At 68.2% G+C, this 54,933-nt stretch carries 55 protein-coding genes (2 of these 55 running past the window's edge); 21 read left to right on the top strand and 34 right to left on the bottom strand.

Annotated elements, in window-relative coordinates:
- A protein-coding gene (locus tag LZ605_RS14250; RefSeq protein WP_249844918.1) for a M28 family metallopeptidase crosses the window boundary here: on the top strand, positions 1-17 show its final stretch. Its footprint begins 1,636 nt before the window's first position; 17 of the gene's 1,653 nt are visible here — the last part of the coding sequence; its start codon lies off the left edge, out of view; it ends in the stop codon at positions 15-17.
- Between the two features lie 26 nt (positions 18-43).
- Here the strand turns inward: LZ605_RS14250 and LZ605_RS14245 are convergent, their stop codons facing one another.
- Together LZ605_RS14245 and LZ605_RS14240 are read right to left on the bottom strand one after the other, a co-directional pair.
- Entirely contained in the window at positions 44-343 is a 300-nt protein-coding gene (locus tag LZ605_RS14245; protein WP_249844917.1) for a hypothetical protein, read from the bottom strand.
- Positions 344-410: 67 nt separating this feature from the next.
- A complete protein-coding gene (locus tag LZ605_RS14240; RefSeq protein ID WP_249842196.1) occupies positions 411-1,745 on the bottom strand; it encodes an MFS transporter in 1,335 nt (444 codons plus the stop codon).
- 299 nt (positions 1,746-2,044) lie between these two features.
- Here LZ605_RS14240 and yedA point away from each other — a divergent pair, with 299 nt between their 5' ends.
- Both yedA and rarD read left to right on the top strand, forming a co-directional pair.
- Entirely contained in the window at positions 2,045-2,950 is a 906-nt protein-coding gene (yedA, locus tag LZ605_RS14235; RefSeq protein WP_249842195.1) for a drug/metabolite exporter YedA, read from the top strand.
- Positions 2,947-3,840 (top strand): EamA family transporter RarD, encoded by an 894-nt coding sequence (gene rarD / locus LZ605_RS14230; protein WP_249842194.1) that lies wholly within the window; start codon positions 2,947-2,949, stop codon positions 3,838-3,840. The genes yedA and rarD overlap by 4 nt, the downstream gene beginning before the upstream one ends.
- Before the next feature lie 246 nt (positions 3,841-4,086).
- Here rarD and LZ605_RS14225 read toward each other — a convergent pair whose 3' ends face one another.
- The 4 genes from LZ605_RS14225 to LZ605_RS14210 form a co-directional block, all read right to left on the bottom strand.
- Positions 4,087-5,403, bottom strand: coding sequence for an ABC transporter permease (locus LZ605_RS14225; RefSeq protein ID WP_249842193.1), 1,317 nt, complete (start codon positions 5,401-5,403; stop codon positions 4,087-4,089).
- 12 nt (positions 5,404-5,415) lie between these two features.
- Positions 5,416-6,573 (bottom strand): ABC transporter permease, encoded by a 1,158-nt coding sequence (locus tag LZ605_RS14220; protein ID WP_057498632.1) that lies wholly within the window; start codon positions 6,571-6,573, stop codon positions 5,416-5,418.
- Positions 6,574-6,587: 14 nt separating this feature from the next.
- Positions 6,588-7,277 carry an ABC transporter ATP-binding protein gene (locus tag LZ605_RS14215; RefSeq protein ID WP_004153799.1) on the bottom strand — a complete coding sequence of 230 codons (690 nt, stop codon included), beginning with the start codon at positions 7,275-7,277 and terminating at the stop codon, positions 6,588-6,590.
- A gap of 102 nt (positions 7,278-7,379) precedes the next feature.
- Positions 7,380-8,627 carry an efflux RND transporter periplasmic adaptor subunit gene (locus LZ605_RS14210; protein ID WP_249842192.1) on the bottom strand — a complete coding sequence of 416 codons (1,248 nt, stop codon included), beginning with the start codon at positions 8,625-8,627 and terminating at the stop codon, positions 7,380-7,382.
- Between the two features lie 202 nt (positions 8,628-8,829).
- On the opposite strand from LZ605_RS14210, the gene LZ605_RS14205 reads away from it, so the two are divergent.
- The 4 genes from LZ605_RS14205 to LZ605_RS14190 are packed head-to-tail and all read left to right on the top strand — an operon-like array spanning position 8,830 to position 12,343.
- Complete coding sequence (locus LZ605_RS14205) at positions 8,830-9,726, top strand: ABC transporter ATP-binding protein (RefSeq protein WP_249842191.1); 897 nt, start codon at positions 8,830-8,832, stop codon at positions 9,724-9,726.
- Positions 9,723-10,514, top strand: a complete 792-nt coding sequence (locus LZ605_RS14200; RefSeq protein WP_249842190.1) for an ABC transporter permease — start codon at positions 9,723-9,725, stop codon at positions 10,512-10,514. The genes LZ605_RS14205 and LZ605_RS14200 overlap by 4 nt, the downstream gene beginning before the upstream one ends.
- A gap of 6 nt (positions 10,515-10,520) precedes the next feature.
- Positions 10,521-11,744 (top strand): sensor histidine kinase, encoded by a 1,224-nt coding sequence (locus LZ605_RS14195; RefSeq protein ID WP_249842189.1) that lies wholly within the window; start codon positions 10,521-10,523, stop codon positions 11,742-11,744.
- On the top strand, positions 11,741-12,343 hold the full coding sequence (locus LZ605_RS14190) for a response regulator transcription factor (RefSeq protein WP_025878350.1): 603 nt from the start codon (positions 11,741-11,743) through the stop codon (positions 12,341-12,343). The genes LZ605_RS14195 and LZ605_RS14190 overlap by 4 nt, the downstream gene beginning before the upstream one ends.
- A gap of 534 nt (positions 12,344-12,877) precedes the next feature.
- Here the strand turns inward: LZ605_RS14190 and LZ605_RS14185 are convergent.
- From LZ605_RS14185 to LZ605_RS14140, 10 genes are all read right to left on the bottom strand, one after another.
- Positions 12,878-13,414 carry a cytochrome b gene (locus tag LZ605_RS14185; protein ID WP_249842188.1) on the bottom strand — a complete coding sequence of 179 codons (537 nt, stop codon included), beginning with the start codon at positions 13,412-13,414 and terminating at the stop codon, positions 12,878-12,880.
- Complete coding sequence (locus LZ605_RS14180) at positions 13,411-14,514, bottom strand: catalase family peroxidase (protein ID WP_249842187.1); 1,104 nt, start codon at positions 14,512-14,514, stop codon at positions 13,411-13,413. Before LZ605_RS14180 ends, LZ605_RS14185 begins: the two co-directional genes overlap by 4 nt.
- A gap of 199 nt (positions 14,515-14,713) precedes the next feature.
- Positions 14,714-16,081, bottom strand: coding sequence for a leucyl aminopeptidase family protein (locus LZ605_RS14175; RefSeq protein WP_249842186.1), 1,368 nt, complete (start codon positions 16,079-16,081; stop codon positions 14,714-14,716).
- A gap of 3 nt (positions 16,082-16,084) precedes the next feature.
- Complete coding sequence (locus LZ605_RS14170) at positions 16,085-16,804, bottom strand: HAD family hydrolase (RefSeq protein ID WP_249842185.1); 720 nt, start codon at positions 16,802-16,804, stop codon at positions 16,085-16,087.
- Between the two features lie 72 nt (positions 16,805-16,876).
- On the bottom strand, positions 16,877-17,344 hold the full coding sequence (locus tag LZ605_RS14165) for a hypothetical protein (protein WP_249842184.1): 468 nt from the start codon (positions 17,342-17,344) through the stop codon (positions 16,877-16,879).
- 92 nt (positions 17,345-17,436) lie between these two features.
- Entirely contained in the window at positions 17,437-18,546 is a 1,110-nt protein-coding gene (locus LZ605_RS14160) for an AI-2E family transporter (protein WP_249842183.1), read from the bottom strand.
- Between the two features lie 67 nt (positions 18,547-18,613).
- Positions 18,614-19,063, bottom strand: a complete 450-nt coding sequence (locus LZ605_RS14155) for a protein sip-5 (RefSeq protein WP_249842182.1) — start codon at positions 19,061-19,063, stop codon at positions 18,614-18,616.
- Entirely contained in the window at positions 19,060-19,530 is a 471-nt protein-coding gene (locus LZ605_RS14150) for a phage holin family protein (RefSeq protein WP_249842181.1), read from the bottom strand. Before LZ605_RS14150 ends, LZ605_RS14155 begins: the two co-directional genes overlap by 4 nt.
- A gap of 8 nt (positions 19,531-19,538) precedes the next feature.
- On the bottom strand, positions 19,539-19,904 hold the full coding sequence (locus LZ605_RS14145) for a hypothetical protein (RefSeq protein ID WP_010486932.1): 366 nt from the start codon (positions 19,902-19,904) through the stop codon (positions 19,539-19,541).
- A 101-nt stretch (positions 19,905-20,005) separates the two neighbouring features.
- Positions 20,006-21,439 (bottom strand): Do family serine endopeptidase, encoded by a 1,434-nt coding sequence (locus tag LZ605_RS14140; protein WP_249842180.1) that lies wholly within the window; start codon positions 21,437-21,439, stop codon positions 20,006-20,008.
- 491 nt (positions 21,440-21,930) lie between these two features.
- Between LZ605_RS14140 and LZ605_RS14135 the strand changes: the two genes are divergently transcribed.
- Positions 21,931-22,791, top strand: a complete 861-nt coding sequence (locus LZ605_RS14135) for a histone (RefSeq protein WP_249842179.1) — start codon at positions 21,931-21,933, stop codon at positions 22,789-22,791.
- Positions 22,792-22,898: 107 nt separating this feature from the next.
- Complete coding sequence (locus tag LZ605_RS14130; protein ID WP_249842178.1) at positions 22,899-23,588, top strand: hypothetical protein; 690 nt, start codon at positions 22,899-22,901, stop codon at positions 23,586-23,588.
- A gap of 15 nt (positions 23,589-23,603) precedes the next feature.
- Here LZ605_RS14130 and LZ605_RS14125 read toward each other — a convergent pair whose 3' ends face one another.
- Positions 23,604-23,963, bottom strand: coding sequence for a DUF1428 domain-containing protein (locus LZ605_RS14125; protein WP_107231528.1), 360 nt, complete (start codon positions 23,961-23,963; stop codon positions 23,604-23,606).
- A gap of 284 nt (positions 23,964-24,247) precedes the next feature.
- Between LZ605_RS14125 and LZ605_RS14120 the strand changes: the two genes are divergently transcribed.
- Both LZ605_RS14120 and LZ605_RS14115 read left to right on the top strand, forming a co-directional pair.
- Complete coding sequence (locus LZ605_RS14120; RefSeq protein ID WP_107231529.1) at positions 24,248-24,820, top strand: Ax21 family protein; 573 nt, start codon at positions 24,248-24,250, stop codon at positions 24,818-24,820.
- A 192-nt stretch (positions 24,821-25,012) separates the two neighbouring features.
- Positions 25,013-25,690 carry a response regulator transcription factor gene (locus LZ605_RS14115; RefSeq protein ID WP_249842177.1) on the top strand — a complete coding sequence of 226 codons (678 nt, stop codon included), beginning with the start codon at positions 25,013-25,015 and terminating at the stop codon, positions 25,688-25,690.
- 6 nt (positions 25,691-25,696) lie between these two features.
- Here the strand turns inward: LZ605_RS14115 and LZ605_RS14110 are convergent, their stop codons facing one another.
- Entirely contained in the window at positions 25,697-26,086 is a 390-nt protein-coding gene (locus LZ605_RS14110; RefSeq protein WP_249842176.1) for a DUF6165 family protein, read from the bottom strand.
- Between the two features lie 178 nt (positions 26,087-26,264).
- Between LZ605_RS14110 and LZ605_RS14105 the strand changes: the two genes are divergently transcribed.
- A complete protein-coding gene (locus LZ605_RS14105) occupies positions 26,265-26,963 on the top strand; it encodes a TorF family putative porin (RefSeq protein WP_249842175.1) in 699 nt (232 codons plus the stop codon).
- On the opposite strand, the gene LZ605_RS14100 is transcribed toward LZ605_RS14105, so the two are convergent.
- Positions 26,960-28,108 carry an MFS transporter gene (locus LZ605_RS14100; protein WP_343238604.1) on the bottom strand — a complete coding sequence of 383 codons (1,149 nt, stop codon included), beginning with the start codon at positions 28,106-28,108 and terminating at the stop codon, positions 26,960-26,962. The two genes, LZ605_RS14105 and LZ605_RS14100, sit on opposite strands and share 4 nt — an antisense overlap.
- Before the next feature lie 143 nt (positions 28,109-28,251).
- Here LZ605_RS14100 and LZ605_RS14095 point away from each other — a divergent pair, with 143 nt between their 5' ends.
- Positions 28,252-29,139 carry a LysR family transcriptional regulator gene (locus tag LZ605_RS14095; RefSeq protein WP_249842173.1) on the top strand — a complete coding sequence of 296 codons (888 nt, stop codon included), beginning with the start codon at positions 28,252-28,254 and terminating at the stop codon, positions 29,137-29,139.
- Here LZ605_RS14095 and LZ605_RS14090 read toward each other — a convergent pair.
- Positions 29,108-29,575 carry a DUF1456 family protein gene (locus LZ605_RS14090; protein ID WP_249842172.1) on the bottom strand — a complete coding sequence of 156 codons (468 nt, stop codon included), beginning with the start codon at positions 29,573-29,575 and terminating at the stop codon, positions 29,108-29,110. The two genes, LZ605_RS14095 and LZ605_RS14090, sit on opposite strands and share 32 nt — an antisense overlap.
- Before the next feature lie 146 nt (positions 29,576-29,721).
- Here LZ605_RS14090 and LZ605_RS14085 point away from each other — a divergent pair, with 146 nt between their 5' ends.
- On the top strand, positions 29,722-30,474 hold the full coding sequence (locus LZ605_RS14085) for an SDR family NAD(P)-dependent oxidoreductase (RefSeq protein ID WP_107231536.1): 753 nt from the start codon (positions 29,722-29,724) through the stop codon (positions 30,472-30,474).
- A 157-nt stretch (positions 30,475-30,631) separates the two neighbouring features.
- Here LZ605_RS14085 and LZ605_RS14080 read toward each other — a convergent pair whose 3' ends face one another.
- From LZ605_RS14080 to LZ605_RS14065, 4 genes are all read right to left on the bottom strand, one after another.
- Complete coding sequence (locus tag LZ605_RS14080; RefSeq protein WP_249842171.1) at positions 30,632-31,531, bottom strand: SPOR domain-containing protein; 900 nt, start codon at positions 31,529-31,531, stop codon at positions 30,632-30,634.
- 21 nt (positions 31,532-31,552) lie between these two features.
- Positions 31,553-33,241 (bottom strand): arginine--tRNA ligase, encoded by a 1,689-nt coding sequence (gene argS, locus LZ605_RS14075; protein WP_249842170.1) that lies wholly within the window; start codon positions 33,239-33,241, stop codon positions 31,553-31,555.
- Positions 33,242-33,352: 111 nt separating this feature from the next.
- On the bottom strand, positions 33,353-34,057 hold the full coding sequence (radC, locus tag LZ605_RS14070; RefSeq protein ID WP_249842169.1) for a RadC family protein: 705 nt from the start codon (positions 34,055-34,057) through the stop codon (positions 33,353-33,355).
- 70 nt (positions 34,058-34,127) lie between these two features.
- Positions 34,128-34,754 (bottom strand): response regulator transcription factor, encoded by a 627-nt coding sequence (locus LZ605_RS14065; RefSeq protein ID WP_249842168.1) that lies wholly within the window; start codon positions 34,752-34,754, stop codon positions 34,128-34,130.
- A gap of 226 nt (positions 34,755-34,980) precedes the next feature.
- On the opposite strand from LZ605_RS14065, the gene coaBC reads away from it, so the two are divergent.
- From coaBC to LZ605_RS14050, 3 genes are read left to right on the top strand one after another with little or no spacing between them, the layout of a single operon-like run.
- Positions 34,981-36,243, top strand: coding sequence for a bifunctional phosphopantothenoylcysteine decarboxylase/phosphopantothenate--cysteine ligase CoaBC (gene coaBC, locus LZ605_RS14060; protein WP_249842167.1), 1,263 nt, complete (start codon positions 34,981-34,983; stop codon positions 36,241-36,243).
- Positions 36,240-36,728: a dUTP diphosphatase gene (dut, locus tag LZ605_RS14055; protein WP_249842166.1), complete on the top strand. Its 489-nt coding sequence runs from the start codon at positions 36,240-36,242 to the stop codon at positions 36,726-36,728. The genes coaBC and dut overlap by 4 nt, the downstream gene beginning before the upstream one ends.
- Positions 36,729-36,740: 12 nt before the next feature.
- Complete coding sequence (locus tag LZ605_RS14050; protein ID WP_249842165.1) at positions 36,741-39,086, top strand: phosphomannomutase/phosphoglucomutase; 2,346 nt, start codon at positions 36,741-36,743, stop codon at positions 39,084-39,086.
- Positions 39,087-39,296: 210 nt separating this feature from the next.
- Here LZ605_RS14050 and LZ605_RS14045 read toward each other — a convergent pair whose 3' ends face one another.
- From LZ605_RS14045 to pyrE, 8 genes are all read right to left on the bottom strand, one after another.
- On the bottom strand, positions 39,297-40,010 hold the full coding sequence (locus LZ605_RS14045) for a response regulator transcription factor (protein ID WP_107231543.1): 714 nt from the start codon (positions 40,008-40,010) through the stop codon (positions 39,297-39,299).
- Positions 39,991-42,651: a sensor histidine kinase gene (locus tag LZ605_RS14040; protein WP_249842164.1), complete on the bottom strand. Its 2,661-nt coding sequence runs from the start codon at positions 42,649-42,651 to the stop codon at positions 39,991-39,993. The genes LZ605_RS14045 and LZ605_RS14040 overlap by 20 nt, the downstream gene beginning before the upstream one ends.
- Before the next feature lie 51 nt (positions 42,652-42,702).
- On the bottom strand, positions 42,703-43,353 hold the full coding sequence (gene kdpC / locus LZ605_RS14035) for a potassium-transporting ATPase subunit KdpC (RefSeq protein ID WP_249842163.1): 651 nt from the start codon (positions 43,351-43,353) through the stop codon (positions 42,703-42,705).
- Positions 43,350-45,407, bottom strand: coding sequence for a potassium-transporting ATPase subunit KdpB (kdpB, locus tag LZ605_RS14030; protein ID WP_249842162.1), 2,058 nt, complete (start codon positions 45,405-45,407; stop codon positions 43,350-43,352). The genes kdpC and kdpB overlap by 4 nt, the downstream gene beginning before the upstream one ends.
- 10 nt (positions 45,408-45,417) lie before the next feature.
- Entirely contained in the window at positions 45,418-47,127 is a 1,710-nt protein-coding gene (kdpA, locus tag LZ605_RS14025) for a potassium-transporting ATPase subunit KdpA (RefSeq protein WP_249842161.1), read from the bottom strand.
- Between the two features lie 11 nt (positions 47,128-47,138).
- A complete protein-coding gene (locus LZ605_RS14020; protein ID WP_005407770.1) occupies positions 47,139-47,231 on the bottom strand; it encodes a potassium-transporting ATPase subunit F in 93 nt (30 codons plus the stop codon).
- A gap of 174 nt (positions 47,232-47,405) precedes the next feature.
- The gene (locus LZ605_RS14015; protein WP_249842160.1) at positions 47,406-48,071 is read right to left on the bottom strand and encodes a hypothetical protein; all 666 of its coding nucleotides are present in this window, start codon (positions 48,069-48,071) and stop codon (positions 47,406-47,408) included.
- Positions 48,072-48,089: 18 nt separating this feature from the next.
- The gene (pyrE, locus tag LZ605_RS14010; RefSeq protein WP_057498237.1) at positions 48,090-48,749 is read right to left on the bottom strand and encodes an orotate phosphoribosyltransferase; all 660 of its coding nucleotides are present in this window, start codon (positions 48,747-48,749) and stop codon (positions 48,090-48,092) included.
- 163 nt (positions 48,750-48,912) lie between these two features.
- On the opposite strand from pyrE, the gene LZ605_RS14005 reads away from it, so the two are divergent.
- The 3 genes from LZ605_RS14005 to LZ605_RS13995 all read left to right on the top strand — a co-directional run bounded on the left by LZ605_RS14005 (position 48,913) and on the right by LZ605_RS13995 (position 51,322).
- On the top strand, positions 48,913-49,713 hold the full coding sequence (locus LZ605_RS14005; RefSeq protein WP_249842159.1) for an exodeoxyribonuclease III: 801 nt from the start codon (positions 48,913-48,915) through the stop codon (positions 49,711-49,713).
- Positions 49,710-51,014, top strand: coding sequence for an AmpG family muropeptide MFS transporter (locus tag LZ605_RS14000; protein WP_249842158.1), 1,305 nt, complete (start codon positions 49,710-49,712; stop codon positions 51,012-51,014). Before LZ605_RS14005 ends, LZ605_RS14000 begins: the two co-directional genes overlap by 4 nt.
- A 77-nt stretch (positions 51,015-51,091) precedes the next feature.
- Positions 51,092-51,322 carry a hypothetical protein gene (locus LZ605_RS13995; protein WP_005420465.1) on the top strand — a complete coding sequence of 77 codons (231 nt, stop codon included), beginning with the start codon at positions 51,092-51,094 and terminating at the stop codon, positions 51,320-51,322.
- A 78-nt stretch (positions 51,323-51,400) separates the two neighbouring features.
- On the opposite strand, the gene LZ605_RS13990 is transcribed toward LZ605_RS13995, so the two are convergent.
- Together LZ605_RS13990 and LZ605_RS13985 are read right to left on the bottom strand one after the other, a co-directional pair.
- Complete coding sequence (locus LZ605_RS13990; RefSeq protein ID WP_249842157.1) at positions 51,401-52,528, bottom strand: anhydro-N-acetylmuramic acid kinase; 1,128 nt, start codon at positions 52,526-52,528, stop codon at positions 51,401-51,403.
- A gap of 65 nt (positions 52,529-52,593) precedes the next feature.
- Positions 52,594-54,066, bottom strand: coding sequence for a peptidoglycan DD-metalloendopeptidase family protein (locus LZ605_RS13985; RefSeq protein ID WP_249842156.1), 1,473 nt, complete (start codon positions 54,064-54,066; stop codon positions 52,594-52,596).
- A gap of 166 nt (positions 54,067-54,232) precedes the next feature.
- Here LZ605_RS13985 and tyrS point away from each other — a divergent pair, with 166 nt between their 5' ends.
- Positions 54,233-54,933 carry the 5' portion of a tyrosine--tRNA ligase gene (gene tyrS / locus LZ605_RS13980; RefSeq protein ID WP_049431058.1) on the top strand. It continues 511 nt past the right edge of the window, so 701 of the gene's 1,212 nt are visible here — the first part of the coding sequence; it begins with the start codon at positions 54,233-54,235; its stop codon lies off the right edge, out of view.

The following is a 54,933-nucleotide window of genomic DNA, read 5'->3' as shown; positions in this document are numbered from 1 at the left end:
AAGCCGCCCGCCGCTGATGGGGGTTGCCGGCCAGCGGCCGGCACTACCGTCGTCGGCGCAGCAGTTTCCACGCGCCCCAGCCGGCTGCCGCGAGTGCGGCCAGATAGCACACCACCATCGTGCGCAGGCCGACGTCATGCAGGGGGCCCGGGCGGGAACTCCAGCGCAGTTGCAGCGAACTGTGCCCGCTGCCCAGGTCCATCGCCAGTTGCAGCGAAAGCGCGGCGCAGAGCACCAGCAGGGTGATGCCGAAACCGATGCGCGGCCACGCCGCCTGCGCGTCGGGGCGGCGCAGCAGCCAGGCCAGCGCGGTGGCGGCGGCCAGCATCACCGCCATCCACATCAGCGGCGAGGCCGCAGACGCAGCGGCCACCGGCATTGCACCGGTGGCCGCGATCACTACAGCATCCTTACTTGCGGGTGCCGTCGAGCCAGTTCGGGCCTTTGTTGGTGAGGAAGAACACATAGACCACCAACGATACCGCGATCGTCGCGGTCACGTAGATGGCGAACCAGTCGACGTGGCCGGTCTTCAGTGCGCCCTGGTACAGCAGCGGGGCGGTGCCGCCGAACAGCGAGTTGGCCAGCGCATAGCCCAGGCCCACGCCCAGTGCACGCACGTGGGTGGGGAACAGCTCGGCCTTCACCACCGCGTTGATCGAGGTGTAGCCGGTGAGGATGACAAAGCCCAGGGCCAGGGTCAGGAAGGCCAGGGTGGCGTCATGCTGGTGCGGCAGCTTGGTGATCAGGTACCAGCTGTACAGCACGCCGCCCACGCCGAAGAACACCAGCAGGCTCTTGCGGCCGATGATGTCCGACAGCCAGCCACCGACCGGCTGCAGCACCATCAGGAACGCCAGCACGCCCAGGTTGATCAGGGTGCCGGTCATCGGGTCGTTACCCGCGAAGGCGCTCTGGATCATCTTCGGGCCGTTCACCGAATAGGTGTAGAAGGCGATGGTGCCACCGGCGGTGATCAGGAAGCACAGCAGCAGCGGGCGCCACTGGTGCACGAACAGTTCGTACATCGAGCCGGACTTCTGTGCCTTGCCCTCGCGCGCGGCTTCGATGGACGACTCCGACAGCGATTCGTCCATGCCCCGACGCAGCCAGAACACCACCACCGCGGCGATGCCACCGATGCCGAAGGCGATGCGCCAGCCCCACTCGGAGATCTCCGGCTTGCCCCAGAAGGTCAGCATCAACAGCAGGGTCAGCTGGGCCAGCACGTGCCCGCCGACCAGGGTGACGTAGTGGAACGAGGACAGGAAGCCGCGACGGCCGGGAATGGCGGCCTCGGACATGTAGGTGGCGCTGGCGCCATATTCACCGCCGGTGGCGAAGCCCTGCAGCAGCCGCGCGAACAGCAGGATGACCGCCGCCCAGATGCCGATGCTGGCCGCAGTGGGAGTGATGGCGATCAGGAACGAGCACAGCGCCATCACCGTCACCGAGACGGTCAGCGCCAGGCGGCGGCCATGGCGGTCGGCGAAGCGGCCGAAGAACCAGGCCCCGATCGGGCGCATCAGGAAGGTGGCCGCGAAGATCGCCCACACATACATCGTGGAGTTCTTGTCATCGGGCGAGAAGAACTGCGACTCGAAGTACACGGCGAACACCGAGTACACGTAGACGTCGTACCACTCCACCAGGTTGCCGGCGGAGCCTTTGAGGGTATTGGAGATCGAGCGGCGCAGCGCGGCGCCGTCGGTGCTGGGGGCAGCGGGTTGGGACGTGGTGCTCATCTGGGTGGGAATCCTCGATGCGGCGCTTCCGTGCGGGAAAGATCGGTGCCAGGCGTGCGCAGGGCGCTGCGGGCCAGCCTCCTAGGTACTGCATCCCACGTCAACGCCGGGTGCCGGGAGGGCGGGCAGCGCATGGGACCGCACAGGGTGGACCAGGCCACGCCTGCGGACCATAACTAAATCGTCGTATCCGGTGTCATCGCGGGGGCTTCGGCGGGCACCGGCAGGTTGTCGCAAACCGGGGTGATTTCCCTCTGTAGAAGGCTCTAGAATCGGTTTCCCCCGTATGCTGGTGCGTCATGTCGGCTCCCCCTTCTCCGTCTGCGGCTGCCCCCCGGGGTGGCCTTGTCGCGCTGGCCTTGCTGCTGGTCTATGTGGTCTGGGGTTCGACCTACCTGGGCATCGCCAAGGCCCTGCATGGCGGCGCGCTGCCGCTGACGATGGTCTCCGGCAGCCGGTTCATCATCGCCGGCGGTGTGATGTACGCGGCGCTGCGCCTGTTCTGGAAGCTGCCCAGGCCGACCCTGCGGCAGTGGCGCAACCTGCTGATCATGGGCGTGACCATGCTGGTGCTGGGCAACGGCATGGTGGTGCTGGCCGAACGCGAGGTGTCCTCGGGCCTGGCGGCGACCGCCGTGGCCTCGGTGCCGCTGTGGATGGCGTTGTTCTCGGCGCTGCGCGGCCAGCACGCCAGCCGCGGCGAGTGGCTGGGCATCGCCATCGGCTTCCTTGGCGTGGTCTGGCTCAATGCCGGCAGCAGCCTGACCGCGTCGCCGACCGGGCTGGTGCTGCTGTTGATCGCACCGGTGGGCTGGGCGTTCGGCTCGGTGTGGGCACGCGGGCTGGACCTGCCGGGCCCGTTCATGACCGCAGCCGGGCAGATGATCTGCGGCGGCGTACTGCTGGTGCTGATCGGCCTGGCCGTTGGTGAACGCCCGACCACGCTGCCCGACACCGGCGGCCTGCTGGCGATGGCCTATCTGTGTGTGTTCGGCTCCATCGTTGCTTTCACCGCCTACGTGTGGCTGCTGCAGAACGTGCGCCCCGCCCTGGCCGGCAGCTACGCCTACGTCAATCCGGTGATCGCGGTGCTGCTGGGCGCGCTGCTCAACGGTGAGCGCTTCGGTTGGCGCGACCTGCTGGCGATGGCGGTGATCCTGCTGGGCGTGGTGGTGCTGACGATGGCAAGGACGCGCAGGAAATGAGCATGGACGAAAAAGAACAACGCCGCGGCCTGCTGGTCACCGCCTCCACCTTCGTGATCTGGGGGCTGGTGCCGGTGTACTGGCACCTGCTCAACGAGGTGCCCTCGTTCCAGATCATCGCTCACCGCATCATCTGGAGCACGGTGCTGGTGCTGGGCTGGCTGCTGCTCAGTGCGCGCCTGGGCTGGTGGCAGAAGATCGCCGCGCAACCGCGCGCGCTGCCGATCCTGCTGGTGTCGAGCCTGACCATCGCCTTCAATTGGGGCCTCTACATCTGGGCGGTCAACGCCGGCCATGTCATCGAGACCAGCCTGGGCTACTTCATCAACCCGCTGGTGAACGTGCTGCTGGGCGTGCTGGTGCTGAAGGAACGCCTGCGCCGCCTGCAGTGGGTGGCGGTGGCGATGGCGGCGGTGGGCGTGGCCTGGCTGACCATCGACGCCGGCACGCCGCCCTGGATCGCGCTGGGCCTGGCCTGTTCGTTCGGGCTGTACGGCCTGTTGCGCAAGCTGGTTTCGGTCGATCCGGTGGCCGGGCTGGGCGTGGAAAGCCTGTACCTGTTCCTGCCGGCGCTGGCGTTTGCGATCTGGGCCGAGAACGGCCATGGCGGCGCGTTCTTCCATGGCTGGGGCTGGCGCAACGATCTGCTGCTGATCTTCGGGGGCGTGGTCACCGCTGTGCCCTTGATCGGTTTTGCCTACGGCGTGAAACGGATTCCGCTGTCGCTGGTCGGCATCCTGCAGTACATCGCACCGAGCTTGCAGCTGCTGCTGGGCGTGTTCTTCTTCCATGAGGCCTTCGATACCGGCAAGGCGATCGGCTTTGCCACGATCTGGGCCGGCCTGATCCTGTTTGTCGGCGACAACCTGCGCGCGATGCGCAAGCGATAGCTTCCTGCAAAAAGAACGGCGCCCCGAAGGGCGCCGTTCTGCTTCCATCCACGGCCAGGAGAGAGATGGCCGTGACGGGAACGCGGTTGCAGGTGATGGGCGCGCGATTCTAGAGGGTTTCCCTGGGCAACGGTCTGACAGCGCGGCGGCAAGATGAATCGCGTCCAACAATCCACAGACGCGTGACAGAAAAAAAGACGGAGCTTTCGCTCCGTCCTTCCGGGTGTACCGCTGCGAAACCCAAGCTCAGGTTTCGCGCAGTGCCGTGGTGATCGGCAGGCGTGCCGCGCGCAACGCTGGGAACAGGCCGCCGACCAGGCCGATGCCCAGCGCCCATTTCAGGCCGGTCCACAGCAGTTCCGGCGACACATGGAACTTGAACACCACCGCGCTGAAGTTGCTGCCGATGGTGGACACGCTGTAGCCGTTGAACAGCAGCCACGCCACCGCGCAGCCGAGCAGGCCACCGAGCAGCGCCAGCAGCATCGTCTCCAGCATCACCGCGGTCACCACCGGCAGGCCGCGGAAGCCGATCGCGCGCATCGTGGCGATTTCGCGTGCACGCGTGGCCACCGCTGCATACATGGTGTTGAGCGCGCCGAACACCGCACCTACCGCCATGATCGTGCCGATCACCTTGCCGAGGATGTCGATCAGCTTGGTCAGGCCGCCGCCCTGCTTGCCGTAGTAGGCACGGGTGGTTTCCACGTCCAGCTTCAGGCGCGGGTCGGCCGCCACGGCGGTCTTGAACTGCTCGAAGCCCGGCTTGCCCTCGGTGCGCACGGTGATCGACTGCCAGGCACTGCGCTGGTAGGTGGTGGCCAGCGTGTCGGCGTCGGTCCACAGTTCCGAGTCATGCGCATCGCCGGTGGCGAACACGCCCACCACGGTCCAGGTCTGGTTGCCCAGGGTCAGGGTCTTGCCCACCTCCAGGTCGCGGAACTGGCCCTTGGCGCCCTGGCCGACCACGATCTCGCGCAGGCCGGTGCCGAATCTGCGACCTTCTACGATCTTGACCCGGTCATGCACCGCCCACGCCTGCGGGCCGACGCCGCGGAACTGCGCGTTGACGTCGGTGCCATCGGACTTCGACACCAGGTTGACCACCTGTGACAGTTCCGGTGACAGCAGCGGACGGCCCTGCGCGTCGCCGCTGATCCCGGGCAGGGTGGACAGCATCGGCACCTGTTCGCGGGTGATCACCGAGTTGGTCTCGGCCTGCGAGCCACCGCGCAGCACGATGGCGGTGGTGTCATCGCCGGTGTTGTTGAGCGTGGCCTGGAAGCCTTCGCCCATCGCCAGCATCGCCACCAGCACGCCGACCACGCCGGCGATGCCGACCACGATCACCGACGATGCGCCCCAGCGCTGCGGCAGGCTGGCCACGCCGATGCGGGTGGCCGCCAGGGCCAGCCGCCCGCCGCGGGTCAGCAGCAGCCACAGCGCCACCAGCACGGCCACGGCCAGCACGCCGATCCACGGCAGGCCGATCCACAGCACCAGGCCGATGACCAGCAGCAGCACGGTCAACGCGTTGCCGGCCCACTTCTTGAACTTGTTCATCTGCAGGTCTCCTCAGCGGCCGGCCAATGCGTCGACGATCTTCAGGCGCTTGGCACGCAGCGCCGGCAGCAGGCCGACGATGATGCCGATCACCACGATCAGGCCCAGCCCCATCAGCCAGGTCGGGGTCGGTACGTGCGGTGGCAGCATGCCCATGCTCTTGGGGCTGATGGCCGGCAGCACCAGTGACGCCAGGCCCATGCCGATCAGGCCGCCCAGGCCGATCAGCAGCACCGATTCCACCATCACCAGGGTCAGTACGGTGCTGTCCTTGAAGCCCAGGGTCTTCAGCGTGGCCAGCTCCGGCACGCGTTCGCGCACCGCCTGCGCCATGGTGTTGCCGGTCAGCAGCAGCAGGGTGAAGAACACCGCGCCCATGATCGAGGTGACGATCATGCCGATGTCGGCAAACTGCTTGACGAAGGCCTGCTGGAACGCCGATTCGGTCTGGGTCTTGGTCTCGTGGTCGGAGTTGGCCGAGATCGCATCGATGGCCTGCGCCACGCGTGAGGCGTGGTCGACGTTGTCCAGCGTCACCGTGTACCAGCTCACCTGGTTCTTGATGTAATCGTTGGATTCATCGAAGTACTTCCAGTTCATCATCAACTGGCGTTCTTCGTTGGCCGCCAGCGCACGGTCCTTGGAGCGGTAGATGCCCTTCAGCTCCAGCGGCCAGTCGTTGCTGCCGCCGCGCGGGAAGATCGTGGCCTGCAGCGGGATGGTGTCGCCGATCTTCCAGCCGAACTGCTTGGCCAGGGTCTCGCCGACGATGGCACCGGTGCGGGTCTGCTTCCAGTCTTCCAGCTGCGCCGGGTCGATCTGCAACTCGCGGTAGACGTCGAAGTAGTTGGGCGAGACCGAGAAGTTCGGGAAGAAGTTCTTCGGGTCCTGGTAGATGCCACCGAACCACATGCCGTAGGCCACGTCGCGCACGCCAGCCACCTGGCGGATCTGGGTTTCCAGGCGGATCGGCAGCGACTGGGTGATCGACAGCCGCGAGGCCACGACCAGGCGATTGGCGCCTTCCACGCTGCCACCGGAGGCGAACGCCACCCGCACCGAATCGAGCATGCCAAACAGCAGGAATGCGGCCACCACCGACAGCAGGGTCAGCAGGGTGCGGGTGCGGCTGCGGAACAGCTGCGCCCACACCAACGAGAAATATTTCATCGCCGTGGCCTCCGTCAGTGAGCCAGCGGCGCGTCGGCCAGCTCGCCCTTGTCCAGGTGCACCGTGTGGGTGGCGTACTCGGCCGCCTTCGGGTCATGGGTGACCATGATGATGGTCTTGCCGTGCTCGCGGTTGAGCTGCTGCAGCAGGCCCAGAATCTCTTCGGCGGACTGGCGGTCGAGATCGCCGGTGGGTTCGTCGCAGATCAGGAAGGTCGGGTCGGAGACGATCGCGCGGGCGATTGCCACGCGCTGCTGCTGGCCGCCGGACAGTTCATTGGGGCGGTGGCTGCGGCGATCGGCCAGGCCGACCAGGGTCAGCGCGATCTCGGCATTGCGCTTGCGCTGGGCGGCACTGAGATGGGTCAGCAGCAGCGGCAGCTCCACGTTCTTCTGTGCAGTCAGCATCGGCATCAGGTTGTAGAACTGGAAGACGAAGCCGACATGGTGGCTGCGCCAGGTGGACAGCTGGCCACCGCTCATCTGGTCGATGCGCTCGCCTTCGATGCTGATCTCGCCGCCGCTGGGGTTGTCCAGGCCGCCGATCAGGTTGAGCAGGGTGGTCTTGCCCGAACCGGACGGGCCCATCAGCGCGACGAAATCGCCGCGCGCGATGTCCAGGTCGATGCCGTGCAGCACCTGCACTTTCTCGGGGCCACGCTGGTAGGTCTTGGTGATGTTGCGCAGTGAAACCAGGGTCGACATGGGTGGTTCTCCACGGAAGGCGGGAAACGGGGAAGCGCACCGGCCAGGGCCGGGGGCGAGCGTCGAACGGTGCTGCCGGCGGCGCCCGAAGGCGCCAGGCCGTTACTGCGCTTGTTTCTGTTGCACCTTGACGCCATCGCGCAGGGTGTCCGGCGGATTGACCACCACCGACTCGCCTGCGCTTACGCCCTTGAGGATCTGACGGTCCTTGCCCATCGCCTGGCCGGCCTCGACCGTGCGCTGCTGCACGCGGTTCTCGTCAGCCAGCACGAAGGCCACCGAAGCGCCGTCGCGCTGGACCACGGCACCGCCCGGCACGCGCACGCCCTGCGGTTTGGCCGCGGCCTGCGGCTGCGCCTGTTCCAGGAAGCTGACCCGAACGCCCATCTCCGGCACGATGCGCGGGTCCTTCACCTTCAGCGCCACGCGCACCTTCACCGTGGCCTTGCCGCGGTCGGCGGTGGGAATGATCGCGATCACCTCGCCCGGAATCTTCCATTCCGGGTAGGCGTTGAGCGTGGCTTCCACCGGCATCTTCGGCTGCACCCGGCCGATGAAGGCTTCGCCGACTTCGACCTCGATTTCCAGCGAATCCATGTCGACGATGGTGCCGATGCCGGTTCGGGTGAAGCCACCGCCAGCCGACAGCGGCGAGACGATTTCGCCCGGCTGCGCCGCCTTGGCGGTGACCACGCCGGAGAAAGGCGCGCGCACCACGTTGTTGTCCACGCCCAGGTCGGCAATGGCCAACTGGTCATGGGCGACCTTGACGTTGCGCTGTGCGGTATCCAGCTGCGCACGCAGGCTGTCGCGCTGGGCCACGGCCTGGTCGTACTGCGAGCGCGACACCAGCTGCTGGCCCACCAGCGCCTGCAGGCGGCTGGCTTCGGCGGCGGCTTGCCGCTGCTGCGCCTCCAAACCGGCTACCTGGCTGCGCGCGGCCTGCAGCTGCGAGGCGTACAGGCTGCGCTGCGCATCGGCGTCGATCGGGTCCAGCGTGGCCATCACCTGGCCGGCCTCGACCCGCATGCCTTCCTCGATCATCACCTCGCGCACCTTGCCGGTGATCTTGGCCGATACCGTGGCCATGCGCCGGGCGACCACATAGCCACTGGCATCGAGCACCGAACTGCTGGCGCTGCCCTGCTGGATGGCCACTGCTGGCGCGGTTTCCACCTCCACGGCGGGGGGGCGGCCGAACAGCGCGAAGGCGCCGGCGGCCAGCAGCAGCGCAATCACGATGATCACGATCCACAGCCAGCGGCGGCCGCCTCCACTGCCGCCGGAGGCAGGCGGCGGCGACTTGCGTTCGATACGGAGTTCCTTCAACAGCTCGGCAGAAGCGTTCATTCGTTCCATCACAGGCGTTCGGGCGGGTGTGACCGGAAGGGCGGACGGCGGCGGTTCCGGCGGTGGAGCGTGCGGCACAGCATGAGGGCAGGCACAGCGATGACGGCAGTGACAGCTGTCATCCGATGTCCCTGACGGCGGCAACTGCGATATGTGACCACGGCGGCACAGGATGGCAACGTCCCCGCTACCGGTACCGCCCATGGATCCGATCGCCCCGTCGCTGGCCCGCCTGCAGCAGGTGCAGGTGCGCTATCGCGACCATACCGCCCTGCACGGCATCGACCTGCAGGTCCGCGCTGGCCAGGTGCTGGCATTGCTGGGCCGCAACGGTGCCGGCAAGAGTACCGCGATCAGCGTGTTGTTGGGCCTGCGCCGCGCCGATGCCGGCCAGGTCGAGCTGCTGGGCGGCGACCCGCAGCAGCGCGCCAGCCGCCTCGGCCTGGGCGTGATGTTGCAGAGCACCAGCCTGCCGCCGATGCTGCAGGTGGACGAGCTGGTGGCCCAGGCCAGTGCCTGCTACCCCGACCCGATGCCGTTGCCCGAGGCGCTGCAGCGGGCCGGGCTGCAGGCGCTGGCGCGCCGCCGCTATGGCCAGCTGTCCGGTGGCCAGCAGCGCGCCGTACAGTTCGCCATCGCGGTGTGTGGCCGTCCGCGCGTGCTGTTCCTGGACGAGCCGACCACCGGCCTGGACCTCCAGGCACGGCAGACCCTGTGGCAGGCGATCCGGCAGCTGGTGACCGAAGGCTGCGGCGTGCTGCTCACCACCCACTACCTGGAAGAGGCCGAGGCCCTGGCGCAGCAGGTGGTGGTGCTGGAACAGGGCCGCGTGCTGGCCGATGCGCCGCTGGCCGAGCTGCGCCTGGCCGACCGGCCGCGCCGCATCCGCTGCCGCAGTGTGCTGCCCGCCGAGCAGGTGCAGCAGTGGCCGGAGGTGCAGCAGGTGCAGCGCGACGGTGAGCACCTGCAGCTGCTGGCCAGCCCGGCCGAACCGGTGGTGGCCCGTCTGCTGGCGGCCGATGCGCAGCTGCGTGAGCTGGAAGTACAGGGCGCGGCGCTGGCCGACGCCTTCCTCGACCTGACCCGGGAGGCCGCATGAACACCCCGATCCGCAGCGCCCCGATCCGCAGCGCCCCGCAACCGGCCCCAGCCTGGCGACAGGCCGTGCGCCCGTACCGTGCCGAACTGCAGGCCGAACTGCGCCGCGCCTGGCGCACGCCGGCGTTCGCCGTGCCTTCGTTGCTGTTCCCGGTGCTGTTCTATCTGCTGTTCGGTGTGCTGCTGGGGCGTGGCCACGCGCCGCTGTACCTGCTGGCCACCTACTGCGTGTTCGGCGCGATGGCACCGGCGTTGTTCGGCTTCGGCGTGCAGCTGGCGCTGGACCGCGAAGGCGGCCTGCTGACGCTCAAGCGCGCGCTGCCGATGCCGGCCGCGGCACCGTTGCTGGCACGCCTGGCCATGGCCGTGATGTTCGCGTTGCTGGTGGCTGTGGTGTTGATCGGCGTGGCGCGTGTATTCGGCGGTGTGCAGCTGTCGGCGCTGCAGATGCTGCAACTGCTGGCAGTAGCGGGGCTGGCTGCGTTGCCGCTGGGGGCGATCGGTCTGCTGATCGGCAGCCATGTCAGTGCCAGCGCAGCGCCGGCGATGGTGAATCTGGTCTACCTGCCGCTGGCGTTGCTGTCGGGGCTGTGGCTGCCGCTGTCGGCGCTGCCCAAGGTGTTTTCGATGATGGCACCGCTGTGGCCCACCTGGCACCTGGCGCAGCTGGCGTTGCCGGTGGTGGGGCTGCCGTCGGCGGGCAGCGTCGCCGGCCATCTGCTGGTGCTGCTGGCGGTCACCCTTGTGGCGTTGCTGCTGGCGCGGCGCCGCCTGCGCCGGATCGGCTGAACTGGCATGATCGGCAGCGATCGTCCCCGCCTGGATCCTCCTGTGCCGCCGAGCTGGCTTGCCTCCCTGCTGCGTCCCGCGCCGGATTCGGCCGTGGCCGACAACCTGCGCCGCGGCAAGCCGGCCTGGGCCGATGCCATCCACCTGCTGTGGACGGTGTGGGTGTTCATGACGCCGCTGTTTTCCGGGGGCTACACGCTGCGCTGGCTGTGGTTCACCCTGGCCAGCTATCCGTTGTTCCTGCTGCTGTATGCGCGCCTGCTGCTGTCGCCGCGGCACCACGCGCCCCGCTACGCGCTGGCGATGACCGCACTGGCCATCGTGCTGGTGCCCTGGTACCCGTCGGGCATCAGCTACTTCATCTTCGGCTGCGTGATGCTGCGGGTCTGCGGGCGCAGCAGCTGGTGGCGCTATCTGTTGCTGCTGGCCGCGCTCAACGCGGTGTTCTACCTGGTGGCCTACCTGGCGCACTACCCGTGGCAGAGCCTGGTCTGGGTGCCGGCGGTGTCGTTCATCATCGGCATGGTGGTGAACGTGGAGACGGTGAACAAGGAAAAGGACGCCGCACTGCAGCTGTCGCAGGAGGAAGTGCGGCGGCTGGCGACCACCGCCGAGCGCGAGCGCATCGGCCGCGACCTGCACGATCTGCTGGGCCATACCCTGTCGCTGATCACCTTGAAGCTGGAGCTGGCGCGCAAGCTGCACGACCGTGGCGACGCACGTGCGCGGCAGGAGATCGGCGAGGCCGAGGACATCGCGCGTGAGGCACTGGCGCAGGTGCGCAGTGCGGTCACCGGCATCCGTGCCAGCGACCTGGCGGGCGAACTGGCCTCGGCACGCCTGCTGCTGGAATGCCAGCAGGTGCACCTGCACTATGCGCCACCACCGGCAATGCCGGTGGATGTCGAACGCGGCCTGGCGCTGGTACTGCGCGAAGCGGCCACCAACATCGCCCGGCATGCGCAGGCAACGCAGGCGCGGGTGGATTTCATGCTGGAAGGAAGGATGCTGGCGATGCAGATCCGCGACGATGGCCGCGGCGGTGTGCAGGCCGAAGGCAATGGCCTGTGCGGGATGCGTGAGCGGGTGGCGGCGCTGGGCGGGCAGTTGCAGATGCAGTCTGCGAAGGGCGAGGGCACGGTGCTGACCGTGCGCGTGCCTGTGGGCGCGGCCACCACGCCGCTGCCGCCGGGCACGCCGCCGACGCTGGCAGCGGGCGGTGCCGCATGATCCGCATCCTGCTGGCTGAAGACCAGGCGATGGTGCGGGGTGCGTTGTCGGCGCTGCTGGGCCTGGAGCCGGACATCGAGGTGCTGGGCAGTGCTGCCGACGGCGAGGCCGCATGGCGCATGCTGCAGCAGCTGCAACCGGACATCCTGGTGACCGACATCGAAATGCCGGGCCTGTCGGGGCTGGAGCTGGCGCAGCGCATCGCCCGCCATGAGTTGCCGATCAAGGTGGTGATCGTGACCACCTTCGCCCGTGCCGGTTTCCTGCGCCGCGCGCTGGAAGCGGGCGTGCTCGGCTACCTGTTGAAGGATGCGCCGGCGGAGAATCTGGCTGAGGCCCTGCGCAAGGTAAAGCAGGGCATTCGCGCGATCGATCCGCAGCTGGCGCTGGATGCGTGGTCGCAGGCCGACCCGCTGACCGACCGCGAACGCCGCGTGCTGCGCCTGGCCGGTGAGGGCCGCACCGCCAGCGAGATCGCCGAGCAGCTGGGGTTGTCGCACGGCACGGTGCGCAATTACCTGTCCGAGTGCATCGGCAAGCTGGGTGTGGCCAACCGGATCGAGGCGTATCGGCTGGCGCGGCAGAAGGGGTGGTTGTAGCGGATCATTTCCGCGCCTGCGGAGAGGTGTCACTTTCTTTGCTCGTGCAAAGAAAGTAACCAAAGAAACACGCCGCCAGAGCGCGAGCCGTCGATCCGCGCCAGTTCCCTGCGCTTCTCGGTGAATCAGGGGACGGCGCCGAACTCGCTGCGCTCAGACATCGGCGCCTCTGCGCCCCTGATTCCCCTGCGATGCTCGGCTCGCTCAAGGCGGACCCAAGAGCAAAAGCCGCAGCTGCACCCAGTAGATCCACGCCATGCGTGGATGCTCTAGCCGTTGATCTTGCCCTTCCAGTCCGCCTTCAAGCGAGCCGAGCACCGCAGGTCCGGCGAGGGCGAAGAGGCGCGGGTGTTTGAGCGCAGCGAGTTCCCGCGCCGTCCCTCGACGGGCCGAGGAGCACAGGGCACCGGCGTGCGCAGCACGTCGGCTCGCGGCCGGCGGAGCGTTTCTTTGGTTACTTTCTTTGCGCGCAAAGAAAGTGACACCCCTCCGCGGTCGCGGAAATGACCCGCCGGGAACCACCGGCGAACCCCGTCAATCCTTCCCGCGCGCCATCGCCTGGAACACCCCATCGCGCCGCACCCACAGGTGGAACAGCGCCGCACCCACGTGCATCAGTACCGTGGCGAACAACACGTAGGCCAACAGGCTGTGCGCGTTGCGCAGGGCGGCATACAGCGCCGGGGTATGCGGCACGATCGGCGGCAGGTGCAGGCCACCCCCGAGCACGACCGGGTAGCCGCCGGCCGACAGCATCGCCCAGCCAATCAGCGGCATCGCCAGCATCAGCGCGTACAGCATCCAGTGCGAGGCTTTCGCAGCCACCACCTGCCACACCGGCAGGTCGGCCGGCAGTGGCGGCGGACGATGTCGCAGGCGGTTGTACAGGCGCAGCAGCACCAGCAGCAGGATCGCGATGCCCAGCGGGCGGTGCAGGTCGATCAGCACCGGACGCAGATGCAGTGAGGCGACCATGGTCACGCCGATGAACAGCATGGCGATGATCATCAGCGCCATGCTCCAGTGCAGCACCCGCGCCAGCAGGTTGAAGTGGCCGTTGCCGGTACTCATCGTGCGGCCCCCTTCGGTTGCTCGACGTTGCCGCTGGCGCGCTCGCGCTCGCGGCGGTTGAAGGACTGCGAGTACACGGCCGAGCGCGCAGCCAGGATCGGATCGTCGCTGCCGCGCACGCCGCTGGGCAGGATCAGCGGATCGAAGTTGATCTGGCCGCAGGCGCCTTCCTCCTGCGACTGCATGCGGTCCAGGCTGAGCACGCCGGCCACCACCTCATCGCGCGACGCGGGCCACGGCACCGACGGATCATCGATGGCATCGCCAGGCGCGGCGGTGCTGACGACCAGGTTCCAGCGCACCGGGCCGTTGGCCAGGCGCTGTTTCAGTTCCTGGCTGAGGAAATCGACGCTGGCCTGCTTGCGCGTTTCCGCATCCATCTCCACCACCGCCGCCTGCGGCTGCCAGCGCCAGCGCACGGCTCGCTTCTGACCCTGCGCATTGGTGAACCAGAAACTGTTGACGCTGTTGAAGGTGGTGTCGGCCCAACTGCTGGTCCACGGTGCGGTCCTGGCCCACTGCTGGAACGCCTGTGCACTGGGGTACTTCGCCAGCACCGCCGCCATCTTCTGCGGGTCGGGCTTGCCGGTGGCCGGGTCGGGAATGGAGGCGCGCGTCTGCTCGTAGAACGCCTCGGCGTTGGGCACGGCGAAGAACGGGAAGCTGTTCATCGCCATACGCCATTCCTGGCCATCGTCGCTGACCATCTGCACCGCGAGGCTGCGCACGCGTGCGGTGTTGTCGGCGCCGTAGGGGTCGCCACCGCCGATCGACAGGCGGCCCATCACTGGCACCCGGGTCTGCGAGAACACCCGTGCACTGGACAGGGTGGGGGCCTGCGCGCTGGGTTCGAACCAGCCGCTCACGCAGATGCCCTTGCTGTGCGCGCGGCGGAAACCTGGATGGGCCGGGCCGGTGGCCTCGATGGTGTCGGTGAAGCGCTGCGCGGTCAGGCGGTTGCCGATCCAGCCGGCCAGCCAGGCGAAGGTCAGCGCGACCGCACCCAGAATCAGTGCGATCAGTGCGATCCAGAGCAGTGGCGAAGGCCTGCGCGGTGCGCCTGGCGTCTGGCCGGCACGGGTGTAGCGGAAGAGCGACATGGTCGGAGTCCTGCCTTCACGGAGCGTGTGGGTGGTCGACCCACACATCCTCGCAGAACCTTTCCAGGCCCGGTATTCAAATTTTCGTCAAGTTTGCCGGGAACGGCGTGCCGACCAAGGTCGGCACCCACCGGGATTGCGGGTCAGTACCTGTACCCGCACTTGCATGGGTAGCGCCGGGCCATGCCCGGCGGCGCCATCAGGCGTAACGCGCCTTCAGCATCGCCCACGCCGAGCGCAGCGCCAGCGCTTCGCCACCGGCCGGACGACCCGGGCGTTCGCCATCGTTCCAGGCATACACGTCCAGGTGCGCCCAGCGCTGGCCGTCCTGCAGGAACCGCTCCAGATACAACGCGGCGGTGACCGAGCCGGCCATGCGCGAACCGGCGTTGGCCAGATCGGCAATGCCGCTGCTCAGGTAGCGCAGGTAGGGGCGCCACAGCGGCATGCGCCAGACCGGGTCGCGCGTTGCATCGCCAGCCTGCAGCCACTGCTGGGCCACCGTGTCGTCGTTGCTGAACAGTGCCGGCAGATCCGGGCCCAGCGCGATGCGGGCAGCGCCGGTAAGGGTGGCGAAATCCAGCACCAGGTCCGGCGTCTGCTCACCGGCAAAGGTCAGCGCATCGCACAGGATCACGCGGCCCTCGGCGTCGGTGTTGTCGATCTCCACGCTCAGGCCCTTGCGGGTGGCGATCACTTCGCCGGGACGGAACGCATCCGGACCGATCGCGTTTTCCACCGCCGGCACCAGCAGGGTCAGGCGCACCGGCAGCCCGCGTGCCATCACCAGGCCGGCCAGGGCCAGTGCGTGGGCGGCGCCGCCCATGTCCTTCTTCATGTTGCGCATGCCGTCGGCCGGCTTGATGTCCAGGCCGCCGGTATCGAAGCAAACGCCCTTGCCGACCAGCACCAGCGACGGATCGGTGTCCTTGCCCCAGCGCAGCACCACCAGGCGCGGCGCGCGATGCGAGGCGCGGCCCACGGCGTGGATGGCCGGGAAATTCTGCTTCAGCAGTTCATCGCCGGTGATCGCCTCGACCTGCGCACCGTGTGCATCGGCCAGCGCACGCGCGGCGTCTTCCAGCTGCTGCGGGCCCATGTCTTCGGTCGGGGTGTTGACCCAGTCGCGCACGCGCAGGCTGGCGGCGATCAGGTCGGCCACTTCGCCGGACGGTGCAGCCACCAGCCGTGCCGGCGCACGGTTGCGCTTGCGGTAGCGGTCGAAGCGGTAGCTGCCCAGGCCCCAACCCAGCTGCAGCAGCGCCTGTTCGGCGGCCGGCAGGTCATTGGCCAGCTGCCAGACGCTGCCTTCCGGCAGCGCGTGCGGCGCGTGCGCATAGCTGTAGGCATCGGCGCGATCGCCCACGCCCATCACCGCACCGGCCAGGCCATCGGCACCGGGCAGCAAGGCCACGCTGTGCGCGCCGGCGCTGAAGCCCTGCGAGGCCAGCCACGCCTGGGTCGCGGCCGGTTGACCGTCTTTCCAGGCGGCAAACTGTTCGCGGTCCAGCACGTACAGCGGCAGTGCCGCGGTGGTGTCGGCGGTGAAGCCAGTGATCTCGCTCATGCGTCAGATACTCCGGGGTGCGGCGGCGTCGAGGTTGGCGTCCAACCAGTCGGCCAGGCCGGTGAGGGTGTCGAACTGCAGGTCCGGCTGCAGTTGCGGATGGGTCCAGGTGGCAGCCTCGCGGTTGATCCAGCAGCCGCGCAGGCCGGCGGCAATCGCTCCGGCCACGTCCATCTCGGCGTGGTCGCCGACGTGCAGTACCTGGGCCGGCGCCACACCCAAACGGGTGCAGGCGGCGTGGAAGATGCTGGCCTCGGGCTTGGCCGCGCCGTGTTCGCGCGAACCCAGCTGGAAGGCGAAATGATGGGCCAGGCCGATCCGTTCCAGGTCGGCATTGCCGTTGCTCAGCGCCGCCACCGGCACCCGCGCGGCGATACGCGCCAGCGCGTCGATTGCATCCGGGTAGCACTCGACCTGGTTGCGCGCGGCGTAGAACACCTCATACGCCGGTTCCAGCAGATCGAGGCTGGCGCCACTGGTGTGCAGCGCTTCGTGCAGGGTCAGCCGGCGCAGTGCGCTCAGGTCGTGGTGGAGGCGCGGATGGGCGTGGTACAGCCGCTCGCGCAGTTCGCGCATCGCCGCCACCGGATACATCGCAGCGGTGGCCGGGCTGTGTTCGCACATCCACGCGTGCAGGACCTGTTCGATGCGGGCGCCGATCGGAGCGAACGGCCACAGCGTGTCGTCAAGGTCGAGGGTGATGGCTTGGACGGGGAAATTCACCCCGCCATTCTACCCCTGCCCGCGCGGCCTTTCATGCGGCGCGGCGGGCGGGGGCACGGGCGCTGGGCCGGGTCAGCGCAGGTTGTACGAGCAGGCGATGGTGGTCTGTCCGTCGAACGCCTGCACGTCCAGATTATGCCGGCCCACTTCCTTCGTATAGGTGCCGGCCACCGGGTCGGTCATCTTCGCCAGGGCCGCGATCTGCTCAACCCTGGCCGTGCTGAAGTACGCGGTGAAACTGTCGATGCCGTCCTCGCCGCTGGCGCCGTCATAGGACTGCAGGCGGTTCACCGGCTGGCCCAGCACCATCAAGGGCGTGGTCAGCCGGAACTCGCCGCTGGATTCGCCGTTCTGCGCCCGCGCCGGGGCCGGTGCCAGCAGCCGGGCCATGGCGTCGAACTGCTGGGGCGTGAGGTGTCGCTTGCAGGTCACCGCTTCCACAAGCTGGGAACGCGCCTGCTCGGCGGTCGGTGGTGCGGCGGCGAACGTGGGAGCGGCAAGGCAGGCCAAGGCGAGGCAACGCGTAGCGAGAGAGATCATGCGAACGGATCCATCCGAAAAAAGGGGGCATAGTCTGCCAGTTCTGCCCTTGTTCCGGCCCTGCTGTCTGCGCGCCGCCGCCGCTGCCGTGTTCATTCCAGCAGCCGCGCCCAGCCCTGCATGCCGTCCAGCCGCGCCAGCACCAGCTTGATGCAGACCAGCAGCGGCACCGCCAGCAGCAGGCCGATCATGCCCCAGGCCCAGCCGAACACCATCAGCGCCAGGATCAGCACCAACGGCGATAGCTTCATGCGCCGGCCCAGCACGATCGGGGTCACCATCTGTCCTTCCAGGGTGTGCAGGCCCAGGTAGGCGGCCGCTGGCAGCAGCGCCTGCAACGGGTCGCGGAACTCGACGAAGCCCATCAACAGCATCAGCGTCACGCCGATCAGCGGGCCCACGTACGGTGCGAAGTTCAGCAGCGCGGCCACCGTGCCCCACAGCAACGCCTCCTGCAGGCCGATGCCGAGCAGCATCAGCACGCCGGAGAACACCAGGCCCACCAGCGTGTTGATCACGCTGATGGTCAGCACATAGCGTGAGACCTCGCGCTCGATCGAACGCAGGATGTCACTGGTGAAGCGCTGCTGCTGGCGGTTCGGGAACAACGCGATCGCCGCGCGCTGCAGGCTCTGGCCGTAGATCATGAAGAACAGGGTCAGCAGTACCACGGCCAGCACCGAGGCGGCCAGCCGTGGCGCACGGGTCAGCATGCGGTAGGGGTCGTCCAGCTGGGTGCGGATCACCTGCACCTTGTGATTGCTGTCACCGCCGGCCACCCGCGCGAAGTTCTCGGCGGCCTGGTTGGCCTGCTGCACTGGCTTGGTCAGGTCCTGCACCTGGCGGGCCACCTTGCGCAGCTGCTGCGGCGCCTCCTGCGCCCAGTCCATGGCAGGGCCGATCAGCTGCACCGCCAGCGCACCGGTCACGCCCAGGCCGGCACCCAGGATCAGCAGCGCGCCCAGTGCGCGTGGAATCCACAGCTTCTGCAGCAGGCGCAGGATCGGGTTGCCGACCAGCGCAAAGAACATCGCCAGCAGCACCGGCAGGATGATGTCCTGCGCGGCCCACAGGGTGAAGCCCACCGCCAGGGTCGCCAGCACCACCAGCGACATCGGCCCGCGTGGGCGCGACGGTGGCGGCAGCGGCGCCTCGGGTGCGTCCGGGTTGCCCGGTGAGGGGGACAGAAGGGACTCGCTCATCGATGCGGCAACCAGGAAGGGGAACGCATTATCCGCCGGCTGTGATCGGCGCGGCGGATTCCATGGATCAACGTTCGGACAGCTCGGTGGCCGCTTCGGCCGGGCGCGGTTCGCGCAGTTCCGGTTCCGGCGCCGGTTGCGGTGTTGGCCGCGCTTCAGCGGTGGAGGCCGCCGCCTGTGCCTGTTCACTGGCCTGGTCGGCGTCGTCAGCCGCATCGTCGGCGGAGGCAGCGGCCTGTGCGGCAATCGCGGTGGCGAACGCCGCCTGTGCGCTGGCGAACAGATTGGAGACCGAACCGACCATCTGCAGCCAGCGCGCACCGTTGACCTTGCCCGGCACCTCCAGCTTGCCGGCGATGAACCCGCCGGCCAGGCCGACCACCACGATGCGCAGCGGCGACCAGCCCTGGCGCCAGACCTGGCTGAGCGTGGACCAGTGGTCCTGGGTCTCGCCCAGGCGCACGGTCACCACCTGTTCGCAGCGTTTCACCCGCCGCTGCAGCGCGCCGAACTTCATGGCTTGCCCTCCGGCAGCTGCACCTCGGCATCGGGATCGTCTTCGCTGGGCTCGTCGAACAGGCCCAGGCGTGACAGCTGGCGCCGGGTGGCGTGCATGCCGGTGTGGTGGAAGAAGTAGGACACCCGCCAGATCGCATAGCCGGTGATTGCCAGGCTCAGCAGCGAGGTGATCAGCAGCGCCTGCAGCCAGCTCAGGCCCCAGCTCTGCAGCAGGGCGATGAGGGTGGCGGCCATCAGCAGCCAGGCCGAGGCGCCGAATACGATGGCCACACCGGCCCAGGCCAGCGCACGGCCGAACGCACTGCGGGCCAGTGCGAAATCGGCAGATGCCAGCCGACGCAGCGAACGCACGGTGTGCTTGGCCGAATCAGCTGCGGCACGACCGGCCGCGCCGACCTGGCGGATGCTCTCATCCAGCGGCGGGGTCGCCGCTGGATCAGGCGTTTGCGTGGTGTCTTCGCTCACGCTGTCGCTTACTTGTCGCTGCTGCCGCGGGCCAGCTTGGCGATGATCCAGCCGGCAGCGAAGGCCACACCGAACGAAGCCAGCGGACGTTCGCGGATCAGTTCAGCGGCGCTGTCGATCAGGTCCTTGCCCTTGTCCATCAGCGCATCGACCTGTTCCTTGGCGGCGGCACCGCCGAACTCGGCGGCGGCCAGGCCGGACAGGGCACTGTCGGACAGTTCAGCCTTGACGTTGGCCTTGCCGATGCGCAGCTCGTCGGTCGCTGCACCGGTCGCACCCTTGATCGCACCGCCGGCGGCACTGGCGGCCTGCTTCAGGTGGGAACCGGCTTCACCCAGGTGTTCCTTCAGGTTCTCGGTATTGGTGGGGCTCATCGAATCACTCCTGTTGCGATGGGGGAACGGGCGTCGGCGGTGCCGACCTGGACTGACAGCAATAGCATTGCCGGGGTATAGGAGGTGTTACGGCAGAGCGATCAGCGCATCACGAGCTGGCCCTGCTGCTGGCCGTTGTTGCGCAGGATGCGCAGCACCAGGGTCGGTGGGCGCTGCTGGAAGTTGGCGCGCCAGCTGGCCAGATCAGCGAATTCACCTACGGTGGCATCGGTGATGATGTCGCCCTGCTGCAGGCCGTTGTTGGCCGCGCGGCTGCCGCGCTTGACCTCGCTGACCAGCACCCCGCCCGCGCCGGACTGGCGCAGCGATTCGGGCAGGTCGACGAAGGTGGCGCCGCCCAGCCGCGGGTCCAGGCTGTCGCCGGTGACAGCACGTGCCTGTTCCTTCAGTGTCGCCTTGATCTGCAAGGGTTTGCCTTCGCGACGTACGTCCAGCGCCATCGCGCTGCCTACTGCGGCCAGGCCTTCCACGTTGTGCAGGGCCTCGGCGCTGTCCACGCGCTGGCCGTTGGCCGCAACCACCACGTCGCCCGGCTTCAGGCCGGCGGCGGCGGCGGCCGAGCCGGCCAGCACGCGGGTGATCAGTGCACCACGGGTTTCGCCCAGGCCCAGGCCCTGCGCGATCTGCGCGGTCAGGTTCTGGCTTTCCACGCCCAGCGTGCCGCGCACCACCACGCCATGCTTGACCAGCTGGTCGACCACGCTGCGCGCCAGGTTGGAAGGGATGGCCAGGCCCAGGCCGATGTTGCCGGCCATGCTGCCCTGCGGATTGAAGCTGGCGGTGTTGATGCCCACCAGCTGGCCCTGCAGGTCGACCAGCGCGCCACCGGAGTTGCCGGGGTTGATCGACGCATCGGTCTGGATGAAGTTCTGGTAGCCCAGCCCGCGGATGCCGCTGCGGCCCACCGCCGAGACGATGCCCGAGGTGACCGTCTGGCTGAAACCGAACGGGTTGCCGATGGCCACCACGAAGTCGCCTACCCGCAGCTGGTCGCTGTTGCCGAGCTTGATGTCGGTCAGGTTCTGCGCCGGGATGCGGATCAGTGCGATGTCGGTGTCGCGGTCCGAGCCGAGGAACTCGGCCTTGACCGTGCGCCCGTCGGCCAGCGTCACCTGCACGTCATCGGCGTTGTCGATGACATGGTGGTTGGTCAGAACCAGCCCTTCCTTGGCGTCGATGATCACGCCCGAACCCAGCGATTCGTTGATGCGCTCCTGCGGAATATCCGGGAACAGGCGACGGAAGAACGGGTCGTTGAAGAACGGGTTGCGCACGCGCACCACCTGCTTGGTGTTGACGCTGACCACCGCCGGCATCGCCTTTTCAAGCATCGGCGCCAGCGACGGTACTGCCTGCCCGGCGACCGAAGCCGGCAGCGCCGCCGTGGTGGGTAGCACTGCTGGCAGGGGCGCTGCATCGGCGCGATTGTCCAGGTGCGCGTTGATGCCGGTGGCAACGAAGCCACCGAAGGCGGCGGCGATTGCGAGCGTGAGCAGGGTGGGTAGCGGTCGCATGGGCGTCGGTTCGCAGGCAGGAAGGAGGGGCCGTTAGGTCCTACGGTAAAACAAGCTGAATGAGTCTGTCGCGATCTGGATAAATGCGCCATGAAAGTCGGATGCGTGACCTCGGCGCCAGGCGTGGTCAGGAACGCAGAGTGCGACACCGGCGGAGGCCATGCGTGCAGCGTCCGGGCACGCCGCGAACGCAGCCGGTACCGGCCGATACTTGCGCAGTTCCGCGCAACCGGGTGCTGCAGGACACCACGACGCACACCTGCGGCCGCACCCGGGCCGATGTACGCGACACGGCCTTTCCGCTGTGCCTGGCGTGCGGCGCAGCACTGAAAAAAAGGGGTTTCCTGCACACCTGCAAGCCCGGCGACGGCAACCAGCTACATCATTGCCGTCGCAGCAGATGCGATTGACGGCGCATGCCCCGTTCCACGATCGTCAATGTCGGTATAGCATCGCCCCGTTTTGATACCTAAGGCCCGCAGGAGGGCAACATGAGCAACGGTAATGGTGTGTCGGTCGTGACCGACGCCGTCGAGAACGTCAAAGAAGCCGCCACCAACGTCGGCGAGACCATCGCCCACGCCGCCGAAGACGCCGTGAAGTCGGTCAAGAAGACCGTCAAGCGCGCCACCAAGGCTGCAGGTACCCGCGTTGCCAAGGCCAAGAAGGCTGTGGCCAAGGTCGAGAAGACCGTTGCCAAGAAGGCCGAGAAGGCTGCCAAGTCGGTCGGCAAGACCGTTGCCAAGGCGAAGAAGAAGCTGGAAACGGCCAAGAAGAATGCCAAGGCCGAAGCCGCTGCCCTGAAGAAGGAAGTGGCCAAGAAGAAGGCCGCTGCCGGCAAGGCCGTGACCAAGAAGGCCGCCGCTGCCAAGAAGACCACCAAGGCTGCCGGCAAGAAGGTCGCCACCGTGAAGAAGGCTGCCACCAAGAAGGCCGCCGTCGCCAAGAAGACCGTCGCCAAGAAGGCTGCGGCCGCCAAGAAGGTGGTCGGCAAGAAGGTCGCCACCGCCAAGAAGGCCGTGGCCAAGAAGACCGTCGCCGCCAAGAAGGTCGCCGGCAAGAAGACCGTGGCTGCGAAGAAGGTTGTCGGCAAGAAGGTTGCCGCCACCAAGAAGGTTGCCACCAAGAAGACTGCCGCTGCCAAGAAGGTTGTTGGCAAGAAGGTTGCCGCCACCAAGAAGGTTGCCACCAAGAAGACCGCTGCTGCCAAGAAGGTCGTCGGCAAGAAGGTCGCTGCCACCCGCAAGGCTGTCGCCAAGAAGGCTGCGCCGCTGAAGAAGGTTGCTGCCAAGAAGGCTCCGGCCAAGAAGGCCCCGGCCAAGGCCGTGCGCAAGGTCGCCAAGCGCAAGTAATCGCGCCGTGACCGAAGGCCCTGCCGCCCAACGGGTGGTGGGGCCTTTCGCATTTGTGGGACATGGCCTGGGGCAAGATGCGGGTTCTTCCGGCCGGAGCCCCGAGCATGCGCGGTATCGATTTCAGTTCCTGGCAGGGCGTGCTGTCCACCCTGGCCGGCCTGGTGCTGATCACCCTGCTGGGCGTGGGCATCCGCCTGCTGGTGATGCAGACCCTGCAGCAGCGCCGTGAGCGCGAGAACCGGCAGATCAACGAACGCCTGCGCACCCTGATGGCGGCCTACAAGACCCTGGGCGGTTCGTTCACCGGCGAGCTGGGGGTGGATCCTTCGCATCGCCGTGACCTGCGCCAGCGCGAAGACGCCGAAGGCATCGCCGAGCCGCGCTCGGATCGCGCGCGTCGTATCCGTGATGCGGTTGAAGCGGCACTGTCGGACATCCTGCTGCTGGGCACCGACGAGCAGGTGCGGCTGGCGGCGCGTGCCGCCAATGAACTGGCACAGGGGCGGCCAGTACACACCCACGAACTGGTGATCTCGCTGCGCGATTTCGTGCGCGAAGCGCTGGACCTGGCGCCGATTCCGGCCGACCTGCAGATTCCACCGCAGGGGCCGACCCGGCCCGGCAGCAGTGGCGGCGGCAAGGGCCGCAGCGAAGGCGATGCCAAGGGTGGCCGCGCCGGTGGCGGAGCGGGGGGCGGGATGGGCGGTGGGATGGGCGCCGGCATGGGCCTGGGTGCCGGCGCCGCATTGGGCGCCGGCCATGGGTCTGCCAGCGACGAGGCGGACGCGCGCTGAGCGCGTCGCGCCGGCTCAGCCTTTCAGTTCGTAGATCGGCACGAAGCCGCCGTAGATCATCCGCGCGCCGTCGAACGGCATCGGGTTCTTGGCCGGATCCATCCGCGGGTCTTCCATCATTCTGGCCATGCCGGCGTCGCGGGTGGGCTTGTCCGGCCATTCGATCCAGGAGAACACCACCGTTTCCTCCGGCGTGGCCTTCACCGCGCCGAAGAAGTCGGTGGTCTTGCCGTGTGGCACGTCATCGCCCCAGCACTCGACCACGCGCAGCGCGCCGAACTCGACGAAGACCGGATTGCCGGCGCGCGCGTGGGCGAGGAACTTCTCCTTGTTGGCGGTGGGGACCGCCAGTACGAAACCATCGATGTAGCTCATTGCCTGCCTCCGCAGTGGACCGTGCCGCATGCACGGCCTTCAAGTACCCGACGAACCAGCGCGTGCTGGATCGACAACGGGTGAAAGGTGAGGGAAAGCTGCAGGGAGAATGCACGCGCGCCGCGCGCGTATGCCAGAAACAGCCTGAATCAAGCCAAAAAATTCAGCAATGCGAAGACCGCTGTTTTCAGGGAGCGTTGTGGCGAATAACGGAGAATTTACATTCCCGATGCGATGGCGCCCTGGCGCTGCTGCACACCATAAGAAAGTAAAGGTGTACCCCCATGAAGAATTCGCTGATTGCTCTGGCCCTGGCCGCTGCCCTGCCGTTCACCGCCTCGGCTGCTGAGAACCTGTCCTACAACTACGCCGAAGCCAACTACGCCAAGACCGACAACGATGCGTTCAAGTCCGACGGCTGGGGCGTGAAGGGTTCCTACGGCTTCCTGCCGAATTTCCACGCCTTCGGTGAATACAGCCGCCAGGAAATCGACCACACCAACATCAAGCGCGACCAGTGGAAGGTCGGTGCCGGCTACAACGTCGAGATCGCCCCGTCGACCGACTTCATTGCCCGCGTTGCCTACCAGAAGCTGGACCAGAAGCATGGCCTGGACTTCAACGGCTACAGCGCTGAAGCCGGTATCCGCACCGCCTTCGGCGCCCACGCCGAGGTCTATGGCCTGGTCGGCTACGAAGACTACTCCAAGAAGCACGGCATCAATCCGGAAGGCCAGTGGTACGGCCGCCTGGGTGGCCAGGTCAAGCTGAACCAGAACTGGGGCCTGAACGGCGAGCTGAAGATGAACCGCGACGGCGACAAGGAATACACCGTCGGCCCGCGCTTCAGCTGGTAATTGCCTCCTCGGCGCGCCTGCGCGCTGACGATGCCTCGACAGGCCCGGCAAATGCCGGGCCTGTTGCGTTGTGACGAACCGAAATGGCGCCTGACCACCGGCAGGGTGCCATTGCTGCGTTGCAATGAATTGGATTCCGCTGGCGGCGGCATCGACCTACGGTGACTGTCCCGTGCTGCTGGACATGCCGCGATGCCACCCGCCTTTCCGCCTGTGCTTCCCGATCGACCACGACGCCTGGCGTTGCTGGATCCGCATCCGGTACTGCGGTTGGGTGTGGAAGTGCTGTTGCGCCAGCACGCCAGCGTGCAGGTGCGGCTGAGCCTGTCCAGCGAACGCCATCTGCTGCACCTGCTTGAGCGCAGCCCGACCTGCGTGGATCTGCTGTTGATCGACGCGCTGCCGATGGGCGACCAGGGTGACGGCCTGGCCTTGCTGCGGCTGCTGTCGCAGCGATGGCCGTCATTGCCGGTGCTGGTGCTGTCGGCGCACTGCAACGCCAGCACGGTGAACTCCGCGCTGCGCGCGGGCGCACGCGGGTTCCTGTCCAAATCAACGCCGCCGCATGTCCTGCTGCGCGCCATCGAGGTGGTGGCGCGTGGGGGGCGCTTCGTGCCGCCGGAGCTGCGCACCGCACTGCACCTGCCGCGGATCCGCAGGTTGCCTACACCCGCACTGCCGCCCCTGAGCCGGCGCGAGCGCGAGGTACTCGGCCTGGTGCTGAAGGGCATGACGACCAGCGAAATGGCGCTGCGCGCCGGGCGCTCGGCCAGCACGATCAGCTCGCAGAAGACCTCGGCCTACCGCAAGCTCGGCATCCGGGGCGATGGCGACCTGTTCCGCTTCCGCCATCTGCTCGACTGTGGATGAGCCGGCTTACCCGCCCAGGTACTGCTTTTCTTCCACCAGCGCCGAACCCGCCACGCGGTTGATCTCGTTCTTTACCTGGATGCGCTCGCCATTGGTGCCGTACACGCCGCGCGCCAGCTGGATGAACGCGTCGTCGAACACCTGGGCCGCTTCCTTGTCGCGCAGCTGGTCCTGGATGTCCCACATGCGCTCGTTGATCGCCTTCAGCTGCTGCTTCAATGCGGTCAGTGCCGGTTGCGCCTGCAGCTGCTGCTGCAACAAGGGCAGCAGGCCGTCCAGCTCAGTGCGCACGTTGGCCAGCTTGGCGGCATCGTCGATGCGCTCGGCCTTGATCTCGAGAATGGTGATCTTGTCGATCAGTTCGCCGATCGATACCGGGGTCAGGATGGCGTCCACGCGGTTGGTTCCTGGAAACAAGGCGCCATGATAGCGCGCCGCCGGCGCGTGGCCTGCCTCCACGGGATTTACGCCGAATTTGCGCTGCGGGCCCGGCAGCACCCTCGATCCGTTACGGGCACGCGCTCGACACTGCCGTCCCGGCGGCGTGGCCGCCTTCGACGAGGAAACAAGTGCAGTGAACAGCAAGGGGATGATGGCGGCTGCGGTGGCCGCCCTGGCAGGGCTGCTCGGAATCGGCGGCGCGCAGGCACAGGTGCAGGTGAGCGGCAGTGCGGCGCTGACCAGTGACTACGTGTGGCGCGGCAGCTCGCAGAGCGATGGCGACCCGGCGGTACAGGCCGGCGGGAAGGTTTCGATCCCGTCGGGCTGGTACGCCAGTGTGTGGGGTTCCAACGTGTCGTTCGAACCGGACAATGGCGCACGCAGCGAGTTCGATCTGGTGGCGGGTTGGTCCGGCGCACTGGCACCGGACTGGACACTGGATGTCAACCTGACCCGCTACCTGTACCCGGGCACCGGACGCGCGCTGGATTGGACCGAGCTCAACACTACGCTGACCTGGAAACAGCGCGCCTGGTTGCAGCTGGCGCATTCCAACGATGCACTGGCCGGCGGCCATCGCGGTACCTATGCACAGCTGGGCGTACGCGTGCCGCTGCACGAGCGCTTCCGCCTGGAAGCGGCGGTGGGCCAGTACTGGCTGGCCAACGCGCAGGGGCCGGACTACCTGCATGGCCAGCTCAGCGCGATCGCCACGCTGACGCCGGCCTGGGAACTGCGTGCCACCGTGCACGACACCGACAGCGCCGCCAAGCGCCTGTTCCCGGGCAACGCCGGCGGCCGCTGGGAACTGGCGCTGCAGGGAAGCTTCTAGTCGGCAGTGGTGGCCTGGCGCGCACGCAGCGCGCCGGGCAGCCACAGCAGCAGCGCCAGCACGGCCACGGCTGCACCGGCCACGCAGATGCCGGTCCAGCCGTAGCGCTGGTAGACCTGCGCCGACAGCAGCGAGCCCAGTGAGCCGCCGATGAAGTAGCCGGTCATGTAACCGGCGTTGAGCCGGTTGCGCGCGGCCGGCTGCAAGGCGTAGATCAGGTTCTGGTTGCTGACGTGCAGCAGTTGCGCGGCCAGGTCCAGCACCACCACGCCCACCAGCAGCGCCAGCAGCGAATGGGTGGACAGCCCCAGCGGTAGCCACGCCACCAGCAGCAGCACCAGTGCGATGGCCGTGGCGCGCCCGCTCTGGCCACGGTCGGACATGCGCCCGGCCAGTCCGGCGGCCAGCGTGCCAGCGGCACCGACCAGACCGAACAGGCCGATGGTGGCATCGCTGTAGGCATAGGGCGGCTGTGCCAGCAGGAAGGCAAGCGGGGTCCAGAAGATCGCGAACATGGCGAAACTGCACGCCCCCAGCAAGGTGCGCTGGCGCAGCACCGGTTCCTGCACGAACAGCACGCCGATCGAGCGCAGCAGGGCGAAATAGCCCAGGCCTGCGCTGTGGTGGAAGCGTGGCAGGCCACGCTGCAGGGCCAGCGCGGTCAGTACCAGGGTGGCCGCAGCGATGGCATAGACCAGCCGCCAGTCGCCCAGGCTCGAGAGCAGGCCGGCCACGGTGCGTGCCAGCAGGATGCCCAGCAGCAGCCCGCTCATCAGCGTGCCGACCACACGTCCGCGGTGCTCCGGTGCGGCCAGGGTGGCGGCGAACGGCACCAGCACCTGCGCCACCACCGAGAACAGGCCGGTGATCGCGGTGCCCACCAGCAGCCAGGCCAGCGACGGTGCACAGGCACTGATCACCAGGCCGCCGGCCGAGAGCAGGCTCATCACTACGATCAGGCGGCGCCGCTCGAACAGGTCACCCAGCGGCACCAGCAGGATCAGGCCGGCGGCATAGCTCAACTGCGCGGCGGTGACCACCATGCCGGCCTGGCCAAACGGCACGCCGAAGGCATCGGCGATGGTATGCAGCAGGGGCTGCGCATAGTAGTTGCTGGCCACAGCCACGCCGGTGGCCACCGACATCAGCAGCACCTGCCAGCGGTGCAGAGGGGGGAGAGACGGGCTCACGCGGTGTTCCAGTGGGCGGGGCGCACAGTGTCCGCCTGCTGCAGTCATGATGGAAATGAATCATCATCATCCCTGCCATCTGAAAACAAGATACAAGCGTGAACCTCAAGCAGCTCGAGTTCGCCGTCGCCCTGGCCGAGGAAGGCAACTTCACCCGTGCCGCTGAACGCTGCCATGTCGTGCAGTCCGCGCTCAGCCACCAGATCGCCGCGCTGGAGCAGGAACTGGGTGCCACGCTGTTCGAGCGCCTGCCGCGCCTGGTCCGCGCTACTGCCGCAGGTGAGGCGCTGCTGGTGCACGCGCGCCAGGTGCTGGCCAGCCTGCGTCACCTGCGTGCCGATGTGGCGGCGGTCAGTGGCGAAGTGCGTGGCCTGCTGGCCATCGGGCAGATTTCCTCACTCACCGGCATCGACGTGGTGGCAATGCTGGCTGCCTTCCAGCAGGTGCACCCGCAGGTGGAGTTCCAGTTGCGGGTGGACAAGAGCGAAGACCTGATCGCACAGGTGCAGTCGCGCGCGCTGGACGTGGCGCTGGTCGGGCTGGCGCCCTCGGCGGCGCTGGAGGGGGTCTGTCACCAGACGCTGCAGGAGGAAGACCTGGTGGCGGTGCTGTCCCCGTCGCACCGGTTGGCGCGGCGCAGGGGGCTGCCATTGACCGCGCTGCAGGATGAGGCACTGGTCGATTTTCCGCGCGGCACTGGTGCGCGCCGACAGACCGATGACGCCTTCGCTGCCGCCGGCCTGCCGCACACGGTGCGCTTCGAGGTCAACCTGATGGAACTGGTCGAGCGCTTCGTCCGCCATGGGCTGGCGGTGGGCATCGTGCCGGCGCTGATCGCCGACGGCTTCGAAGGGGTGGTGCAGATTCCGCTGCAGCCCACCCCGACCCGCCGCGTGCATCTGGTCTGGCAGCGGTTGCCGACGCCGGCAGCACGTGCCTTCGTCGAGGCCGTGCTCAGCCGCGCAGGCGCAGGCTCAGGCCCTTGAGGAAATTGCGCAGCATCTGGTCCAGGCAGCGCCGGTAGTTGGCATGGCCGGGCTGGCGGAACAGCGCACCGACTTCCGACTTGGAGACATTGAAACCGGCGCTGGCGAAGATCTCCATCAGGTCCACATCGCGCAGCTGGAACGCCACCCGAAGCTTCTTCAACACCAGGTTGTTGTCGATGCGGGTTTCCACTGCACGCCGCGGCTGGCTCTCGTCGCGGCCGCGCAGGTGCACGATGAGCCCGTCGAGGAAGTGCGCCAGCGCACGGTCGTTCATCGCCTCGAAACCGGCCTCATCCTCGCGACGCAGCCAGGCCTTCACCTGTTCGGTATCCACGGCGAAGGCCGGGTCGGCCATCTGGCACAGGGTCACCACGTGCTGGTCGCCCAGGTCCAGGGAGTAGCGCACGCTGCGCAGGACATCGTTGTTGATCATGGCCCATTGTACCGGCCCCCCTGCAGCTGGGGTCAGATGCCTGTGCGGAGCAGAGGGATCCGACCCCGGATCCGGCCGATCCGGCAACACAGGCGCCGGCCGACGGTGCCAGAATGGGGGCCTGGTTTCCGCCCTGGAGTTGCTTGATGACCCGCACCGTCCTGATTACCGGCGCCACCTCCGGCTTCGGCGCCGCCGCCGTCCACCGCTTCGCCCAGGCGGGCTGGAAGGTGATCGCCACCGGTCGCCGCAGCGAGCGCCTGCAGCCATTGGTCGACCGTTATGGCAAGGATGTGGTGCACGCCGCCGCCTTCGACATCCGCGATGCGGTGGCGATGGAAGCAGCGCTGCTGGCGCTGCCGCCGGCCTTCGGCGAGATCGATCTGCTGGTCAACAATGCCGGGCTGGCGCAGGGCACCGCGCCGGCGCAGGGTGCGAAGCTGTCGGACTGGACCACCATGATCGACACCAACATCACCGCACTGGTGACCCTCACCCACCGCCTGCTGCCGCAGTTGGTGGAGCGCCGCGGCGCGATCATCAACATCTCTTCGGTGGCCGGTGTCTACCCGTATCCGGGCGGCAATGCCTATGGTGGCACCAAGGCGTTCGTCAGCCAGTTCTCGCTGGGCCTGCGTTCGGACCTGCACGGCACCGGCGTGCGCGTAACCACGATCGAACCGGGCATGGCCGAGACCGAATTCACCGTGGTGCGCACCCATGGCGACCAGAACGCCTCGGACAAGCTCTACAGCGGCGCCAACCCGATGACCGCCGAGGACATCGCCGAGCAGATCTTCTGGGTGGCCACGCTGCCGCCGCACCTGAACATCAATCGCCTGGAACTGATGCCGGTCAGCCAGTCGTTCGCCGGCTTCCAGGTGGCCCGCGAAGGCTGACCTGCGCCGTGCGACGTCCCGTGCCATCGCAGGTGGGGTGTGTCCTGTAGAGCCGAGCCCATGCTCGGCTTCGTCGGGATTCAGCCGAGCATGGCTCGGCTCTACAGAAACAAAAAAAGCCGGGCAATGCCCGGCTTTTCCGTTCAACTCCAGCAGATCACTGCGCCTTGATCGCCATGGCCTGCAGCCCGGTGCCATCCAGCTTCTGCTTGGCTTCGGACAGCTCGCCGGCCGTGCCATAGGGCCCCATGCGCACGCGGTACACGGTCTTGCCGTTGATCTGTGCCGATTCCACGCGTGCCGCAAGCCCCATCATCGCCAGCTTGGCCTTGGTGGCTTCGGCATCGCCGGAGGCACCGAACGCGCCGGCCTGCAGGATGTAGCGGGCATTGTCGGCGGCGGCCGGTGCGGACACGGTGCTGGCCGCAGCCGGCGCGGTGTCCGTGCGCGGCGCCGGGGTTGCTGCGGCAGTGCTGGTCGTTGCGGGCACGGTGCTGGCCGGCGGCGTCGTTGCCGCCGGACGTTCACTCAGCGGAGCCGGCAACGGACGGCTGGTCGCGGTCGCCGGCGCGGTACTGGCCACGCTGGCGGTGGCCGCAGGTGACGGCGTGGTGGCCGTCGCCGGCGGCACCGGCTTGCCTTCCAGTGCGGCCTGCGCGCGCTGCGCCTCGGCCTTGGCCCGGCGCTGGTCCTCGGCGCGCGCGCTGGCGGCCAGTTCGGCGTCGGACATCTCCACTTCCTTGCCCGGCAGCAGGGTGTAGAAGTCGTACTGGGTGGCGGCCGGCTTTTCCGCTTCGGAGGGCTTGGCCGCAGCCGGCTGCGCGGCCGGCTGGCTGCCGACATCGCTGTCGGCATCGGCGACCGGGGCCGGTTGCGCGTTCGGGTTCGGCTGCGGACCGGCGCGCAGGAAACCATCGCCTTCGCCCTTGAACAGGTTCGGCGCCGCCAGGAACACCACAGCGGCGATCGCCACACCGGCCACCAGCCACACCCATCCGGGTGTGCCCTGGCTGCCGCTGTTGCGTCGTGCCTGGCTTTTGCCGCGTCGTGCTGCCATGTGTACTGCGTCTCCTGATGCTTACATTTTTTCCGGGGCGCTGACGCCCAGGAGTTCGAGGCCGTTGGCCAGCACCTGGCGTGCTGCGCAGGCCAGGGTCAGCTTGGCATTGCGCTCAACACTGTCGTCCACCAGCACTGGCGTCCCGTGATACCACGTGTGGAACGCATGCGCCAATTCACGCAGGTACTGCGCCACCAGGTGCGGCTCCAGCGCCACGCCGGCCGCTTCCACCACTTCCGGGTACCGCGAGATCTCGTTCATCAGCGCCAGCGAGGCGTCGTCGCCCAGGCGGGCGAGGTTGGCCAGGCCGTTGCCCTGTTCGTACACCAGGCCCTTCTCCTGCGCCTGGCGCAACAGGCTGCACACGCGCGCGTGCGCGTACTGCACATAGAACACCGGGTTGTCGTTGCTCTGCTGGCGGGCCAGGTCGATGTCGAAGGTCAGCTGCGAATCGGGCTTGCGCGCGATCAGGAACCAGCGGGTGGCATCGCGGCCGGCTTCCTCGATCAGGTCGCGCAGGGTGAAGTAGCTGCCGGCACGCTTGGACAGCTTCACTTCCTCACCGCCACGCATGACGGTGACCATCTGGTGCAGCACGTATTCCGGCCAGCCCTGCGGGATGCCCACTTCCATGGCCTGCAGGCCGGCGCGCACGCGCGCCAGCGAACCGTGGTGGTCGGCGCCCAGCTCAGTGATCGCGCGCTCGTAGCCGCGCTGCCACTTGGACAGGTGGTAGGCCACGTCCGGAACGAAGTAGGTGAAGGTGCCGTCGGACTTGCGCATCACGCGGTCCTTGTCGTCACCGAAGTCGGTGCTGCGCAGCCACAGCGCGCCGCCTTCCTCGTAGGTGTGGCCGGACGCCTGCAGCTTGGCCACCGCTTCGGCAACCTTGCCGTCGGCGTACAGCGAGCTTTCCAGGAAGTAGATGTCGAAGTCGACGCCGAACGCGGCCAGGTCCAGGTTCTGCTCGTTGCGCAGGTAGGCCACAGCGAAGCGACGGATCGCCTGCATGTCGTCCGGATCCTTGGCGCCGACCACCAGGGTGCCCTCCAGGTCGACGCTGGCGCCGGTCATGTAGGCGCGGGCGACGTCGGCGATGTATTCACCGCGGTAGCCGCCTTCCGGCCAGCCGTCCTGGTCCGGGGCGATCCCCTTCACGCGGGCCTGCACCGACAGCGCCAGATTCTCGATCTGCACGCCGGCGTCGTTGTAGTAGAACTCGCGCTTGGCGTTCCAGCCGTTGGCATCGAGCACGCGCGCTACGCAGTCGCCGATCGCGGCGGCGCGGCCGTGGCCGACGTGCAGCGGACCGGTCGGGTTGGCCGACACATACTCCACACCCACCGTGCGGCCATTGCCGGACAGGTTGCGGCCGTAGTCATGGCCTTCCTTGATGACCGACGCGGCTTCGCGCTGGTAGGCGGCCGGGGCCAGGTGGAAATTGATGAAGCCCGGGCCAGCGATCTCGACCTTGCTGACGTCCTCGCTGCGCGGCAGCGCCTCGACCAGCGCCTGGGCCAGTGCGCGCGGATTGCTGCGCGCGGCCTTGGCCAGCAGCATCGCGGCGTTGGTGGCGAAGTCGCCATGGTCGCGGGTCTTCGGGCGCTCGACCACGAAGTCCGGCGGCAGGGAGTCGGCGGGCAGGGTGCCATTGGCGCGCAAGGCTTCGATGCCTTGGCTGATCAGGGCGCGGAGGAGATTTTTCACGAGGCCTGCTGTGAGAATGAGCGGCGGAATCGCCCATTTTAGCGCAGATACCCGCAGCCACGCTGAGCCCCGCCTGCCTGGCGGGGCCGGGGGCCCGTCGCCAGCCCCCGCTCAGCCGAACAGGCGCGGTTGTGGCTGGGCCAGCAGCCCTCGTTCAGCAAACGAAACAGGCCGCCCCTCACCCACCACGAAGTGGTCCAGCAGGCGCACGTCCACCAGCGCCAGCGCCTGCTGCAGCTCGTCGGTGATGCGGGTGTCAGCACTGGAGGGTTCCGGATCGCCGGACGGGTGGTTGTGGCTGAGGATCACCGCTGCGGCGTTGTGCAGCAGGGCCCGCCGTACCACTTCGCGCGGGTACACCGGGGCCGCGTTGATGGTGCCCTGGAACAGTTCCTCGCAGGCGATCAGGCGGTGCCGGTTGTCCAGGAACAGCACCATGAAGATCTCCCGGGCCTGGCCGCGCAGCCGGTGCTGCAGGTAGCGGCCGACCGCGACCGGGTTGTTGCCGACGGGTTCGCCGTGCTGCAGTTCGGCGGCCAGGTAGCGGTGGGCCAGCTCCAGGCCGGCCGCCAGCGTGCAGCTGCGTGCCGGACCCAGGCCGGGCAGCCGCGCCAGGTCGCGGGCCGGGCGGTCAAGCAGCTGCCGCAACGGGCCATGCGCGGCGAGCAGATCGCGCGCGGTGTGCACGGCATCGCGGCCGCCGGACCCGGAGCCGAGGAACAGCGCCAGCAATTCAGCATCGGACAGCAGGGCAGCGCCGTGCGCGAGCAGTTTCTCGCGGGGTCGTTCCTGTTCGGGCCAGTCGCGGATGGGCATGCGTTGATCATCGCCGGCTGCGTTGCGGCCTCCCATCGGCACACCCCGCGCGCGCGCGTCGGCCAATGCCTCAATCGCGCCGGCGCTGCAGATAGGCGAACAGTTCCTGGTTGGTCTGCAGGCCCAGCTTGCGCTTGGCTTCAGCCTTCTGCCGGCTGATCGTCTTCGGGCTGCGGCCGCAATGGGCCGCAATGGCATTGACCTTCAAGCCGGCCGCCAGCAGGTCCAGCACTTCCTGCTCGCGCGCCGACAGCGCCGACGGCTCACGCGCGAACATCAGGTCGCGCGCTTCAAGGTGGTGGCGCAGGTGTGGCGAAACGAAGACCTGGCCGGCCATCGCCGCGTTCAGCGCCTGCGGCAGCTGGCCGAAATCGGCGCACTTGTCGACCAGGCCACCCACGCCGTCGCGCAACAGGCCATCAAGCAGGCCCGGATGGCGGGCGCCGGTCAGCACCACCACCGGCAGCGCCGGGTGGCGCGCCTGCAGTTCACCGATCAGCTCGGGGCCATCAGGGCCGGTGCCGGGCATGGACAGGTCGGTCAGCACGGCGTCGCAGGTTTCGCGTTCCACCAGGTGCAGCAGCCCGGCGCCGTCACGGGCGGCGCCGACCACGTCCATCAGATGGGCCTGCAGCACGATGCGGATACCGTGCAGGACGACGGGGTGGTCGTCGGCGATGATGATGCGCGGTTGCACGTGGAATCCTCGGAAGGCGAAACGGCGCACCAGCGGTGGCCAACCACGATTCTGCAAAGGTGGTCGGCCTACAGGTATAGGAAAGTTCCGAATCGCACGGTTCCGGATGCAGAAATTGTCGTAGTGCAAGTTCCATCTGCTGATAGCTGCCGGCTATGTGCGCCCTGCACCGGGACATTACCGGCCATCGGGTAAGCTAGCGCCCTCGTTTGCACAGGAAATCCAGGTGGCTGACTCCCCCAACGCTTCCCCGGCGCCGGCCCGCGCGCTGGAAGGCCAGAAACTGTTGTTGTGCGTCGGAGGCGGGATCGCGGCCTACAAGGCTCTGGAGCTGGTGCGGCGGCTGCGCGACGCCGGCGCCCAGGTACAGGTGGCGATGACCGCCGGTGCCCAGCAGTTCGTCACCCCGCTCAGCTTCCAGGCCCTGTCCGGGCAGCCGACCCGCACCACGCTGTGGGACAGCGCGGCCGAACAGGCCATGGGCCATATCGAACTGGCGCGCTGGGCCGATCGTATCGTGGTCGCCCCGGGTACCGCCGATCTGCTCGCGCGGCTGGCCCAGGGCCATGCCGATGACCTGGTCAGCACGCTGTGCCTGGCCAGCACCGCACCGCTGACGATCTGCCCGGCGATGAACCATCGCATGTGGCTGCATCCGGCCACCCAGGCCAACATCGCCCTGCTGCGCCAGCGCGGCGCGCAGGTGATCGGTCCGGTCGATGGCCCGCTGGCCGAAGGTGAATCCGGTCCCGGCCGTCTGGCCGAACCGGGCGACATCGTGGCCGCGCTGGCCGCCAACGGCCGCGCGGCCTCAGCGGTTGCCGCGCCGGAAACCCGCGCACTGCAGGGCCTGCGCCTGCTGGTCAGCGCCGGCCCGACCTACGAAGATCTGGACCCGGTGCGCTACGTCGGCAACCGCAGCAGCGGCAAGATGGGGTTCGCCCTGGCCGCCGCGGCCGCGGCGATGGGCGCACAGGTGGTGCTGGTCAGTGGCCCGGTGCAACTGCCCACGCCGCCTGGCGTGCAGCGCATCGATGTGCGCTCGGCCGCGCAGATGCGCGATGCCGTGCTGCAGGCGCTGCCGGCCGACATCTACATCGGTGCAGCGGCGGTATCGGACTACACGCCGCGCCAGGTGGCCGCGCAGAAGCTGAAGAAGACCGCCGACAGCCAGTCGCTGGTGATTGAGCTGGTGCGCACGCCGGACATCCTGGCCGAAGTCGCCGCGCAGACCCAGTCGCTGAAACTGGTGGTGGGCTTTGCCGCCGAGACCCACGATGTGGAGAAATATGCCCGTGGCAAGCTGGTCGACAAGCGCCTGGACCTGGTGATCGCCAACCAGGTCGGCATCAGCGGCGGCGGTTTCGAAAGCGACAACAATGCCGCCACGGCCTTCTGGCAGGACGGCGAACAGAACTTCCCGGCCACCTCCAAGCGCGAGCTGGCCGAACAACTGCTGGCGCTGATCGCGCGGAGGCTTCAGGCATGACCCAGGCGGTATCCACACCGGCATTTTCCCCGCAGCCGTTGCAGGTCAAGCTGCTCGACCCGCGTTTCGGCGACAGCTGGCCGTTGCCGGCCTACGCCACCGAAGCCAGCGCCGGCATAGACCTGCGTGCGGCGCTGGACACCGCGCTGACCCTGCAGCCTGGCGACACCGCGCTGGTGCCCAGTGGCCTGGCCATCCATATTGCCGATCCGCACCTGTGCGCGGTCATCCTGCCGCGTTCCGGGCTGGGCCATCGCCACGGCATCGTGCTCGGCAACGGTACCGGCCTGATCGATGCCGATTACCAGGGGCCGCTGCTGATCAGCGTGTGGAACCGCGGCCGCGAAGCCTTCACCGTCGAGCCGGGTGATCGCATCGCCCAGCTGGTGGTCGTGCCCATTGCCCGCGTCAGCCTGCAGGTGGTGGATACTTTCACCGACAGCGTGCGGGGCACGGGTGGATTCGGCCATACCGGGGTGCGTTGACAGGGGACATCGATGAGCGGCATCGGGGAGGAACAGCGGGGACGGTCATTGGGGCGCGGCGCTCCCCTTCTGGGGGTGTTGCTGGTCCTGCTGGCAGGCTGGTTCGGTTGGAGCGCGGTGCAGCAGTGGCGCCAGGAGGCCAACGGCCAGGCGCTGGAGCAGGCGCGTGACCAGGCCGTGCAGGGGCTGCAGCAGGCCGCCGCTGGCCAGGTGCAGCAGCTGCAGCAGCACCTCAACAACGATCGCGTCCAGCAGGCGCTGCAGGCCGGTGATGCGGCCGCCGCCGCCCTGGCCCTGCGCGAGAGCTGGACCGGCGTGGAACAGGTGGAGGTGCTGACCTCCGACCTGGCGACCGCCTATGCCGATCCGGCGGCCTTCGGTTATGCCCGCCTGGCCCTGCTGGAGGCCGCGCTGGCCGAAGGCAAGCCCGGCGTACGGGTGGTCCGCGACGGCGGTGGCAACCGGCTGGGCCTGGCCGCGCCGGTACAGCTGGGTAACCTCGGCCCGGCCGTGGTGTATGTGCGCCAGCCGCTGCTGCGGCTGACCTCGGCGCTGGACCAGGCGAGTGCGCCGTCCAGCGGTTTCCTCGGCCTGCGCCAGGGCGTGCGCGATCTGGTCAGCCAGGGCAATGCCAGCCTGGCCGAAGGTGCCGAAGCACTGGCGCGTCCCATTCCAGGAACGCCGCTGCGGCTGGCCGCGTCGGTGCCCAGCGTCGAGGCCGGGCCGCTGGGCCTGGGCGCGCTGGCCAGCGCCATCGTTGCCCTGTTGCTGGCGTTCATCGCCGTATTGCTGGTGGTGGGGCGCCATCGCCTGCCGGCGTCGCTGCCGCTGCCGCGCCGCGCCTCGGCGGTCGAGGCCGACCTGGGCCCGACGCTGAGCGAAAGCCTGCAGCAGTCCCCGCCGCCGGCGGCCAGCACGGCCAACCGTGATGCCACCCCGCCGCCGCCGCCGCCGGTGCCGGCTGAAGAGCTGGCGGCGGGAATCTTCCGTGCCTACGACATCCGCGGCGTGACCGGCAGCGAACTGACGCCGAAGACCGCCGCGCTGATCGGCCAGGCCATCGGTACCGTGGCGCTGGAACAGGGGCTGCGCGAAGTGGTGATCGGCCGTGATGGCCGCCTGTCCGGCCCGGAGCTGGCGGCGGGCCTGGCCGAAGGGCTGCGCCGCGCCGGCTGCGCGGTGATCGACATCGGCCTGGCACCGACCCCGGTGGTGTACTACGCCGCCTTCCACCTGCGTACTGGCACCTGCGTGGCCGTGACCGGCAGCCACAACCCGCCCGAGTACAACGGCTTCAAGATTGTCATCGGCGGCGAGACGCTGTCCGGCGATGCCATCACCGATCTCTACGCACGCATCGTCGAGGGTCGCCTGGTGCAGGCCACCGAACCGGGTGACTACCAGCAGCGCGACGTCAGCGCCGATTACATCCAGCGCATTGCCGATGACGTGCAGCTGGATCGTCCGCTGAAGGTCGTCGCCGATGCCGGCAACGGTGTGGCCGGTGCATTTGCGCCGCAGCTGCTGGAGGCGATCGGTGCCGAAGTCATTCCGCTGTACTGCGATGTCGACGGCACCTTCCCCAACCATCACCCCGACCCCAGCGAACCGGCCAACCTGGAAGACCTGGTGCAGACGGTGAAGCGCTTTGGCGCCGACCTCGGCGTGGCCTTCGATGGCGATGGTGACCGGCTGGGCGTGGTCACCGGCGAAGGCAGGATCATCTATGCCGACCGCCTGCTGATGCTGTTCGCCGCCGATGTGCTGATGCGCAACCCCGGTGCGATGGTGATCTACGATGTGAAATGCACCGGCAAGCTGTCCGACCACGTGCTGCGCAATGGTGGCAGCCCGTTGATGTGGAAGACCGGGCATTCGCTGATGAAGGCGAAGATGCGCGAGACCGATGCCGAGCTGGCCGGCGAGATGAGCGGCCATTTCTTCTTCAAGGAACGCTGGTTCGGTTTCGACGACGGCCTGTATGCGGCGGCACGCCTGCTGGAGATCCTGGCCCAGCGCGAGGAAACCCCGGACGAGGTGCTGGCCGAGCTGCCGGAGATGGTGGCGACGCCAGAACTGAAGGTGCCGGTGGCCGACGGGACACCGCACGCGCTGGTGGCGATGCTGGTGGCGGCTGCGCAATCGCCGGACAACCCCTACGTGGGGGGCCGGCTGTCGACCATCGACGGCCTGCGTGTGGACTTCCCCGACGGCTGGGGCCTGGTGCGTGCCTCCAACACCACGCCGGTGCTGGTGCTGCGCTTTGAAGGTAGCGACGAGGCTGCACTGGAACGCATCCAGGCCCTGTTCCGCAGCCAGCTGCAACCGGTGCTGGGCGACACCCCGCTGGGGTTCTGAGACGGGGCCGGGCTGCGCCCGGCACCCGCCGAAGCAACATCAACCTCAACATCAAGAGCGGGCTATCCGTGGGACACCGCCCCACCTCTGACAGTTTCCCGGTGCTGTTGGTAGGTGTCGGCCTTGGTCGACCCAGCAGTTCCACGCTATGCGTGGATGCTCTTCCCAATTCGCTTGTCTGGTGGGTGCCGACCGTTGGTCGGCACACCCTCACCCCTTGAACCGCAATCCCACGCCTGGTTCGGTGAACAGGTAGCGCGAATCCAGTGCCGAATCGCCCAGCTTGTGCCGCAGCTTGCCGACCAGGATGCGCAGGTAGTGGGTGTCATGCTGGTGGGTCGGGCCCCAGATTTCCTGCAGGATCTGCGGCTGGGTCACCACCCGCCCGGCATTGCGCAGCAGCAGCGACAGCAGCGCGTATTCCTTGCGGGTCAGCGCCACCGGCTCGCCATCGAGCGCCACTTCGCGGCGTACCAGGTCCACGTGCAGGTGGCCATCGTCGAACACCGGTGGCGTGCCGTCGGTCGGCACGCTGCGGGTGCGCAGCAGCGCCCGCACCCTTGCCATCAGTTCCTGGGTACCGAACGGCTTGGTCACATAGTCGTTCGCGCCGTTGTCCAGCGCCCGCACCTTTTCCGTTTCACCGGCACGCACGGTCAGCATGATCACCGGCACCTGGCTCCACTGCCGCAGCTGCTCCAGTACCTCATGGCCTTCCATGTCCGGCAGGCCGATGTCCAGGATCACCAGGTCCATGTCTTCGCTGGCCGCCATCTGCAGTCCCTGCTGGCCATTCTCGGCCTGGCGCACCTGGTAGCCCTGCGCGCGCAGGCTGATGTCCAGGAACCGGCGGATCTGGGTTTCATCATCGATCACCAGCACGCGCGGGGCCGGCGCGCTGGCATCAGTCGGAGTCGGGCTCATCGTGGGACGCTGGCTTGAGCAGGGGGAGGGTGATGCGGATCAGGGTACCGCGACCATCGCGTCCTGGCAGCGCCTGCACGCTGCCACCATGCGCGCCGATCATGCCCTGGCAGATGGTCAGTCCCAGGCCGGTGCCGTGGCGGCCGCGGTCACCGCGCTCGACGCTGTAGAACATGTCGAAGATGCGTGCGCGCTCGTCGTCGGGAATGCCGGGGCCGGCATCGATCACGTCGATGCGCAGCTGCCCGTCCAGTTCGCGCGCCTGCACCTGCACGGCGGCGTCGGGCGGGGAGAACTTGGCGGCGTTCTCCATCACGTTGAACACCGCCTGTTCGACCAGTGCCGGGTGCACCCAGATCGGCGCCAGCGTGGGCGGAATGTCCAGCTCCAGCCGCACCTTCGGCTGGTAGCGCTGCAGGCGCCGCGCCGCCGAGCCGATCAGCTCGTCCACGCCGATCCAGTCGCGGTTGATCTTCAGGCCTTCGTGGCCGAGCCGGGTCATGTCCAGCAGGTTCTGGATGTAGCGGTCCAGGCGTTCGCCCTCGACCAGGATGGTGTCCAGCAGGGCGCGGCGGTCGGCGCTGTCCATCGCCCCGCCATAGCTGGCCAGGCTGTCGGCCGAACCGATCATCGCCGCCAGCGGCGAGCGCAGATCGTGCGATACCGAGGAGAGCAGCGCCGAGCGCAGGCGCTCGGTCTCGTTACTGACGTGCGCCTGTTCCAGTTCGGCCACCAGACGGGTGCGCAGCGCGGCCTGGGCGATGTCGTCGACCATCGCCTCGGCCAGCTGGCGCTGCTCGGGCAACAGGCGTGCCTGGGCGCCGGGCAGATACAGTCCGGCCACGCCGATCGCGCGGTCCTCGCCATCCAGCAGCGGCAGGAACCACCACTGCGCGCCGGCCAGGGTATCGGTGAAGCGACCGCTGGGCTGACCGTGGCGCAGGGCCCAATCGGCGGCCGCCAGATCGGTGTCGCCTGGCTGGCTGCGGCCGCCGGTGGCGGTGTCGGCGCCGATCCGCAGCCACGCCGGCACGTCCATGGCCTGTTCCAGCGCGTGCCGCCCGGCTTGCGCCACCTCGCCATTGCCGGCCGCGCTGGCCAGCTGGCGGCCCAGCTGCTGGCGCGCGCGGGCGTGGCGGTTGGCCGCGCGCAACGCGATCACCTGCATGCGCAGGCGTGAGGCCAGGCGGCCGGCCACCAGTGCCGCGGCCAGGAACAGGAACACGGTGATCACGCCCTGGCGCGCACCGATGGCGAAGGTGAAGCGCGGCGCGATGAACAGGAAGTTGTAGGCGAGGAAGCACAGGATCGCCGCCATCACCGCCACGCTGGCGCGGGTTCGCGCGGCGACCAGCACCACCGCCACGATGAACACCATCGACAGGTCGGCCATGCCCACCCAGCGCTCGGCCAGCCACGCCACGGCACAGGCCAGCGCGGTGGCGATCAGCGCCTGCACCGGCTCGTAGCTGATGCCGCGCCCGGGCGGCAACAGGCCTTCGCGTCGCGATCGCGCGCGCGCCTGCGGGGTGCTGATGATGGTGATCTCGTAGTGCGCGCCGCGCTGGATCAGCTGCTGGGTCAGCGTGCGGTTGAACATCCGTGCCAGCGGCCGTTCGCGGGTACGGCCCAGCACCAGAGTGGATACACCATTGTGCGCGGCATGGTCGAGCAGGGCATCGGCGATGCTGGAGCCGTGCAGCAGTTCGGCGTCACCGCCCAGCCGCCGCGCCAGCGCGAAGGCCGCATCGATCTCGCGCCGGGTCGCCTCGTCCTGGCGCCGGCTCTGCACGGTCACCACCGTCCACGGTGCGTCGCGGCGTTCGGCGATGCGCCGCGCCACCCGCACCAGGTATTCGCTCTGGCCACCCCCATCGATGGCCACCAGCACGCCACGCCGCAGCGGCAGGTTGCCTTCGCCGCGTGCGGCACGGGTCTCGCGCAGGCTGCTGTCAACGCGGTCGGCCGCCTCCTGCATCGCCAGCTCGCGCAGTGCGGTCAGATTGGCGGGCGAGAAGAACGCCTGCAACGCCTGCGCGGCCTGCTCGGGCACGTACACCTTGCCCTGCTGCAGGCGCGCGATCAGCTCGCGAGGCGGCAGGTCGACCAGCACGATGTCATGCAGGCGATCGAGCACGCCGTCCGGCACTGTCTCGCTGACCCGCACGCCGGTGATGCGCATCACCACATCGTTGAGGCTTTCCAGATGCTGGATGTTGACCGTCGTCCAGACATCGATGCCGGCGTCCAGCAGTTCCATCACATCCTGCCAGCGTCGCTCGTGGCGGCTGCCCGGCGCATTGCGGTGCGCCAGCTCGTCCACCAGCACCAGCGCAGGACGCCGTGCAAGCACGGCGTCAAGATCCATCTCCTGCAGGGCGTGGCCGTGGTAGGCCACATCCTTCAGCGGCAGCTGCGGCAGGCCTTCCAGCAGCGCTTGGGTATCGGCCCGGCCGTGGGTTTCCACCAGCCCGACCACCAGATCGACACCACGGCGCAGCTGTTCCTGCGCGCGGGTCAGCATGGTGTAGGTCTTGCCCACCCCCGGCGCCGCACCGAGGAACACGGTCAGCTTGCCGCCGGCTTCGCGTTGCAGGCCTTCCACCAGGGCATCGGCCTGGCGGGTACGCACATCAGTCATGGGTGCCGCTGTCATGCCGGCCATTGTGCGCGCAGCGGGTGCAGGCCGGCATCACGGCGCCTTGGCCGCGTGGTCCAGGGCGAAGTTCAGCGTCACCACGTTCACCCGTGGCTGGCCGAACACGCCCCACTGGCGTCCTTCGGTATGGGCCTGCACCAGTGCCTGCACCCGTTCCACCGGCAGCCCGCGGGCGCGCGCCACGCGGACCACCTGCAGCTGGGCCGCGGCCGGCGACAGCTGCGGGTCCAGGCCACCACCGGACTGGGTGACCAGATCGGCCGGCACCTGCGCCGGCGCCACGCCTTCGCGTGCAGCCACGGCCGCCGTGCTGGCGGCCACGCGTTCGGCCAGTGCCGGGTTGCTGCGCGCCAGGTTGGAACCGGCCGCCGCCATCGGGTCGTAGTTGGCCGCCGATGGCCGCGCCTGGAAATAGCCTTCGGCGGTGAACGGCTGCGCCAGCCACACCGAGCCACGCACCTGGCCGTTGCCATCGCGCAGCAGGCTGCCTTCGGCCTGGCCCGGGAAGGCAAGGCCGGCAAAGCCGGTAGCGATGCCGGCATAGACCGCACCGGCCAGCAGCAGCGTGGCCAGGCCCAGGCCAATCGCCGGGCGCCAGCTGGCACCGTCCTGCAGGCTGGCCACGCGGGCCTCGGCTTTCGGTTCGCGGGACAGGGAAGACGAAGTGGAAACAGAACGGTTCATGCGCCGAATACCAGGACAAGAAGGAGGTCGATCAACTTGATCGCCGCGAACGGCAGCAGCACGCCGCCGAGGCCGTACACCAGCATGTTCCGGCGCAGCAGCGCAGTGGCGGTGGCCGGGCGGAAGCGCACGCCACGCAGGGCGAGCGGGATCAGGGCGGGAATCACCAGGGCGTTGAAGATCAGCGCCGCCAGCACCGCGTTGCGCGGGCTCGACAGCTGCATCACGTTCAGTGCGGCCATGGTCGGAACCGCAGCGGCAAACAGCGCCGGCAGGATCGCGAAGTACTTGGACACATCGTTGGCCAGCGAGAACGTGGTCAGCGCGCCGCGGGTGATCAGCTGCTGCTTGCCTACCTCCACCACCGCCAGCAGCTTGGCCGGGTCCGAATCCAGATCGACCATGTTGCCGGCTTCCTTCGCCGCCTGCGTTCCAGAGTTCATTGCCAGGCCGATGTCGGCCTGGGCCAGCGCCGGGGCATCGTTGGTACCGTCACCGACCATCGCCACCAGGCGACCGCCGGCCTGTTCCTGGCGGATGCGCGCCAGCTTGTCTTCCGGGCGCGCCTCGGCGATGTAGTCGTCCACACCGGCCTCGGCGGCGATGGCGGCGGCGGTCAGTGGGTTGTCACCGGTGATCATCACCGTGCGGATGCCCATCGCCCGCAGCTGCGCGAACTTCTCGCGCATGCCGTGCTTGACCACGTCCGACAGCTCGATCACGCCCAGTACGTGGCGGCCCTCGGCGACGACCAGCGGGGTGGCGCCATTGCGTGCTACCTGCTCGACGCGTCCGCCGAGTTCGGCCGGCACGCTGCCGCCGTGCGCCTGCACGTGGTTGCGGATCGCGTCCAGCGCGCCCTTGCGGATCTGGCGTCCATGTTCCAGGTCGACACCGGACATGCGGGTCTGTGCACTGAAGGCCAGGTAGTCGGCATGCTCCGGCTCGGCGGTGGCGCAGCCCTGTTCGCGGGCCAGGCGCACGATCGACTTGCCTTCCGGGGTCGGGTCGGCCAGCGAGGACAACAGCGCCGCTTCGCGCAGCTGGCTGGCATCGATACCGGCCAGCGGATGGAAGTGGCTGGCCTGGCGGTCGCCGTAGGTGATGGTGCCGGTCTTGTCCAGCAGCAGCACATCGACGTCGCCGGCCACTTCCACCGCCTTGCCCGACTTGGCCAGCACGTTGGCGGCCAGCGCTCGGTTCATGCCGGCAATACCAATGGCCGGCAGCAGGCCGCCGATGGTGGTCGGGATCAGGCACACCAGCAGCGCGATCAGCAGCAGCGGATCGACCTGCACGCCAACTGCAGCGCCGATGGCCGGCAGCGTTGCCACCACCACCAGGAAGGTCAGCGTCATCGCCGCCAGCAGCAGGGTCAGCGCGATCTCGTTCGGGGTCTTCTGCCGGTTGGCACCTTCCACCAGCGCGATCATCCGGTCCAGGAAGCTGTGGCCCGGCTCGGCGGTCACCCGCACGATGATCTGGTCGGACAGCACCTTGGTGCCGCCGATCACGCCGGAACGGTCGGTGCCGGCCTCGCGCAGCACCGGTGCCGATTCGCCGGTCACCGCCGCTTCGTTGATGGTGGCCAGGCCCTGCACGATCTCGCCATCGGCCGGCACCAGTTCTCCAGCACTGACGATCACGTGGTCGCCCGGCCGCAGTTCGGCGGCTGGAACCTGGGTTTCGGCGGCATCCGGCTGCGGTGCCGCCAGCCGGCGTGCCACCAGATCCTGGCGGGCACGGCGCAGCGAGGCGGCCTGGCCACGGCCGCGGGCTTCGGCCACGGCCTCGGCGAAGTTGCCGAACAGCACGGTCACCAGCAGGATCGCGGTCACCGCCAGGCCGAAGCCCAGCGGCGCATTGCCGGTCAGGGTGACGATCGCTGCCACGATCGTGCCGGCCATCACCACCGCCATCACCGGGCTGCGCACCAGGTGCATCGGCGACAGCTTGCGCACCGCCTCGATCAGCGCACGGCGCAGGCCGGCGGCATCGAGCAGGGCAGGGCGCGGCGCATGGGAACTACGGGTTGAACTTGCATGACTACTCATGGGGGTGTCCTCAGTGCAGTCCCAGGCTCAGATGGTCGGCAATCGGGCCGAGTACCAGCGCCGGCATGAACTGCAGCACGGTCAGGATGACGATCACCGAGACCAGGGTCAGGGCGAAGGTCGGCGTTTCGATCTGCAGGCTGCCGGCAGATTCCGGCGCCTGGCGCTTGGCGGCCAGCTGCGCAGCCACTACCAGCGGGATGATCAGCAGCGGGAAGCGGCCCAGCAGCAGCACCAGCGAGCAGCTCAGGTTCCACCACAGCGTGGCGTCACCCAGCCCTTCGAAGCCCGAGCCGTTGTTGGCATAGGCCGAGACATACTCGTAGAACACCTGGCTGATGCCATGGAATCCGGGGTTGGAGGTGCCGGCCAGGCCGGGCACGGCCAGGGTGATCGCGGTGAACACCAGCAGGGTGATCGGCTGCAGCAGTACCAGCAGCGCCAGCAGGCGTACCTGCGGTGTCTCCAGCTTGCGGCCGAACAGTTCCGGCGTACGCCCGGTCATCAGGCCGGCCAGGAACACGCCCAGCAGCAGGTACACGATGAACTGCTGCAGGCCGCAGCCGATGCCGCCCCAGATGGCGCTGACCAGCATGTTGACCATCGCGATGCCACCACTGAGCGGCGCCAGCGAATCGTGCATGCCGTTCACCGAGCCATTGGAGACCTGGGTGGTCACCGCCGCCCACAGCGCAGTGCCATCGGCGCCGAAACGCACCTCCTTGCCTTCCATCAGCAGCGGGGTGGCGGCGCTGGCGCTATGGCCCTCGCTCCACATCATCGCGCCGGTGGACAGCAGCGACATGCCCAGCATGCAGCTGAACACCAGAACGCCGAAGCGTCGGCGGCCGGTGAAGGCACCGATCATGAAGATCACCGCCATCGGCACCAGCAGGATGCCAAGCACTTCCAGCGCGTTGGACAGCGGCGTCGGGTTTTCCAGCGGGAAACTGCTGTTGGGGCCGTACCAGCCGCCACCATTGGCCCCCAGCTGCTTGGCCGCGACCATCGCCGCCACCGGGCCCAACGGCAGTTTCTGCTCGGCCATGCCGGCGCTGGCATCGATCGGCGTGGCCTGCGGCCCGCCCGCCATCGTGGACGGCACGCCCTGGCTGGTCAGCAGCAGGGTCCACACCAGGCACAGCGGCAGCAGGAAGCGCACGCACAGGCGCACCACGTCCACGTAGTAGTTGCCCACCGCCACCTGGCGGTCATCGCCGGCGCCGGTGGCCGCCGCAGCCTGCGGCGCACGCGAGAACAACGCGCGCAGCGTGGCCACGGCCAACGCCAGGCCCATCATCGGCGTTACCACCTGCAGACCGGTGATGCCGGTCATCTGGGAAAGGTAGGACAGCTGCGCCTGGCCCGAATAGTGCTGCTGGTTGGTGTTGGTCAGGAACGAGATCATCGTGTGCAGCGCGGTGTCCCAGCGCATGTTCGGGATCTGGTCCGGGTTCAACGGCAGCCAGGCCTGGGTCATGAACACGGTCTGGGTCAGCACCGCCACCACCACGTTGCTCAGCACGAACGCCAGCACATAGCCGCGCCAGCTCATCGAACGCGATGGATCGACACCGAACACCCGGTACAGCGGTTTCTCGATCCAGTGGAACAGCACGTCGACCTTCATCGGCGTGCCACGCATCACCCGCGCCAGGTACACGCCCAGCGGCCACGCCAGCACAACGCTGACGGCAATAATCACAAGCATCTCAGTCATGTCAGGCTCCGTCAGAACGACTCGGGCCGCAGCACGACATAAAGCAGATAGGCGGCGGCGACCAGCACCAGCACGCCACACAACAACGACAGCCAGGGGGACATTGCAATAGCGTCCTGGTGGAACCCCTCCACCTCAGGCCGCCATCGTCGTCCTGCCACCCATAAACGCACTACGCGCCGGACCGGGCCGGCGCGTAAAGAGTGCATAAATTCAGCGGCTCAACCCGTAACCGGGCCCGGGGTAGCGCCGGGCCAGGCCCGGCGGAGGCAGCGCCGTCAGCCCGCCGGAGCGTTCGCCGGCGCCAGCCCCTTCAGCTCGCGATAGCGCTGCAGGGTGCTTTCGATCTCGGCCTTCAACGCCTGCTGCTGCTGCGCGAACCCGGCCAGCAGCCGCTGCTGGGATTGCAGCTGCGCGTGCCGCTGGCGGATTGCCTCGGCCTGCTTCTCGGCCACCGGGGCGCCCCCCAGTTCGCGGTCGCCGGCGGCCGACAACAGCGCCACCAGCGATTCACGCATGCTGGCCACGTTGTACTCGGCCGTCTTGAGGTTGTTGTCCAGCACTTCCTGGCGTTCGGCGAACACCCGGCGCAGGTCGTCTTCGCTGCCATAGGTGGACAGCATGGCCTGCTCGGTGCGCTGGCGGGTCTGCACGGCCATCAGGTCCAGCTGCTGCTGCGCCGCGGCCGTGCTGGCCTCGGCGCGCTCGGCGTCGGTCAACGCGCGCTGGACCTGCGCATTGCGCAGGCCGCTCTTCGCATTGAACTCCTCGCGGGCGTGGTTGACCGCATCGGCCGGCAGCGAATCACTGCAGATCCGTTCCTTGCCCTCGTTCCAGCAGTACAGCTTCTTCTCCACCTTGCCGGGGTCGCGCGACTGCGCCGGCACGGTGAACGGCACGGCCAGCAGCAGGCCGGTGAAGAGAACAGCAGGAACGCGGGACATGGCCTTTCCCCTGGGTGGTCAGCGGGTCGAACGAACGCCGTACTGGGCCCGGTAGGCTTCCAGCGGCTGCCGGTAGCCCACAAGTTCCGGGTTGCCGGAGGCGAAATCAAGCAGGTCGGCCAGCGACGCCACGGCGATCACCGGGATGCCTGCTTCTTCGGCCACCGACTGCGCGGCCGAGCGGCGGTCGGATTCCGAGGCGATCTCCTGGCGGTCCAGCGCCACCACGATGCCGGCCGGGGTACCGCCGGCGCCGCGGATGATGGCCAACGCCTCGCGGATCGCGGTACCGGCGGTGATCACGTCGTCGACGATCAGCACGCGCTTGCCATTCATGTCGGCGCCGATCAGCTGGCCGCCTTCACCATGGTCCTTGGCTTCCTTGCGGTTGAACGACAGCGGCAGGTCACGGCCGCGCTGGGCCAGCTCGCAGGCCATCGCGGTGGCCAGCGGAATGCCCTTGTAGGCCGGGCCGAACACCACGTCGTACTTGATCCCGGTGGCGTCGATGGCATCGGCGTAGCAGGCGCCGAGCTGGGACAGCAGCGAACCGGAGTCGAAGCGACCGGCGTTGAAGAAATAGGGGCTCAGGCGGCCGGACTTGAGGGTGAACTGGCCGAAGCGGAGGGCGTCGGCGGTCAAGGCCAGCTGCAGGAAACGGTGGCGGTGGTCGCTCATCAAAACTCGATTCATCTTCATTTGGAGCACAAATCCTAATCCAGCTGGGCGTTTCGCGCTCGTTTGCCCCGCCGTGAAGGCCCGCCCGGGGGCCGCCGGCAGACTGCGCAGCCCCGCAGGCAACCGGTATGCTTGCCCGGTTTCCCGCCGCAGGTTCCCCCGCATGCGCATCATCAGTTTCAACGCCAATGGCATCCGTTCGGCCGCAACCAAGGGCTTCCTCGATTGGTTCCGGGCCCAGGACGCCGACGTCCTGTGCATCCAGGAAACCAAGGCCCAGGAAGACCAGCTGACCGACCCGATGTTCCGCCCGGACGGCCACCACTGCTTCTACCGCGACGCCATCACCAAGAAGGGCTACAGCGGCGTGGCCATCTACAGCAAGCGCGAGCCGGACCAGGTCATCACCTCGCTGGGCTGGGCCCCGTTCGACGACGAAGGCCGCTACATCGAGGCCCGCTACGGCAACCTCAGCGTGGTCTCCTTCTATATCCCGTCCGGCAGCTCGGGCGACCTGCGCCAGGGCTTCAAGTTCGAAGTGATGGAATGGCTGCGGCCGATCCTTGAAGAGTGGGCGCGCAGCGGCCGCGACTACGTGCTGTGCGGCGACTGGAACATCGTCCGTTCAGCACTGGACATCAAGAACTGGAAGTCCAACCAGAAAAATTCCGGCTGCCTGCCGGAGGAGCGCGACTGGCTCAACGCCCTGTGCGCCGACCACGGCCAGGCCACCGATGTCGCCGCCGGTCGCGGCTGGGCCGATGCCTACCGCCTGCTCAACCCCACCGGCGAGGACTACACCTGGTGGAGCAACCGCGGCGCCGCCCGTGCCAACAATGTCGGTTGGCGCATCGACTACCAGTTCATCACCCCGGGCCTGCGTGAGCGCCTGCGCAGCTGCTCGATCTACCGCGACGAGCGCTTCTCCGACCACGCCCCGTTCACCGTGGACTACGACCTGTGACCGAGGCGGCCACGCCGGCCAGCTACAAGGGCTGGGCCGGGATCAAGCGCGCCTTCGGTACGCCCTCGGCACTGACCATGGCCATGCTCGGCTTCGGCAGCGGCCTGCCATTCCTGCTGATCGCCTCGCAGACCCTGTCCACCCGCCTGCGTGATGTCGGCCTGGACCTGGGCAGCATCGGCCTGATCAGCCTGGCCAGCTTCTTCTACCTGCTCAAGTTCCTGTGGGCGCCGCTGCTGGACCGCTATGCCTTCCCGCTGCTCGGCGGACTGGGACGCCGGCGCTCGTGGCTGCTGGTATCGCAGGTGATGGTGCTGGTCGGCCTGGTGGCGTTGGCATTCGTACGCCCCGAGCAGGGGGTGTGGCCGCTGGTGGCGTGGGTGCTGGTGGCCTCGTTTGCCGGCGCCACCCAGGATTCGGCGGTCGATGCCTACCGTATCGAGATCGCCCCGCAGACCGCCCAGGCCGCACTGGCCGCCACCTATACGCTGGGCTACCGGATCGGCCTGATCCTGGCCGGGGCCGGCGCGCTGTACCTGGCCCAGTTCGAAGGCTGGATCGTTGCCTACCTGGCGATGGCCGCGCTGATGCTGCTGCCGATCATCACCACCCTGCTGTGCGCCGAACCGGAACGTCCGGCCACCACCGTGCAGCGGCGCATCGACGTGGCCGAAGCGTTCGTGCAGCCGATCACCAGCTTCTTCAGCCGCAATGGCGTGGCGCTGGCCCTGGTGTTGCTGGCGTTCGTCGGGTTGTTCAAGTTCCCCGACCAGGTCATCGGGGTGATGGCCGGTCCGTTCTATCTCGACTCGGGCTTCGACAAGGCCGACATCGCCACGGTGTCCAAGCTGTTCGGCGTGTGGATGGGCATCGGCGGCGCGTTCCTCGGCGGCATCGCGGTGGCGGCCTTCGGCTTCCGTCGCATGCTGCTGGTCGCCGCGCTCGGCGTCGCGCTGTCCAATCTGGCCTTCCTGCTGATGGCGCACAACCCGGGCAAGCTGTGGGCGTTCTACGCTGCGCTCAGTGCCGACAACCTGTTCCAGGGCTTCGCCGGCACCGTGCTGGTGGCCTTCATGTCCTCGCTCACCGACCGCAATTTCACCGCCACCCAGTACGCGCTGCTGGTGTCGCTGGCCAACCTGCCCGGCAAGTTCGTCGGTGGTGTGTCCGGCTATATCGTGGAAGCCACGTCGTACAGCACGTTCTTCATCCTCAGCTCGATCACCGTGGTGCCGACGCTGCTGCTGCTGGCGTGGCTGTGGCCGCGCATCGTCGACCGGACCCCGCCACCGGCGGCCTGATTGCCTGCCCGCCCGGTCTGCGGGATCATCGCCCCGACGCGCCGAGGGGGCGGTGCCTTGCGAACGGGGAAGTGAGCATGGCCGACGTTGTGCTGCGGGACCTGGACCCGCTGCTGCTGGAACGCATCCGCCGGGTCGCCGTGGCCCGCGGCTGGACCCATGAACAGACCTGCGCCGCGCTGCTGGAGCAGGGGCTGTTCAGTAGTGAACTGGAGGTCCGCTCCGGCTTTGGCGATCCCGAAGTCGACGCACTCTCTGATGCCATCGCCGCGCTGCAGGCCCTGCCGGCAGGGCAGGGCTTCGATTGATCTGATCGCCACTCGCCGGGCATGGCCCGGCGCTACCACGTGCTTTTGTAGAGTCGAGCCATGCTCGACTGCTTCTGCTCACGCCAGATGGATCGCACCCAGGATCCGCGGCCCCTTGGCCCCGGTCACGCTCGGCAGGTTGCCGGCCAGTCCGTCCAGCGTCCGCTGTGCCAGCCACGCAAACCCCATTGCTTCCACATACTCCGGGTCCAGCCCATGCACCGCGCTGGACTCCACCTGCACGCCCGGCAGCCGTGCGCTCAGCCGCTTCATCAGCTGCCGGTTGCGCACGCCGCCGCCGCACACCAGCAGCCGGCGGGTCTGCGGCTGCTGCGCCAGAAGCGCATCGGCCACCGTCGCCACGGTCAGTTCCAGCAGGGTGGCCTGCACGTCGGCGGCGGCGAACTGCCCTTCGCCCATGTGCGTCTCGGCCCAGGCCAGGTGGAACTGTTCGCGGCCGGTGCTCTTCGGCGGCGGCAGATCGAACCACGGGTCCGAACGCCAACCGGCCAGCAGGCTGTCATCCACCGCACCGCTGGCCGCGTAGGCGCCGTCGGCATCGAAGGTGCGTCCGGTGTGGCGCTGGCACCAGGCATCCATCAGCGCGTTGGCCGGGCCGGTATCGAAGCCACGCACCTGTCCCTCGCGCGGGATCAGGGTCAGGTTGGCGATACCGCCCAGGTTGAGCACTGCACGGTCCTCGTCGGCCGCGCCCAGCATGCCCAGGTGGAAGGCCGGCATCAGCGGCGCGCCATGGCCCCCGGCCGCCACGTCGCGGCGACGGAAGTCGCTTACCGTGGTGATCCCGGTCAGTTCGGCGATGCGGTTGCCATCGCCCAGCTGTACGGTGAACGCCGGGTCGGCCAGGGGCCGATGGCGCACGGTCTGGCCGTGCGAGCCGATCGCACGCACCTGGCGGCGGTCCACGCCGGCCTCGGACAGCAGCTGGTTGGCGGCCTCGGCGAAGTGGATGGCGATCCGCGCATCCAGCTCGCCCAGTTCCTCCAGCGAGTCCAGCGGACCGCCTTCGCCCAGCGCCACCAGGCGTGCGCGCAGCACCGGCTCCCAGCGGGCGGTCAGCCCGTGCACGAAGCGGCAGCCCCCGCTGTCGGGGAACTGCACCAGCGCGGCATCGATGCCGTCGGCGCTGGTGCCCGACATCAGGCCAAGGTACAGGGGGGCGTCAGTGTCGGCAGTGGTGTTCATGGCGGGCATAAAAAAAGGACGCGGCAAGCTTGGGCTGCCGCGTCCTTCTTCGTCAACGCAGGGGGTCAGCCGCGCTTGCGGCCGGTCGCCTGCTTGTCCTTGGCGCTGGCCACCTCGGGGGCGGCCTCGTCGCGGCCGGTCGGTGCCGGGCTGGCATCGGCGTAGATCAGCTTCTCCATGCCCTGGATGCGGGCCATCGCCGGCGCGGTCTGTGCGCGGAAGGCCACCAGCTCGGCACCCTTCAGCGGCTCCGGCGGCGGCATGGTCACGGTCAGCGGGTTGCGGTGCTCGCCGTTGACGCGGAATTCGTAGTGCAGGTGCGGGCCGGTGGCCAGGCCGGTCGAGCCGACATAGCCGATCACCGTGCCCTGCGCCACGCGCTGGCCGGTCTTGATGTTGGCAAAGCGCGACATGTGCCCGTACAGGGTGGTGTGGCCGCGGCCATGGTCGAGGATCACCACGTTGCCGTAGCCACGCTGCACGCCGGCAAACTGCACGCGGGCGTCGCCGGCGGCCATGATCGGGGTGCCGGTACGCGCGGCGTAGTCCACGCCCTTGTGCATGCGCATCTTGCCCAGCACCGGGTGCTTGCGCGCGCCGAAGGTCGAGCTCAGCCGTGCGAACGGGATCGGCATGCGGATGAAGCTCTTCTTCAGCGAACGGCCGTTGATGTCGTAGTACTCGGACTTGCCGTTGCGGTCGAAGCGGAAGCCGGAATAGGTCTTGCCGCCGGTGGTGAAGGTCGCCGCCAGGATCTTGCTGGTGTCCACCTTCTCGCCTTCGCGCCAGGTTTCATCCATCACCACGCTGAAGCGGTCGCCCGGCTGCAGGTCCTTGGAGAAGTCGATGTCGTACTTGAAGATGTCGTCTGTCATCGTCGCGATCGCCGACGGCGACAGCCCGGCCCGGCGCGCGGCCGCATACAGCGAACTGGTGATTTCGCCGCTGGTGACCACCGTGCGCGTGGAGGTCTCGCGCTGGGTCACCTTCTCCTTGATGTCATCGCCGGCCAGGCTCAGCTCGACCCGGTTGTCGGCATCGCGGTCGAAGCGGATGCTGCGCAGGTAGCCGGACAGCGGCATGTCGAAGGCGATCTCGGCGCCCGGGCGAAGCTTGGTCAGCGCCTCGCGCGCGCCGGGGTGGTCCAGTACCCGGTGCAGGGTGGTGGCCGGGATACCGGCTTTGTCGAACAGATCGCTCAGGGTCTGGCCGCGCTGTACGCGCAGCACCTGCCAGCTGTCACCGGGCACCTGTTGCTGGCGGGCCAGGGCCAACGGCGGCAACGGCAGCGCCAGGCTGGTATGGCTGTCGGCGAAGGGCGCATCGATGGTGTGCGAGAAGCCGGGGACGATCGTCGCCACCAGCGCACCGATGGTCGCGAACAGGCTGGCATGCATCCAATGGCGCCGGGTCCAGCGTTCATTGAAGGCGGCGGGAAGGTGTTGCCTGAGCTTCCGATGCAGGGCGTTGTCGTGCAGGACGTGGAGGCGTTCCTGGAAGCGCTGCTTGCGTGCGCGCCCTTGTTCGGAATTGTGCATCGGCGATTTTTCCTGACGGCCCGGGAGCGCGGGCCTAAACGCCGGTTACCATAGACACCTGAGAAAACCGCGTCAAACCCTTGTGCCCATTGGCTTTTGTGAAGCCAATCGGGTTAACTTTGCTTTAACACCCCACACAAGAATCGGCGTTGCCGGGAGTAGTCACGTGTCCTCGATTGAAGAAGCCCTTGCCCTGATCGGCCGTGGTGCCGACGAGATCCTCAAGCTCGAGGATCTGCGTGCGCGCCTGCAGGAAGGCCGTCCGCTGCGGATCAAGGCCGGCTTCGACCCCACCGCGCCCGACCTGCACCTGGGCCATACGGTGCTGCTGAACAAGATGCGCCAGTTCCAGGACCTCGGCCACCAGGTCATCTTCCTGATCGGCGACTTCACCGGCATGATCGGCGACCCGTCCGGCAAGAGCCTCACCCGCAAGCCGCTCAGCCGCGAGGACGTGCTGGCCAACGCCCGCACCTATGAGGAGCAGGTGTTCAAGGTGCTCGACCGCAGCCGTACCGAAGTCCGCTTCAATTCGGAGTGGTTCGGCAAGATGGGCGCGGCCGACATGATCCGCCTGGCCGGCCAGCACACCGTGGCGCGCATGCTCGAGCGCGACGACTTCGCCAAGCGCTATGCCGCCCAGCAGTCCATCGCCATCCACGAGTTCCTGTACCCGCTGGTGCAGGGCTACGACTCGGTGGCCCTGGAAGCGGACGTCGAGCTCGGCGGTACCGACCAGAAGTTCAACCTGCTGATGGGCCGTGGCCTGCAGGAACACCATGGCCAGAAGCCGCAGGTGGTGCTGACCATGCCGCTGCTGGAAGGCCTGGACGGCGTCAACAAGATGTCCAAGTCGCTGGGCAACTA

This window comes from Stenotrophomonas maltophilia, assembly GCF_023518235.1.
Taxonomy (GTDB): domain Bacteria; phylum Pseudomonadota; class Gammaproteobacteria; order Xanthomonadales; family Xanthomonadaceae; genus Stenotrophomonas.
The sequence above is the reverse complement of the archived record's forward strand: the minus strand, read 5'-3'. Positions and strand labels throughout refer to the sequence as shown.

What these genes read in the sequence shown, in the direction of transcription:
- LZ605_RS14050 (WP_249842165.1), top strand. Translation starts at nt 36,741, where the DNA reads ATGAGCGGCATCGGGGAGGAACAGCGGGGACGGTCATTGGGGCGCGGC.
- LZ605_RS13990 (WP_249842157.1), bottom strand. Translation starts at nt 52,528, where the DNA reads ATGAACACCACTGCCGACACTGACGCCCCCCTGTACCTTGGCCTGATG.
- LZ605_RS14100 (WP_343238604.1), bottom strand. Translation starts at nt 28,108, where the DNA reads ATGTCGGTGGCCACCGGCGTGGCTGTGGCCAGCAACTACTATGCGCAG.
- LZ605_RS14145 (WP_010486932.1), bottom strand. Translation starts at nt 19,904, where the DNA reads ATGAGCCCCACCAATACCGAGAACCTGAAGGAACACCTGGGTGAAGCC.
- LZ605_RS14040 (WP_249842164.1), bottom strand. Translation starts at nt 42,651, where the DNA reads ATGACTGATGTGCGTACCCGCCAGGCCGATGCCCTGGTGGAAGGCCTG.
- LZ605_RS14090 (WP_249842172.1), bottom strand. Translation starts at nt 29,575, where the DNA reads ATGATCAACAACGATGTCCTGCGCAGCGTGCGCTACTCCCTGGACCTG.
- LZ605_RS14080 (WP_249842171.1), bottom strand. Translation starts at nt 31,531, where the DNA reads ATGGCAGCACGACGCGGCAAAAGCCAGGCACGACGCAACAGCGGCAGC.
- kdpC (WP_249842163.1), bottom strand. Translation starts at nt 43,353, where the DNA reads ATGAACCGTTCTGTTTCCACTTCGTCTTCCCTGTCCCGCGAACCGAAA.
- LZ605_RS14085 (WP_107231536.1), top strand. Translation starts at nt 29,722, where the DNA reads ATGACCCGCACCGTCCTGATTACCGGCGCCACCTCCGGCTTCGGCGCC.
- LZ605_RS14020 (WP_005407770.1), bottom strand. Translation starts at nt 47,231, where the DNA reads ATGTCCCCCTGGCTGTCGTTGTTGTGTGGCGTGCTGGTGCTGGTCGCC.
- LZ605_RS14240 (WP_249842196.1), bottom strand. Translation starts at nt 1,745, where the DNA reads ATGAGCACCACGTCCCAACCCGCTGCCCCCAGCACCGACGGCGCCGCG.
- LZ605_RS14140 (WP_249842180.1), bottom strand. Translation starts at nt 21,439, where the DNA reads ATGCGACCGCTACCCACCCTGCTCACGCTCGCAATCGCCGCCGCCTTC.
- radC (WP_249842169.1), bottom strand. Translation starts at nt 34,057, where the DNA reads ATGCCCATCCGCGACTGGCCCGAACAGGAACGACCCCGCGAGAAACTG.
- pyrE (WP_057498237.1), bottom strand. Translation starts at nt 48,749, where the DNA reads ATGAGCGACCACCGCCACCGTTTCCTGCAGCTGGCCTTGACCGCCGAC.
- LZ605_RS14205 (WP_249842191.1), top strand. Translation starts at nt 8,830, where the DNA reads ATGGATCCGATCGCCCCGTCGCTGGCCCGCCTGCAGCAGGTGCAGGTG.
- LZ605_RS14210 (WP_249842192.1), bottom strand. Translation starts at nt 8,627, where the DNA reads ATGAACGCTTCTGCCGAGCTGTTGAAGGAACTCCGTATCGAACGCAAG.
- LZ605_RS14005 (WP_249842159.1), top strand. Translation starts at nt 48,913, where the DNA reads ATGCGCATCATCAGTTTCAACGCCAATGGCATCCGTTCGGCCGCAACC.
- kdpB (WP_249842162.1), bottom strand. Translation starts at nt 45,407, where the DNA reads ATGAGTAGTCATGCAAGTTCAACCCGTAGTTCCCATGCGCCGCGCCCT.
- LZ605_RS14245 (WP_249844917.1), bottom strand. Translation starts at nt 343, where the DNA reads ATGTGGATGGCGGTGATGCTGGCCGCCGCCACCGCGCTGGCCTGGCTG.
- yedA (WP_249842195.1), top strand. Translation starts at nt 2,045, where the DNA reads ATGTCGGCTCCCCCTTCTCCGTCTGCGGCTGCCCCCCGGGGTGGCCTT.
- rarD (WP_249842194.1), top strand. Translation starts at nt 2,947, where the DNA reads ATGAGCATGGACGAAAAAGAACAACGCCGCGGCCTGCTGGTCACCGCC.
- LZ605_RS14120 (WP_107231529.1), top strand. Translation starts at nt 24,248, where the DNA reads ATGAAGAATTCGCTGATTGCTCTGGCCCTGGCCGCTGCCCTGCCGTTC.
- LZ605_RS14165 (WP_249842184.1), bottom strand. Translation starts at nt 17,344, where the DNA reads ATGATCTCTCTCGCTACGCGTTGCCTCGCCTTGGCCTGCCTTGCCGCT.
- kdpA (WP_249842161.1), bottom strand. Translation starts at nt 47,127, where the DNA reads ATGACTGAGATGCTTGTGATTATTGCCGTCAGCGTTGTGCTGGCGTGG.
- LZ605_RS14130 (WP_249842178.1), top strand. Translation starts at nt 22,899, where the DNA reads ATGCGCGGTATCGATTTCAGTTCCTGGCAGGGCGTGCTGTCCACCCTG.
- LZ605_RS14180 (WP_249842187.1), bottom strand. Translation starts at nt 14,514, where the DNA reads ATGTCGCTCTTCCGCTACACCCGTGCCGGCCAGACGCCAGGCGCACCG.
- LZ605_RS14215 (WP_004153799.1), bottom strand. Translation starts at nt 7,277, where the DNA reads ATGTCGACCCTGGTTTCACTGCGCAACATCACCAAGACCTACCAGCGT.
- LZ605_RS14160 (WP_249842183.1), bottom strand. Translation starts at nt 18,546, where the DNA reads ATGAGCGAGTCCCTTCTGTCCCCCTCACCGGGCAACCCGGACGCACCC.
- LZ605_RS14125 (WP_107231528.1), bottom strand. Translation starts at nt 23,963, where the DNA reads ATGAGCTACATCGATGGTTTCGTACTGGCGGTCCCCACCGCCAACAAG.
- LZ605_RS14220 (WP_057498632.1), bottom strand. Translation starts at nt 6,573, where the DNA reads ATGAAATATTTCTCGTTGGTGTGGGCGCAGCTGTTCCGCAGCCGCACC.
- LZ605_RS14175 (WP_249842186.1), bottom strand. Translation starts at nt 16,081, where the DNA reads ATGAGCGAGATCACTGGCTTCACCGCCGACACCACCGCGGCACTGCCG.
- LZ605_RS14190 (WP_025878350.1), top strand. Translation starts at nt 11,741, where the DNA reads ATGATCCGCATCCTGCTGGCTGAAGACCAGGCGATGGTGCGGGGTGCG.
- LZ605_RS14155 (WP_249842182.1), bottom strand. Translation starts at nt 19,063, where the DNA reads ATGAAGTTCGGCGCGCTGCAGCGGCGGGTGAAACGCTGCGAACAGGTG.
- LZ605_RS14225 (WP_249842193.1), bottom strand. Translation starts at nt 5,403, where the DNA reads ATGAACAAGTTCAAGAAGTGGGCCGGCAACGCGTTGACCGTGCTGCTG.
- LZ605_RS13995 (WP_005420465.1), top strand. Translation starts at nt 51,092, where the DNA reads ATGGCCGACGTTGTGCTGCGGGACCTGGACCCGCTGCTGCTGGAACGC.
- LZ605_RS14200 (WP_249842190.1), top strand. Translation starts at nt 9,723, where the DNA reads ATGAACACCCCGATCCGCAGCGCCCCGATCCGCAGCGCCCCGCAACCG.
- LZ605_RS14115 (WP_249842177.1), top strand. Translation starts at nt 25,013, where the DNA reads ATGCCACCCGCCTTTCCGCCTGTGCTTCCCGATCGACCACGACGCCTG.
- LZ605_RS13985 (WP_249842156.1), bottom strand. Translation starts at nt 54,066, where the DNA reads ATGCACAATTCCGAACAAGGGCGCGCACGCAAGCAGCGCTTCCAGGAA.
- LZ605_RS14045 (WP_107231543.1), bottom strand. Translation starts at nt 40,010, where the DNA reads ATGAGCCCGACTCCGACTGATGCCAGCGCGCCGGCCCCGCGCGTGCTG.
- dut (WP_249842166.1), top strand. Translation starts at nt 36,240, where the DNA reads ATGACCCAGGCGGTATCCACACCGGCATTTTCCCCGCAGCCGTTGCAG.
- LZ605_RS14015 (WP_249842160.1), bottom strand. Translation starts at nt 48,071, where the DNA reads ATGTCCCGCGTTCCTGCTGTTCTCTTCACCGGCCTGCTGCTGGCCGTG.
- LZ605_RS14135 (WP_249842179.1), top strand. Translation starts at nt 21,931, where the DNA reads ATGAGCAACGGTAATGGTGTGTCGGTCGTGACCGACGCCGTCGAGAAC.
- LZ605_RS14185 (WP_249842188.1), bottom strand. Translation starts at nt 13,414, where the DNA reads ATGAGTACCGGCAACGGCCACTTCAACCTGCTGGCGCGGGTGCTGCAC.
- LZ605_RS14195 (WP_249842189.1), top strand. Translation starts at nt 10,521, where the DNA reads ATGATCGGCAGCGATCGTCCCCGCCTGGATCCTCCTGTGCCGCCGAGC.